Here is a 57671-nt window from a genome sequence, read left to right as displayed (position 1 = left end):
ACAATGACTGCAACTTCATCTTGTGGACTTGCTCTTATGTGGGAGATGCTATATGTAGTATCTTCAGCAAGACTTCCTGTTACATTAGCTTGTGTAAATAGAGCTTTGACAGGACCTATCAACATCAATGCTGACCATAGTGACTCTATGGGTGCTAGAGATGCTGGTTGGATTCAACTTTACAGTGAAACAAACCAAGAGGCTTATGACAATATGTTACAAGCTAACAGAATTGGAGAACATCCAGATGTTCAATTGCCAGTAATGGTATGTCAAGATGGATTTATAACAAGCCACGCTGTTGAAAATATAGAATTAATTGAAGATGATAAAGCCAAAGCATTTGTTGGTGAATATAAACCAGAAGATTACTTATTGAATGCTAAGAGACCTATAGCAGTTGGTCCTTATGATATAGTTTCTTACTATATGGAGCATAAAATTCAACAAGCTAATGCTATGAAAAATGCTAAAAAAGTGATCTTAGAAGTAGCAGCAGAGTTTGAAAAAATGACTGGAAGAAAATATGGTTTCTTTGAAGAATATAGACTTGAAGATGCAGAAGTAGCAATAGTTGTAATCAACTCAACTGCTGGTACTGCTAAAACTGCTATAGACGAGATGAGAAAAGAGGGTAAAAAAGTTGGTTTATTAAAAATTAGAGTATTTAGACCTTTCCCTATGGAAGAGATTGCTCAAGCTTTAAAACATATTAAAATGGTAGCAGTAATGGATAAATCTGAAGGTTTCTCTGCAGCAGGTGGTCCAGTATTTGCTGAAGTTAGATCAGCTCTTTATGACTGCAACCCAAGACCTAAAATGGTTAACTATGTATATGGACTTGGAGGAAGAGATGTTACAGTAGCTCATATTAAAGAGATATTTGAAACTCTATTAAAAGAAAAAGATGAAGAAGTTAGAGATACATATAGACATTTTGGTGTAAGAGGGTAGGAGGCAATAGTATGGCATATAATTTTAAAAAAGAGATGGAAAAACCAGAAAGATTAACTGGTGGTCATAGAATGTGTGCTGGTTGTGGAGCACCAGTAGCAGTAAGAGGAGTATTGAGAGCATTAAAACCTGAGGATCAAGCTGTAATTTGTAGTGCTACAAGTTGTTTAGAGGTATCTACTTTCCTATATCCTTTCACAGCTTGGAAAGATTCTTTTATTCACTCTGCCTTTGAAAATGCAGCTGCTACAATAAGTGGAGCACAAACTGCTTATAGAGTATTAAAGAAAAAAGGTAAAATTGATGATACTTATAAATTTATAGCCTTTGGTGGAGATGGTGGAACATATGATATAGGATTCCAATCATTATCTGGAGCAATGGAAAGAGGACATGATATGGTCTATGTTTGTTATGATAATGAAGCATATATGAATACTGGTATCCAAAGATCATCTGCTACTCCAATAGGAGCAGATACTACTACTACTCCTGTAGGAAAGGAAAGTGCTGGAAAACCACAAGGAAGAAAAGATTTAACTGATGTAATTGCAGCTCATAATGTTCCCTATGTTGCACAAACAACTTTTATAGGAAACTTTAAAGATTTACATGAAAAAGCAGAAAAAGCTATCTATACAGAAGGGGCAGCTTTCTTAAATGTTTTAGCTCCTTGTCCTAGAGGTTGGAGATATGAGAGTGAAGATTTGATGGAAATCTGTAAATTAGCAGTAGAAACTTGCTATTGGCCTCTATTTGAAGTGATCAATGGAGAATGGAAATTAAATTATAGACCTAAGAAAAAACTTCCTATTGAAGAGTTTTTAAAGAAACAAGGTAGATTTAAACATCTATTTAAACCTGAAAATAGACATATCATAGATAGAATACAGGCAAATGTAGATTTGAAATGGGAAAGACTATTAAAAAGATGTGGAGAAGAATTGGATAAATAGTTTACTATTAAATAATAAAAAATTGAAAAGATTAAATATTTTAATATTTCTAAACAATAAGTTCCAACTACTCTCTTAACACTATAACTAATTATCTATAAATCAAAATATAAGACTTAAGTTTAAAAAATAAACTTAAGTCTTTTTCATATAAAATATGATACTATTTAAATAAATTGACCTACTATGATAATAATATGATACTAAAAATTTTTATTATCTTACAATAGCAATATCAAAAGTATTGCTAATATCTATTTCTTTTGTATATTCTGCTAAAACTGATTTATACAAATATACTTTATGTTCAATTTGAAGAGCAACTTGATTTTCTTTACTTTTTAAATATTTCGCTAATTTTTTGTCTAATAATATACCTTGAATTTTACCTAAATCATGACTTATCTTATAACCACACTTTTTTTCTATATATCCTAACATTGAGCCTTTCAACACTTCTTCATTAAAGTTTGGAAATAATTCTTCTGGAATATATGTCAATTCATACATTCTAGGAATAGAATCTATTAATCTTATCCTTTCATATTTATAAAAAATACTATCTTTAGTTCTATTAAATATTTCACATATTTCCTTTGTTCCCAATATTTTCTCAAAAGATATAATTTTTGAAGTAACATTTTTTTCTTTTTCTGATAAACTTTGAAGTAATTTATTTCTATAAAATTCTGGTGGATTTATATACATATTCCCACCTTGTCTAGAATGTACATATCCTTCTGTTTTTAATTTATTAATAGCTTGCCTTAAAGTCATTCTACTTACTGAATATTTTTGACTTAATACACTTTCACTTTCAAGATTTTTCCAAGCTACATATTCTCCATTTAAAATTTTATTTTTTATATCTTCATATATTTCTATATATTTCACCTTTTTCCGCTCCCAATAAAAAAACTCTGATACTATATTATATATCATCAGAGTTTTAGATTCAATTAATTTTTCTTTCTTGTTTTCAATGTTTTTAATGTTATTACAATTACTGCTGTTGTTATACTTCCAATTAACATTGCTATTAAAGCTAACACTGGCTTATTCATTGCACCTAAAAGAACTACAATTGGCCCACCATGAGCTACACTATCTGTAAGTCCAAATAAAAATCCAAGTATACAAGCTACAGCTGATCCTATCATATTTGCTGGAATTACTGCTAATGGATCTGCTGCTGCAAATGGAATTGCTCCTTCTGAAATTCCTACCATTCCCATTGCTAAGGCTGCTTTTCCGTTTTCTATTTCATCTGATGTAAAAATCCCTCTCTTCTTAGCTATGATAGTTGCTAATCCCATTCCTAAAGGTGCTACTGGAATTGCTGCTGCTTGTGCTCCCATAAACTGTAATTGCCCATCTGCAATTAATCCAACTGAAAATAAAAATGCAACTTTACCAAAAGGCCCCCCCATATCAAATCCCTGCATCAATCCAATTACTAACCCTATTATAACTAAACTTCCTGCTGATAAGCTTATTAACATATTATTTAAAACTGTCATTAAAGATGATATTGGGGCTCCAATTATAAAAATAAATAGTACTCCTATAAATAAAGAAGCTGTTATTGGAATTATCATTATTGGAACTAATGGTTCAACTATTTTTGGAAAATTAATTTTCTTTAACTGTAAAACAAAATAACCTACTAAAATTCCTGAAATTATAGCTCCTATAAATCCTGTTCCTGCAGTAGCACCATAAAATGATCCATTATTTGCTATCCAACCACCTATTAAACCTGGTGCTAATGCTGGTTTATCACCTATTGAATAAGCTATATATCCAGACAGTATAGGAATCATTAAAGTAAATCCAACTACCCCTATATTTAAAATATCATTCCAATGGCTTCCAGGTGGAATTTGTAATCCAGCAGCTGTTGGTTTACCACCTAATGCTAAGGACAAAGCTATTAAAATCCCTCCAACTATTACTAATGGAACCATATGAGAAACTCCATTCATTAGACTTCTATAAAGTAAATTCCCTGAAGTTTTATCATTTCCTATATTTTTTTTTGTTCCTTGATATATTTCTCCCTTTTCTGCAATGCTATCTTTTATTAATTTGTCTGCATTTTTAATTCCATCTTTTACATTTGTTATTATCAATCTTTTTCCATTAAATCTATCCAAATCAACTTGCTTATCACTTGCTATTATTATACCTCTAGCTTTTCTTATTTCTTCTTCAGTGGGGGCATTCTTTACTCCTATTGATCCATTAGTTTCTACTTTTATACTAACACCATTTTCCTTAGCAGCTTTTTCTAAACATTCAGCAGCTAAATATGTATGTGCAACCCCTACTGCACATCCTGTTACTCCAATATAAAAATCTTTATTTTTTTCTATATCAGAATTATTCGTATTTTTATTTTCAAAATTATTTACTATATCATATAATTCATCCTTTGTTTCAACAGCAAGTATTTTTTCTCTAACCTTATATTCCATCAAGCTACTTGTTATTTTAGATAATATTTCGATATGTATATCTGTTGTAGTTTCTGGTACAGCAATCAAAAAAAATATCTTACTTTTTTCACCATCTAAAGAATCATAGTCTATTCCTTCTTTAGATATTCCTATAGCCACAGTTGGATTTTTTACAACTCTACTTCTTCCATGTGGAATAGCTATTCCATCTTCTAAACCTGTTGAAGATATTTTCTCTCTTTCTAATACAGATTTTTTAAATTCTTCTTTATTTTCTATTTTTTCGTTTTCATATAAAACTTCTACTAATTCATTTATAACTTCTTCTTTTGTTGAACCTTTTAATTTTATTACCATTGTATCTTTTGATACCAAATCTTTTATTTTCATTTTTCCTCCCTTAATACGTTATATATAATCTAAAAAAATACATTTAAATTTAATTGTGTACAAATTAATATTAACACATTTTTAAATAATTGTCTATACAATTTTACAAAAATAAATATTTGTATAGACAATTTTAGAAGTTGGTGATAAAATTAAAATATAAAATAAATTTAGGAGGTTTCAAAATTAAATGATTGAAAGAATTTTAAAAAAAAATGAAACAAATGTAGCTGTCGCTCCAAAAGAACCACTATTTCTATCTCCTGATGAACAATTAAAATTAATGTTAGAATATACTCATACACATAGTTTATATAGTGATTCACAAAAATTAAAAAGAGAAATTGAATGTCTTAAAGTTCTTTTCCCTAAAGTATTTAGACCTATGTATGATAATGATTTAATTTTAGGAAGATTTGATGCTTTATTAGTTGGTTTTGGTTCTGTTACATCAGTTGGTGGCCCAGGTCATTATTGTAGAATTGAAAAACTAGATTCATTCGCAAAAACTATTTCTTATGATTGTAGCAAAGAAATCAAATATTTAAAAAATTATTGGAAAGATAATGATACTAGAGAAATTTTTTATAAAGAAAATTTAATAGAAAATATTTTAGGAAGATTTGTTGATGTACTTTATCCTGCTATTGTTACTGCTAGATTTAGTGGTATGTATCTTAATTATAATTTACTACTTGACAACGGAATATCTGGATTGAAAGATTTAATTAAAAATAAAAAAATTGTAAATCCTAATTCTATTGAAGAATATGATTCTATGATTGAAGCTCTTAATCTTCTTGAAATAGTTATTGATCACCACATAACTGAAGTTAAAAATAAATTAACTGAAAATCTTACAACTTCCAGAAAACTTGAATTAAAAAAATTATTGACCGCATTAACTACTATTAGATATAAAAAGCCTAACTCATTTATTTCTGCTATGCAATTGGCTTGGTTATATTCTTCTCTTGCTGGTGTTGTTAATTTTGGTAGAATGGATGACTATTTAGGTGATTATTTAGTTTCTGATTTAGAAAAAGGAATTATTGATGAAGAAGAAGCTATTAAATATATCATTTCATTATGGAAGCTTATTGAAGTTAAAAGAACAAATGTAAATGGAAGAGTTATAATTGGAGGAAAAGGAAGAAGAAATCCTAAAAATGCTGATATTTTTTGTAAACTTTCTATTGAAGCTACTAAAAGAGCTCAACTTGTTGAACCTCAATTTACTTTAAGAATATACGAAGGAATGAATAAGGATATATATAATCAAGCTTTAGATTCAATAGGAACAGGATGTACTTATCCTATTTTATATAATGATGATGTTAATATTCCAGCAGTAATGAATGCTATGAATGTAGATGAAAAAACTGCTGAACAATATGTTCCTTTTGGTTGTGGGGAATTTGTTCTTTCCGGTCAAGGAGTGGGTACCCCTAACTCTTGTATAAACTTACTTAAAGCATTAACTATTTTAATACATGATGGTATTGATCAATGGGATTACAAATATAAATATGGAAATTTAAAATTAAAATCTATGAAAGATATCACTAGTTTTGAAGATTTTTTTAGGGAATATAAAAAATTGCTATCTTACTATATTCACTTAACAGGAATAGCACATGCAAATTCTTATAAAATTATGAATAAAAAAGTCGGATTTATATTCACCAGTATTTTGACTGATGATTGTATTAGTAGAGGTAAAATGGCTCTTGATGGTGGAGTTAAACATCTAGGTGGAACTAATGAAATGTATGGTAATATGAGTTCTGCTGATTCATTAGCTGCTATTAAAAAACTTGTTTTTGATGAAAAAAAATACACTCTTTCTCAAATTCAAAATATTTTAGCTAAAGATTTTGATGATAATAATCTAACTAAATTTGAAATGATGGCTTGTCCTAAGTTTGGGAATGATAATGATTATGTTGATTCTTTAGCTATTGAATTACATGAATATGTATGCAATGAAGTCAAAAATTACGCTTTTAAAATAGGATTAGATAGTTGGCTTGTAGTTGTTATAAATAATCAGGTTAATACAGAATGGGGTAGAGCTACTTCTTCATCACCTGATGGTAGAATATCTGGATTATATATGAGTAATGCCAATAATCCTCAAAGTGGTGCTGATATGAATGGACCTACATCAATGTTAAATTCTTTAACTAAAATTAAAGCTAATATTCATGCTGGTAGTGTTCAAAATATTAAGTTTTCTAAAAATATGTTTAATAATGAAAGAGAAAAAGTAAAAGCTCTTATTTCTACTTTTTTCAAAAAAGGTGGTCCTCAATTGATGATTACAATAGTTGGTCCTGAAGAATTACAAGCTGCCTATAAAAATCCTGAAAAATATAAAAATTTAACGGTTAGAGTTGGAGGATTTAGTGCAAGATTTGTAAATCTCGAAGATGATGTTAAAAGAGAAATAATGGCTAGAACTTGTAATGAATAGAGGTATTTTAATGAATAAAAAAGGATTAATTTTTGATATACAAAAATTTTCAATTCATGATGGTCCAGGTATTAGAACAACCATATTTTTTAAGGGTTGTTCTCTTAGATGTGCTTGGTGTCATAATCCAGAATCTATTTGTCCACAACAGCAATTAAGCTATAATCCTAAAAAATGTCAACTTTGTGGTACTTGTGTAAAATATGTTAATTCTAAAGGAATTAACATTAAAAATAATCAACTAAATATTGATTTTTCCATCCATAACAATTCTTTTCAATTAGTTAATATCTGCCCTTTTAAAGCTTATGAAATTCTTGGAAAAGAGTATACAAGTAATGAAATTATTGATATTATTTTAAAGGATAAAGAATATTATGATAATTCTAATGGAGGAGTTACTTTCAGTGGTGGAGAAGCTCTTAATCAAATAGATTTTATATGTGAACTTGGTCATAAATTAAAAGCACTCAATATTAATATTTGTCTGGATATTAGTGGATATGATACAAATAATTTCATAGATAAAACTTTTGACTTTGTAGATATTTATTTATTGGATTTTAAAATTTTCAATTCTAAATTACAAAAAAAATATATAAATAAAAATTTTAAAATAGATGATTTATTAAATAAATTTGAAAAAAACAAAAAAAAAGTTATTTTACGTTGCCCTATTATCCCAAATATAAATAATACAACAGAACACTTTCAAAAAATAGAAGAATATATAATTAAATATTCTTGTATAAAAGATATTAATCTTCTACCTTATCATAATTTAAGAAAGAATAAAAAGTTTTTAAGTTTTATTAAAATTCAAGATTTTAATTTATTTACAGAAGAAGAAAAAACTAATTTAAAAAAATTAGAAAAGCATTTAGTAACTTTAATAAAATAAAAGGTAACTTAAGAGCAAGTTAGCCAAGCTATACTTGCTCTTTTTCTATATCTCAAGCTAACCTTTATAATACCAATGTCTTCCTTTTTTTACAAAATAACTCCTTTCATGATGAACCACCTCTTCTCCGTTGCTATCAATATATCTAGCCTTAAATTCAACTATTCCCTCTTTATCAAATTGAGTTCCTGCAATAACTTCTACAATTTCAAGACCTAACCATTTAGAATTTTTTGCCCACTCCTCTGCTTCTTTCCAGCATATCCCTTTTGCCGTTTTAGGATCATGTGTTTTTTTGATAAATTCTATATCACATTTAGTGTATGCTTCATACCTTGCTTTCATTAATTCAAGTGCTGTTTTAGGGTTACTCATTTTATCCTCCTATTTTTTCTCAATTATATCTTTTTTTATTTTATAAAAAATAAATAAGTAGGTCAAGAACAACCTACTTATTTCTAATTCATTCCTATTGATTTTACATTTGAATTCCAGGATAAGCCCAAATTCCTGAAGCTCTCATCATATCTCTATAAATAACAAGTTTTTCTTTTTGTGGAATTTGATAAGCCTCATCCATATTATTATAATCGAAATAAACTAAATTAGTAATATTATCTAACTCTAGTCCTTCTGTAACTGACATCTCTTTAAAAACAGAAATGGCTCTTCTCATATGAGTTGCACTACTTATAATAGTAATATTTTTAGCTTTCAATTCTTTTAAAATTTTGACTGAATACAAAGCATTTCCAACTGTATCTTTTGCTAAATCTTCTATATAAATTCTATCTGCATTTATTCCTTTTTCAACAAGCCATTTTTTCATTACATACCCTTCTGTAACTCCTCCTTGTTGAACTCCCCCTGTTACTATTATAGGCATTTCAGGATTTAATTTAGCTAATTTTAAAGTTTGTTCTAGCCTTTTTATTAGTGGTTTCTCCATTACACCACCTTTACCTAAAGCATACCCCAATGTTACAATAACATTATTTGGATTTTCTATTTTATAAGCTTCTGTCATAAATTTTGTTTCCATTGTTTTATCTGTTCTTTCAAATCTTTTTATAAATTCATTTACTTCTTCTGGAGATTTTTCTTTAATATTTTTAATAATAGTATCATACTTATCTATATTACCCAAAGCTCTATTATATCCTGCTAACAACATATTTGCTTCAAAAGACTCTGGATACATTCTAATAATTTCACTATAAGTATTTAAAGCATCTTCTGTTTTATTTTGAATAATTTGAGAACTAGCTATTCCAAATCTCAAATCCAATCTTTCTGGATCTAATAAACTTGCTTCTTTAAAAGAATTTTCTACAACATCAAATTTTCCTTTAAGAGTAATACCTTTAAAAAACTCTTTTTCAGCTTTTTTTAGATCTCCTCCATTCCAATAGAAAACCATTCCATTTTGAGTTAATTTATTAATTTGCTCCTGTTTCTGATATTTTTCTGTAGAACTACAACCAGTTAAAGCAAGTAAAATAAGAATGCCTGATAAAATCTTAAATTTTTTCATAAGTTCCCCTCCTAAAAAAGTTTTAAACTTTATAATCAAATTATATACCAACTCCTTTTCATTGTCAATTTTCAATACAAAAATATTTATTTTAATTTATTTAAAACTAAAACAAGTTAAAATTTTATTAAGAATAAAAAAAAGATAATTTATAAAAAATATGCTATAATAAAAAAATAATATAATTGAAAGGAGCGAGAAATAGTGGAAAGATATCAGAAAATATACTGGCCTTTGGAAAATATTGATATTGGAATTGAAAGTAAAAATTTAAAAAAATTAGAAAAACTAGGTATAAGATCTATATCTGATCTACTCTATTATTTTCCTAAAGCCTATGATGATAGAACTAATATAAAAAAAATTGGTGAACTTCGTGGAGAGGAATATGTTGTTTTAAAAGCTACTCTCTTAACTATTTCTGCACCACCTACACGTTCTGGATTAAAGATGGTAAAAACTACTGCCACAGATGGAACTGGTGTTATTGAAGTTATCTGGTTTCAAATGCCTTATTTAAGGAAGTCTTTAAAAATAGGAGAAGAGTATATATTTATTGGACAGGTTAAACGTGGTTACATATTTCAGATGGTCAATCCCGAATTTAAACTAAGTAGTAATCAAAGAAAACTTGATGAAGGAGAGATTCTTCCTATATACAGTACCAGTAAGGAGCTTCCTCAAAACTCTCTTAGAAAAATTATTGAAAAAACTCTCAATACAGCTCTCTCTATTATAAACGAAAATATTCCTGATGAGATAATTAAAAAATATAAGCTATTGGATAGAAAACAAGCATTAAAAGCTATACATTTTCCTAAAAACAGTAAAAATTTAGAGGAAGCTAAAAGACGTTTTGCTGTTGAAGAGCTACTGGTTTTAGAAATGGGAATACTTCAAAAAAGATTTGAGGTAGATGATTTAAATAAGGAAAAATACCAGCTAGAGGATAAGAAAAATCTAGTAAAAAAATATTTAGCATCTCTTCCCTTTGAATTAACCAATGCCCAAAAAAGAGTTATTACCGAAATATACCGAGATTTAGCAAATGGTCGAATTGTAAATAGATTGATTCAAGGAGATGTTGGAAGTGGTAAAACTGCTGTTTCAATGGTTTTACTTCTATACATGTTAGAAAACTCATATCAAGGAGTACTTATGGCTCCTACTGAGATCTTAGCAGTACAACACTACCTCTCAGTAAAAGATAAATTTGAAAAATTGGGAGTTCGAGTAGAATTATTAACTGGAAGTTTTACTGGAAAGAAAAAATTAAAAATATTAGAAGATATCAAAAATGGCGATATAGGTATTGTTATTGGAACTCATGCTCTTATTGAGGAGAGTGTTGTTTTTAATAAATTAGGATTAATTATAATTGATGAACAACATAGATTCGGAGTTTTACAGAGAAAAGCTTTGAGAGATAAAGGAGTTTTAGCCAATCTTGTTGTTATGAGTGCCACACCTATTCCACGTTCACTAGCTTTAAGTATCTATGGTGACTTAGATGTATCTGTTATAGATGAACTCCCACCAGGAAGAAAACCCATTAGAACTAAGTGGATCTCCTCTAATGAAGAGATAACCACAATGTATAATTTTATTGATAAAAAATTGCAACAAGGTAGACAAGCCTATTTTATAGCTCCTCTTATTGAGGAGAGTGAAAAATTATCTGCTAAATCTACACAAGAACTTACTGAGGAAGTAGAAAAATTTTTACCCAGTTATAAGATAGGAGTACTTCATGGAAAGATGAAAAACTCTGAAAAAGATGAGGTTATGGAAAAATTTAAAAATAAAGAGTTGGATATCCTTGTTTCAACAACAGTTATTGAAGTAGGTGTAGATGTTCCCAATTCATCTATCATAGTTATAAATAATGCTGAAAGATTTGGACTTTCCGCCCTTCATCAATTACGTGGAAGAGTTGGAAGAGGACAACATCAATCTTACTGTTTTTTAGTTTCTAAAACAGATAATGCCACATCTAAGGCTAGGCTTCAAGTTATGGAAGAGACTCAAGATGGATTTAAAATTGCTGAAGAAGATCTGAGACTTAGAAAATCAGGAGAGATTTTTGGAACAAAACAGAGTGGACTTAGTGACTTAAAATTTATTGATATAGTGCATGATGTTAAAACTATAAAATTAGTTAAAGATATATGTACTGATTACCTGAAAGAAAACAATGGAAAAATTCATAATGATTATTTAGCTATTGATATTTCAGAAAAATTTAAAGAGGTAAAATAATAGACAAAGTATAAGGAAATATGTTAAAATATAGAGTAAAATAAATTTTAGATGGAGGATAAGATGAGATTCAGTAAGAGTTATATTAAAACACTTAAAGAAACTCCAAAAGAAGCTGAAATAGCAAGTCATAAACTTCTTTTGAGAGCTGCAATGATTAAGAAATTAACTAGTGGAGTGTACACATACCTACCTCTAGGATTAAAAGCTCTTAAAAAAGTAGAGGCTATTGTAAGAAGAGAGTTAGACAGAGCAGGATCACAAGAGGTATTTATGCCAGTTCTACAACCAGCAGAACTTTGGAAAGAAAGTGGAAGATGGGACGTTATGGGACCTCTTATGATGAAATTACAAGATAGAGCTAAGAGAGATTTCGTATTAGGACCAACACATGAAGAGGTAGTAACAGACCTTATTAAAAATGATTTAACATCATACAAACAATTACCTTTAAATTTATATCAAATTCAAGCTAAGTTTAGAGATGAAATCAGACCTAGATTTGGACTTATGAGAGGAAGAGAGTTCGTAATGGAAGATGGATACTCTTTCCACGCTACTAGAGAATCTCTAGATCAAGAGTTTGACAACATAGAGGCTGCATACAAAAGAATATTTGCTGGATGTGGACTAAAGTTTAGACCTGTTGAGGCTGACTCTGGTGCCATTGGTGGAAATGGATCTAAAGAGTTCCACGTATTAGCTGATTCTGGTGAAGATGAGATCATCTACTGTGAGAGTTGTGACTATGCAGCTAACGTAGAAACTGCTGTAAGTAAAGTTTTCCATGCTGAAAAAGAGGAGTTAAAATCTCCTGAATTAGTTGATACTCCAAATGTATCAAAAATAGAGGACGTTGTAGAGTTTTTAAAAGTTCCTGTAGAAAGAACTGTAAAAGCTATGATGTATAAAGATCTTGGAACTGATGATGTATACATGGTACTAATCAGAGGAGATTATGAAGTTAATGAAACTAAACTTAAAAATGCTATAGACGCTATTGAAGTTGAGTTATTAACTGATGAAGAGTTAGAAAAATTAGGACTTATCAAAGGATTTATTGGTCCTTTTGGAGCAGATTTAGGAAATATAAAAATAGTGGCAGACGATACTGTTTTAGAGATAACTAACCACACAGCTGGTGGAAATAAATTGGATACTCACTACCTAAATGTAAACTATGGTAGAGACTATAAAGCTGATATTGTTAAAGATGTAAAAACTGTTAAACCAGGACATGTTTGTGAAAAATGTGGTGGAACTCTTACTTCTGCTAGAGGAATTGAAGTAGGTCACATATTCAAACTAGGAACTAAATACTCTGAGAAGTTACAAGCTAACTTCATAGATGAAAAAGGAGAAACTCATCCTATAATAATGGGGTGCTATGGTATAGGAGTATCTAGAACTCTTGCTTCTGCTGTTGAACAAAACAATGATGAATTTGGAATAGTTTGGCCAACTGCTATAGCTCCATATATTGTAGATGTTATCCCTGCTAATATGAAAGATCAGACACAAGTAGCTCTTGCTGAAGAACTATATAATGCTCTACTTGATGATGGTATAGATACTATGATTGACGATAGAGATGAAAGACCTGGATTCAAATTTAAAGATGCTGACTTAATTGGATTCCCATTTAAAGTTATCTGTGGTAAAAAAGCTGGAGAAGGTCTTGTTGAGTTAAAGATAAGAAAAACTGGAGAAACTTTTGAAATTTCAAAAGATGAAGTTATCTCTAAAGTTAGAGAATTAATGAAAAAATACTAATGTTTTTAAGGAAAAACTTTTCAGTTTTTCCTTTTTTTTATAAAAAAACTCATATAACAATTTTATTTTATATCAAATTAATCTAGTTTTATATTTTTTTTATGATATAATATAATAAAGATCATTAATGGAGGTTCATATGAAAGTTATAAATAAATTAGAAAAATTTTATGATAAAAATCTTCTATTAATATTTGAAGATGAGAATAATTATTGTGATTGTATTCCTGAAGATGGAAAAAAATTAATAGAAAAACTAAAGGAGAAAAACTCTTTTACTGGAAAGAGATCTGAAGTTTTATCAGTTAACTATTTTGTTAACGACACTCTTATATCAATGGATATTCTAGGATTTGGAAAAAAAGAGGAGTTCTCTGAAAATATATTGAGAGAGACTCTTTTTAAATATCTTAACGAACAAAAAGGTAGTATATTAATATCTAGTAACTCTAAAGAACTTGGAAATACCGATATTATTTGTGAAATAGTTGGAAATGTAAATTACTATTTTGATGAATTTAAAAGTGAAAAAGGAAAAAAAATAGATGTTGATTTTTTCTCTTTTGATAATATAGATATTACAGAGGCTCTTATTTTAAATGAGGCTACTGATGTTACTAGAGAATTGGTTAATTTACCAGCTAATATTATCAACCCTGACACTCTAGCTGAGAGAACTTTACTACTTGGTAAGGAGTTTGGATTTGAAGTAGAAATACTTGATGAGAATAAAATTCAAGATTTAGGTATGAACCTTTTATATAACGTTGGAAAAGCTTCTGTTAATAAACCTAAGCTTATAGTTATGAGATATTTTGGAGATTCTTCTTCTGACGAAAAAATAGGTTTAGTTGGAAAAGGATTAACTTATGATACTGGTGGACTTTGTTTAAAACCTGCTGATTCTATGCTAACTATGAAAGATGATATGACTGGTGGAGCTACAGTTATTGGTACAATGTGTGCTGTGGCTAAAAATAAAATAAAAAGAAATGTTATCGCTGTTGTTCCTGCTTGTGAAAACTCTATCAATGGAAACTCATACAGACCTGGAGATATTATCAAATCTATGAACGGAAAAAGTGTAGAGATAATAAATACTGATGCAGAAGGTAGATTAGCCCTTGCTGATGCTATAACTTATATTGTTAGAAATGAAAAGGTCAGTGAAATAATTGATGTAGCTACTCTTACTGGAGCTATGATGGTAGCTTTAGGTACATTTATTACTGGAGTATTCTCTAACTCTGATGATATTTATTCTAAATTAGAGAATAGTTGTAATAAATATGGAGAGAGAATCTGGAGAATGCCTCTTGATAACCAATTTAAAGAACTTTTAAAATCAGAGGTTGCTGATATTAAACATATGGGAACAAGATGGGGTGGAGCTATTAGTGCTGCTAAATTCTTAGAAATTTTTGCTGAGGATACTCCTTGGACACATATGGATATTGCTGGTACTGCCTTTGATAACTCCTCTAAATGGTTTAAAAAAGGAGCTTCTGGAGTACATGTAAAAGGTCTTTATAACTATTGTAAAGAGAGATAAGAAGTAAAATTTCTAACAGATCCTATAAGTTATCTACTAGTATTCTAAAATCATGAACTAAAATAAACTTATAAAACTAGAAAAAATAAGGATAATATAAAATATATTGAACTTTATAATTTTTTTATTGGCATCTATAATTTTATAGTTTTTTCCCTTATAATTTTAATATAATCAATACTTTACGGAGGGGAAAAATGTTAATACAATCAATGTTAGAGCTTATTGGAAATACTCCAATTATAAAATTAAATAGTATCGAAACTTTTGGAAATAATATATATTTAAAATTAGAAGGAAGTAATCCTAGCAAAAGTACTAAAGATAGAATAGCTTTGGCTATGATTGAAGATGCTGAAAAATCTGGAAAAATAAGTAAAAAAACAACTATAATTGAAGCTACTAGTGGAAATACAGGAATTTCATTAGCTATGATCTGTGCTTTGAAAAAATATAAATTAAAAATAATAATGCCTGACAATATGAGTATTGAAAGAATTCAACTTATGAGAGCCTATGGAGCAGAGGTAATTTTGACTCCTGGACACTTAGGAATGAAAGGTTGTAGTGATAAACTTGAATTAATAAAAGAGGAAACAAAAGATTATTTTATTCCTAATCAATTTTCTAATCCTAGAAATCCAGGTATACACTATGAAACTACTGCCAATGAAATTCTAAAAGATTTGAATAATAAAATTGACTATTTTATCTGTGGAACAGGAACAGGCGGAAGTTTTTCTGGAATTGCTAAAAGATTGAAAGAGGTTATTCCAAGTATACAAAACATAGCTCTTGAACCTGATACTTCTCCTCTTATCTCAAAAGGATATACTGGATCTCATAAGATTCAAGGTATGGGTATGAGCTTGGGAAAAATACCAGATGTTTTTAATAATAGCTTAGCTGATAAAGTATTATTGGCTAATTATGATAAAAGTATTGATTATATGAAAAAATTAGCTAAAAAAGAGGGAATTCTAGCTGGAATTTCCACTGGAGCTACTCTATCTTCAGCTATAGAAATTTGTAAAAATAATAAAAATAAAAATTTAAATATTGTTGTATTTTCTAACGATTCTGGAGAAAAATATCTATCTAGTAATATTTTTTAGAAAATTTATAGCTATTCAGGTCTGATGTGAAAATTTAAGACTTTCTTCAAAAATTTGAAGAGGGTCTTTTTTATATTCAAAAAGTAAAAACTTATCAAACCAGGAAATGAATCTTTGTGGAAATTAAAATTGAAAATTTATTACATAAAATCGCTGATCTTAAATTTCAATTAGCTAAAACTTACCTAGAATTGAAGAATTAGAAAAAGAAAATAAATTACTTAAAGAGGAAAATACCATACTAAAGAGTGTATTTGATTTATATGAAATTATGTTATCAGTTACTTATATAGAAAGGGAGCCTTCAACAAAAAGGTTAAAAACTCCCTTCATTTACCTATAAATATTCATAATTCAAAATTACTGTATAATAAAAATATAAAATTTGACTAGAAAAAAGAGATCCCTCAATATAATTACTTAAAATATTCCTTAAAAATTTTTTTTAAATAATATGCAACTCCATTTTCATCACAACTTTTAGTTATTTTTTTAGTTGAAAGTTGTTCTTTTAAAATAGGATTCCCATTTTCCATAATTATACCATTTCCTACTATTTCAAGCATTTCTTTATCATTTAATCCATCACCAAAAGCTATTACCTCATTTAAATTTATCATTTCTAATTCTGAGATTCTTTTTATTCCTTGACCTTTATTTACATTTTTAGCGGTCACTTCCAAACAAAATTTATCAGAAGTAGAAAAATTTAATCCTTGTTTTAATTCTAAATCTAAAGATAGTAATTTTTCTACTTTTTTTATTTTTTCTGGAACTGTACTTAAAAAGAAAAATTTTAAAACCTCTTCCTCTTTATAATTTTCTAAATTTGTAATTTTTAAAGGAAAATGACTATTAGTATTATGAGTATTAAATATTTCTATTTCTTTATCACTATACCAACCATTTTCAGTAAATAAATTTTTAGAAACTTTAGTATCAATATTCAATTCAAGTAATTTTTGTAATAGATTTCTGGGAATTATACTTTTAAAAACTTCTTTTGATTTATATAAAATTTTTGCTCCGTTATTTGTTATCAAATAAAAATCATTTTCTAATTCCTTAGCAAAAAATTGTGCATCAATATGATGTCTTCCTGTTGCTATTACAAATTTTTTCCCTCCTTTTATTAATTTTTTTAAAGTTTCTTTATTTTCTAAACTAATTTTATTTTCTGAATTTAGCAATGTTCCATCTAAATCTGATACAATCATTTTATATTCCATATTTTTCACCTTTATCAAATTTATTATGATTTTTCTAAACTTACATTATAACTAAATTTCTCTGAATTATAGTATCCAATATTATATTCTATCAATCTATTTTTATCGTCATACACCAATCTTTTCCTACATAAAATAGGTGTATCTTTAGATAAGTTTAGCTTTTTTCTAATTTCTTTGCTTGGCATTTTTGCAGTAATTTCCTCCTCAGACTTTACTATTTTTACCTCATAACTTTTCTCTAAATATTCATATAATTTTCTAAATTTCCCTTCTAAAAATTCTTTATCATTATCTAATCTTAAAATTGGATTAAAATAACTTACAAAAGAAACTATTGGAACTATATCTACTCCAACTCTTTGTAGAGATACTATTTTTTCATCACCATTTAAAGAAAAAATTCTTTTTAATTCATCAGTTGAATCTAGAATATCTATTTTTTTACTTCCATATGAAAAAGTATATCCCTTTGAAGACATCTCATCAGTTAAACTTCTCCAATCATTTAATTTAGTTTTTACAACTGATTTTTCTTCTAAAATTTTTCTTGTTCCTTTTCCTTTTTCTCTTTCAACTATATGTCTTATTACTAAATTTTCCATTGCCTTTCTAATTGTATGCCTACTTACATTATATCTTTTCATCAATTCTAATTCTGTTGGTAAATAAAATCCATCACTATAAGGTTTTTCTTGTAATAATACCATTATTTTTTCCTCAACTATTTTATATAATGGTTGTACTTTTTCTTTCATCCATTTATCTCCTAAATTATAATTTTATATATTATATCACTTTTTTATTTCTTATTCTAGAAATCTTAATAAAAAAGCTGTTACATAAATTGTAACAGCTTTTTTATTAAAATACTCCTATTACAACCCCAATACTTACCAATACTAATAGAGTTAGCATTACTTTTAAGGAAGAAAATTTTTTCTTTGTCATTAAATAATATACTAATCCAACTATTACAAGAGGAATTAAATTAGGAAAAATTCCATCTAATATGTTTTGAATATTAATGTTTACACTTCCATCCATATAACTTAATTTTGTAGTAGCCTTTACATAATTTGCAGCAATTCCACCTGTTATAAATACTCCTAATATTGAAAAAGATTCTTTTAATCTTTCTGCTCTTTCATCCACTAAAAATTTTACTGCATCTGTTCCTAATGTATAACCTTTCATAAAGAGAAAATATGATCCTGGTATTACAATTCCTAAATAAAGTAATATATAAAAGATCGGTCCCATTATACTACCGTTTGCCGAAAGTCCCATTCCAATACTAAGTAAAATAGGAACTAACATTCCTGGAATCATTGAATCTCCTATTCCAGCTACTGGTCCCATCATTCCAACTTTAAGTCCATTTATTAATTCATCTTCAATTTTTTGTCCATTCGCTCTTTTTTCTTCAAGACCACATGCTATTCCATTAATTATAGCTCCTAATTGAGGTTCTGTATTATAAAATACTGAATGTCTTTTTAATGCTGCTATTTTTTCTTCTTTATTGTCTTTATATAACTCCTCTATTATAGGAACCATTGAATAACAAAATCCAAAAGATTCCAATCTTTCAAAACTCATAGATGAAAGATTATGCATCATCCAAGTTTTCCAAGATCTAACTAACGCTTTTTTACTTAATTTTTTCTCAGTCATTAAAATTCATCCTCCTCATCTTTTACAATTGTTGTTATTGTTGTCACTTTTACAGGTTTATAATTAAAATGAAGATATGCAAAAAATACTCCTATTATTGCTAATCCTATCATACTTAGTTTTAATAAAGTTACACAAATAAATCCTACTATAAAAAATAATAATATTGAATTTTCTTTAACTATTTGTTTTAGTAAAACTCCAATTCCAACAGCTGGTAAAATTCCACCTAAAACATTCATTATATTAATCACGGCTTGAGGTACTGCATCCAACATTTCTACTACATATTCTGCACCAAAATATACTGCTATAAAAGATGGAACAAATCTTAAAATAAAATTTCCAAACTGCGGGTAATATACACTATATTTTCTCAATCCAGATATATCTCCACTAGAAATAGCTTTATCTGTTTTATCTGCCCAATATGAGTTTATAACTTGCATCATATTAAAAACCACTGTTCCTAAAATCCCTATAGTAGCTGCCAATGTCACCGCAATTTTAGGGTCTTTTCCCGACAATATTCCTAAAGCTATTGCTGGATATGCAACAAAGTTTAAATCTGCTGGCATTGTTCCACCTGGAGTAACCATTGCAATATACACGGCTTGAACAGCTATCCCTATCATAATTCCTGTTTGTACATCCCCTAATATTGCTCCTACTATCATTCCAGAAACTAATGGTCTTGAAAGAACATACCATCCTCCTGTAAGACCAAAAGCCCATGGTACACTTAATGCTCCTAAATAACAAAATAATCCTATTAAAGTTGCTTGTAATAACATTTTCTTACCTCCCCTTTTCTTATAATATTAATTTATTTTATATCCTTCCAGTAATATGGTTTTGCTGATGGAACTAATCTAAATTCAATTGTATATTTATCATCTAAATAATTAAAAGCATCTTTATCCTTTTCTGAAATAGCTACATTTGGACCTATTGTTCTAGCCCCTTCTTTAATATGCATAGGTCCTATTATTATTTTATTCGAATTAGAGTTTTCTAAACTAATTCCCTGTTCTACCAATCTCTTAAAAGTATCTGGATGTTTTGCTATTACAAAATATTTTTTATCACTAGCTATTACCTTAGGTAATTTTTCTAACGCAGTCTTAACATCAAATATCCATACTTTTGTCCCTGAAGCAGCTCCTTTAAATACATTTACTAAAACTGGGTCATTTGCTATCCCATCATCTATACCTATTATACCATTACACTCATATACACCTGCCCAACCTGTTACTATTTGTCCATGAATTACTCTTTCATCTACTCTTACAAATGATATTGCCATTTCTTTTCCTCCTAAAATTCTTCTTCCTCTTCTGTTTTTTCTATTTTTTTAGCTTTTTTTACCCCTATTGCTTCATTAATTAACAATAAATTTGCTAACTCTTTTATCTCCATATCTTCTAAATTATCAATAGCTTCAACTAATATTGGTAAATTAACTCCTGTTACTATTTCAATCTTCCCTTCATAATCTTTTGAATAAAAATATTCACTTGCTGTATTATATGGGGATCCTCCTTCTAAATCTACTAAAATAAGATAGGAATCACATTTTTTTAATTTCATCATATTTTCTTTAAAATTTTCTTTAAATACATCTACTCCCATCCCCTTCTTCAAACTTAAAAATACAGTATTCTCTGGAAAATTACCAACTACCATTTCATATGTATCTTTTAAACCAAAACACAAATCTCCGTGTGTTGCTATTATTAATCCTTTCATTTTACACTCCTCTTTTATCTTACATAAGCTTTTATTGTTCCTATTTGTTTTCCCAAAGATTTTCCATATGGAGAGATTGTATATTCCCCTATAGTAGCAGGAATTATAAATGTTTCTGCATAATGAACTACAAAAGGTTTAAATTTTTCTGATGGTGATTCTATTATTGCCTCTTCTCCTTCTATTAAATTTAAAACATTTAAATTTCCTTCCGTGTTATGATAAACTTTTTTATCAAACCAATGTCTTCTAGTTTCAATAAATTCTCTTTCATGTAGTCCTGTTCTTTCTTCAATTATTCCATTTTCTTTTTTTATTAATTTCACATTATTTACTAAATTATTTTTTACCCAATTTGTATCTCTATCGAATTGAATATTTTGTTTTCCATGTTCTAAATGAATTGGTCTAGGTAATCCATCCAACCCTAATCTATCCCAATCCCATAACTTAAAAGTAAATATATATGGTGTTGAACTTATTTCTAATACCATTGTATCTTTTCCGGAACAATGAACAGTTCCAGCTGGAATTAAAAAATGATCATGTTTTTTGGCAGGAAATTTATTTACAAACCTTTCATCATCAAATGATTCATTACCTCTCTGAGCTTCTTCTAAATTTTTTATCATTTCTACTGGATTTATTTTTTCTTTAACTCCTAGATAAACTACTGCATTATCTTTAGCATCTAATATATAGTAGCTCTCATCCTGAGTATAGTGCATTCCAAATTTTTCTTGAATATATTCAGTTAATGGATGTACTTGAAGACTTAAATTTTCTCCATCAAATGTATCTAGAAAATCAAATCTTATTGGAAACTCTGTTCCAAATCTTGCATGAACTTTTTCTCCTAATAATTTTTTAGGTTTATTAAAAACTAAGTTTATTGCTGGCGTTTGTATAACTATATCTCCATATTTAAAATTAATAGAATTTTCTTCTGGAACACAATCAAAACACCATGCAAAATTTTTCTCCTCTTTATCTAAATCACATATTTTTTTCATCCATTGTCCACCCCAAACTCCTGGATCAAAAAATGGAACTAACCTAAATGGTCTAGATACAGCTTCATCAAATCCTAATAATAAATTTTTACCTGTTATCATTTTAGGATTGTTTTTCATATTAGTATCTATATAATAATTTATTTTTTGAAACAATCTTTTTTTATGATTATCTAATATTCTCCATTCAACAAAAAAAGCTCTTTTATACTTTTTCAAAACATCTTCATTGTAGTTTTGAGCTCCCCAGTTATCTAATGTTTTATCTCTAAATCTTTGTTGTATTTCCCATCTTGTTAAATCAAAATACACTAACTTGTCATGTGGAATTAGTGAAGCTCCTATTCCAAAAATTATTATTTTTCCATTTTCTATATTCTCAATTTTATTCTTTAATTTTTCTAGCTTGTCAATATCTAATAGTTCTGTTATATTTAAATGATTTGATAAAATACCAAATACTCTATCATCTGTTAAATTTCTTCCTAAAAATTTTAATATTTGTTCTTCAGATTTTTTTACCTCTGAGAAATTAAAAATATAATCCGCTTTCATTTTTTTAATTAAATTTTCTAAAATTTCTTTTTCGTTGACACCATGATAATAATCTAGAACTATAACCTCTCTTTTTTTATCTTCTTTAAACTTCAATTCTTCTATAATGTTATTATATCCACTCCAAGCTCCAATATGTGTATTTACTTCAACAACTGGATATTTGTCATAATTTGATTTTCTTATTTTTTCAAACATAATTCCTCCTATATCTTAATCATTTATTTTTATTTCAATATTATTTCCATTTTTGAAAATTCTTACTGGAAAGGGAAATCTTTCTATTTCTTCATAATTATGTCCTGCTTTTTCTTTCCAACAAGCTCCAACTTTAAATATAGTACTCCCTATATTAATTAATCTGTGTGCATATTGACCATTTATATAATGTATAGAACCTTCATACACTTTTTCTGCAAAAATTTCATTATCTTTTATGAGCAATAAAAGTCCTTCTCCCTCATAACCAAAATATATTTCTGGTTCATTTTTATCTATATGATAATGCCCTCTTATCAAATTACATTCTCCATTCACCAGTATAGGATACATTAAAGTTAAACCAAAAAAAAGTGTATTATCTTCTTCCTTATTTATAGAAAAAACTTCATACATCAAAGTCTTTTTAGATAAAGTTACATCTTTACTTTTATATGCAAACTCTATATCTTCATAATACTTTTTATAATGTTGTACATTCTCTCCTTTTAATATTCCATCATAAAAATTGTAACAATATTTTGGTTCCAAGATTTCCATTTAACTCCTCCTATCTTTTATGGTATAAAATTTCCCCAAATTTCACTATATTCATTTGGATTAGTCACAAATCTAAATTTATCTCTATTTTCTAAGTATTGTTCATAAATAGGCTTATCTTTATCTAAATTAAATTCTTTATATTCTCTGGGTCCTTTTATGATAAGCTCTTTTAACTTATAAGTTTTATTAGGAATAAATTTTAAATCTTTTTCTGTAAAAATAGGAAAATATGCTAAACCACCATGTTTTCTAACATCGTTATAATCAAATCCAAAATCTCTTATACACCATGCTCCAAAAATCATATTTTTTTCTGAATTAGCATTTATTGTATAATGCGCCCATCCAGGAGGTACAATTACTTTTTCTCCTTCCTTTGCTTTTATTGCATAAATTTTTCCTGGATCATTTTTAACACTCTCTTGCATATATATAATAGCTTCTCCTTCCCATATTTCATATACTTCTGGAGTTGATGAATTACAAGAATTAGATATAGAGTGAATATGTCCTTGAGACCTTACAGGTTCATCTCCTAATTTTCCTTTTGAATAAATACAAACACCATATAATAAATTTTTTTTAATTAAATCTTCTTTATCTATTTTTCTTCCTATATCCATTGCAATAACATAAACAATTGCTGGCCCACTACAATTAGAGTCTTTTAAACTTTTTCTAATATCATCTAATTTTCTTTCTTCAATTCCAGATACAAAAACTTCATCAGAATAAATAAAATTTTTTTTTAATAAATCATAAGATATTTTAAAGCCTGGATAATATTTCATGACAGTGATCACTCCCCTCTTATATGTCCGTACTTATTTATACGTATTTTATAGCATAATTTTAATTTATTTGTCAATACTTTTTTCTTTTTTTGTATTTTAAGTTCTAAAATTTATCTTTATAAATAAAAAAAGAACATACATTATCAATTATATGTATGCTCTTTTTAATTTTTATTTTCTGTTTTTCACAACATATTGATAAAGATCATTTTCAATCTCATCTTTCAATAAAAGTAAATACTCTACAACACTATTTCCTTTATAGTTTATTGTATCCTTTCCTTCTAAAACTGTTTCTATCTCTCCAATATAATAAAAATTTTCTCCTGTTTTTCTTTTTAAAAAAGCCTCTAAAGTGTAATAATTTTCAGCTATCTTCCCTTCAGCTGTCAACTTTCCATCTCTTTTCAAGCATCTTTTATTTTTAGAAAACCATACAAATTTTTTTCTATCATAAAATACATTATCATATTGTGTCATATCTAGATCATTATCTACAGTTATAAAAAGAATTACCTTTCTAGCCTCTTCAAAAACTGTATATCCACTCACTTGATATCCATTGTTAAAGTCTAAGTTCAGATACCAAAACGCCTCCTGTTTACTATACTCCTTATACTTTAATATACTCTTTTCTCCAACTTGTTTATAGTTCTTACCACTATAAGCTAAATTATATTTAATCAGGTCATCTATCAAATCTTTGAAATACCTATTTTTACTATAACTTTCAAAAAAATCTTTTGCAAGAACAATCTTATCACCATATCTTTCTAATATAGGATAAAACTCCTTAGCTGTTGACAAACTGACAAAAATCTCTTTAAGTAGATGTTTTACTCCATTCTCTACACTCTCTTTTTGATTTTTTAGACTATATTCATTCTCTAAAATCTTTTCTATAATCTCTATATTTACATCTTTATTTATCAATGCCTCTTTTAAAATAAGCATCTCATGTACCCTTTTAGCTGGTGTAAAAAAACTTGAAAGAAAAGTAAGATAATTATTCTCTTTTTGATTTAATGGTTCTAATTCTAATTTAGGTTTTAATATTCTTAAAACTTCATCATAAGTTTTTTTATATTTTAAAATTACACTTGGATCTATCATATTTCTCTCAAAAAAATCAGATAACATAGGTATTCTTCCCAATTGTTTTTCTAAAAAGATAAAATCCTTCTCTATATTTTTTTTAGTTGAAAAATTATTTTTATTGATATTATCAAATATTCTCTCTTTAACTATCTCTTCAAAAATTATTGAACTCTCTCCAGGAATTATATTTGTTCCATTCACTAAAAATCTTTTCATATAGTCCTTATCAAAGCTATTATTTTGAGATATAGCTATGGGAATCAAAAAGTTTTTTTCGTAGTTCCCTATAAAGTCTAAAATAACTAAGTATTCCTTGTCCTTATATTTTCTTAATCCTCTTCCCAATTGTTGGATATACACTATAGAAGATTGTGTTGGTCTCAATAAAATCACTTGATTTATACACGGAATATCTACCCCTTCATTAAATATATCCACTGTTATTATATACTCTATCTCACCATCTTCTAGTTTTTTTATTGTTTTCTCTCTTTTCTCATCACTGTCATCACCCTTTAAAGCTTCACACCTAACTCCTCTCTCTTTAAACTTTTCACTTAAGATTATAGCCTCCTCAACTCTAGATACAAATATAAGCCCGTGGAGTTTATCCCCACTATAACCGTAAAATCTACTTTTTTCTAGAATATGCTCCACTCTTTCTGAGACTACAAGTTTATTTATATGAGTTTTTTCACTTATTATCTCTCCGTTTATCTCTATATCTGATACTCCAAAATAGTGAAATGGACATAACAAACTCTCTTTCAAAGCATCATACAATCTTATTTCATAAGCTATATTATTATCAAATAATTTATAGATATCAAAATTATCTCCTCTTTCTGGAGTGGCTGTCATTCCAAGTAAAAATTTAGGTATGAAGTAATTTATTAGATTTTGGTAAGTTTTGGCTCCACTGTGATGTACCTCATCTATAACTATATAATCAAAGTAATCTCTTGGAAATTTTCTAAAATTCTCCTCTTTTCCCAATGTTTGAATCATAGCAAAAACAATATCTGCCTCTCTATTTTCATCATTGTTATAGATTATGATCTCCCTTTCTTTTAAAATCTTTTCAAAAGTCTCCTTTGCCTTTTCAAGAATAGTCTTTCTATGGGCTATAAATAGTACTCTTTTGGGATTACAGTTTTGAACATCAAAAGCACTTAAATATGTTTTTCCTGTTCCAGTGGCACTTATCAAAAGTCCTCTTTTCTCATACTTTCTCAAAACTCTCAGATTTTCCAATGCCTGAATCTGCATCATATTAGGTTTAATCTTTTCCTCTTTTAACTCTTTTTCTTTTCTTCTCTCTCTATACTCTCTGTTAAATTCATACACATTCTCATACTCTATTATCTTTTCTATAGTTAAATTTTCAAGTCCATTAAAAACTTCATAGAAATTTTCCAAAGTATCCTTTATAATCCTTCCACTTTCTAAAGAGTTTATCATCAAATTCCATTCAAAATTAGTAGTAAGTGCTGTTTGAGTAAGATTACTACTACCTATCATCATACTCCAAATATTTCCTTTTTTAAAAAAATAACCTTTAGCATGAAATTTCTCTGTAGATAGAATTTTCAATTCTATATTTTTAAACTCTAGCAGTTTTTTTAAAGCCTTAGGCTGTGTAAAATTCAAATAATCTCCAGTTAAAATTTTTCCTTTTATTCCTCTTTTATCTAGCTCTCTCAACTGTTCCAATATCATTGTGACACCACTCATTGTTATAAATGCCACTGATATTATAAACTCCTCACACTCTTCTAACTCTCTTCTCAATAAACTTATTATCTTTTCTTCTCTATTGGATATTAATTTATGTTGATACCTATCTGATGACTCTATCTCTCTATCTATGAGGCTTGTTTTAATACTGTTTATCAAAATATTTTCCATTATTCACCCTTTATTACAAAAGGTGGTCTATAATTTAACCACCTTTTATTATTATAAATCTTCTCCTGTTGATTTATTATACATATTATCATAATACAAAGCTATATAATATTCATTACCATATTTATGAATCATAAACCATACATTATTATTTTCCATTATTTCTAATATCATTTCTAGAATTCTTTCAGTATCTTTTTCTTCTATTCCTTGAATATTTTTAGTATTCTCTATTATTCTAAAAACTTGTTCCTGACTTATCTTCTGAATAAAAAAAGCTGGATATGTTTTATTATTAACTATCATTTCATAACTAATATTTTCTCTTTCTGATATTGGCTCAGAACCTAATGATATATATTTTTTATTTTTTGAAAATTGATTTAATAAAATATTATACTGTCCTTTTATTTGACTTTCTGAAAATGGAATTTTATTTACTACAACAATACGATATACTTTATTCTTGTTAGTATCAATTAAAACTTCAACTTCTCTTCCATTAAATTCTCCAATCAAACTTCCATTGATTTTCTTAAATCCTTTTTTCATAAGTTTTGTAATCATTTCTTCTTTTGTTCCATCAACTGGTATTCCCAAAAACTTTGTTATTTCGTTATTTTCCTTTACAGTTCTCTCTATATCTTCATTTATTTTTTCTATTAATTCTTGTGACAATTCATTTTTTGTTGATTTAACTTGAGAAATTGAAGTACATCCTTGTACTATTAAAATCATACTTAAAATAAAAGTATAAATTATTCTTTTCATAATATTCCCCTCTTTTATCTATATTTTATAAATTTAGTCAGCTAAAACTGTTTTTAATTCTTTTTCCAATTTTTTTAGAGCGTTTGCTCTGTGACTGATCTTATTCTTTATCTCTGGCATCTCAGCTAAAGACATCTTGTATTCAGCTACATAGAAGTATGGATCATACCCAAAACCATCTTTTCCCTTAGGCTCATATAGTAATTCTCCCTCTATCTCCCCTCTAAAAGAGTAAGATCTACCGTCTGGTTTTCCTAGAGTAACAACACTTACGAAATGACATCTTCTATTTTTTTCATCTTTCATTACTTCCATTAATTTTTGGTTATTTGATTCATCAGTGGCATTCTCTCCAGAATATCTTGCTGAATATACTCCAGGAGCTCCATTTAAAGCTTCTACACATAGCCCTGAATCATCAGCTATTGTAATCATTCCTGTGTATTTAGCAATCTCAACAGCCTTTTTAGCTGAATTCTCTTCAAATGTCTCTCCATCTTCAATTACTTCTGGTATCTCTATTCCATCTTTTATAGATAGAATCTCTACATCTTCTACATTGGAAAATATAGCCTTTATCTCATCAATCTTATGTTTATTTCCGGTTGCTAAAAATATCTTCATAACTATCCCTCTATTATTTTATTTTGTAATTCCATTATCTCTTTTAAACCTTTTTCAGCTAAATCCAACATCTCATTTAGCTCTTTTCTTGTGTAAGTTGCCTCTTCTCCTGTTCCTTGTACCTCTACAAACTCACCATTTCCATTCATTACAACATTCATATCTACCTCTGCTGCTGAATCTTCAGTGTATTTCAAATCAAGTACTGGAGTTTTATTTACAATTCCCACACTTATAGCTGCTACATTTGAAGTTATTGGATTTTCATTTAGAACTCCCTCTGCCACTAATTTTTTCATAGCAAGAGCTAAAGCTATATACCCTCCTGTTATTGAAGTAGTTCTTGTTCCACCATCTGCTTGTATTACATCACAATCTATTGTTATCGTTCTTTCACCTAATTTTTCTAAATCTACTGCTGTTCTTAAAGCTCTTCCTATCAATCTTTGAATTTCCATAGTTCTTCCACTAAGTTTTCCCTTAGCAGATTCTCTCTGATTTCTCTCTCCAGTGGCTCTTGGTATCATAGAGTATTCAGCAGTCAACCATCCTTTTCCCTGATTTTTTAAGAATGGAGGGACTTTATCACTTACAGTGGCTGTACATATAACCTTTGTATTTCCACACTCCATTAGTACTGACCCCTCAGCATAAAGGTTAAAGTCTTTTGTTGCCTTTAAAGGTCTTAACTCATCTACATTTCTTCCATCTTCTCTCAATTTTAATGTTCTCATATCCTCTTCAATTATCATCTCTTTTATCATACCTATCTCCTACACTCTCATACTTTCTCTCTCTTTTACTTCTTTTCCAAATTGTATCTCATAAAAATGCTTATATAAACCATTTTGATTTAATAACTCCTGATGTTTTCCAATCTCTTTAATCTCTCCATTTTCCATAACTACAATCTTATCTGCATTTATTATTGTAGATAATCTATGAGCTATTACAAATGTTGTTCTATTTATCATAAGTTTATCTAAAGCATCTTGAACAAGTCTTTCTGACTCTGTATCTAAAGCTGATGTTGCCTCATCTAGAATTAATATCTCTGGGTTTTGAATTAAGGCTCTTGCTATTGCAATTCTCTGTTTTTGTCCACCAGATAGCATAACTCCTCTTTCCCCAACTTCAGTCTCAAATCCATTTTCCAGCTCAGTTATAAAGCTATATGCATTAGCCATTTTAGCTGCTTGAATTATCTCCTCTTCACTTACATTCTCTTTTCCAAAAGAGATATTTTCAGCTATAGTTCCTGAAAATAGGAAACTCTCCTGTGGAACAATCCCTATTAGATCTCTATATTTATTTAAAGAGATATTTTTTATATCTTTTCCATTGATTAAAATTTTTCCCTCAGTAGCCTCAAAAAATCTAGGAATAAGGTTAACTATTGTTGTTTTTCCACTTCCACTCTTTCCAACAAAGGCAACGACCTCTCCAGCTTTAACATCTAAATTTATATTTTTTAAAGCATTACTTTTAGCATCATCATAAGCGAAAGAGACATTGTCAAAATGGATATTCTCTATTCTTCCCTCTAATTTTTCCTCTTCTCCATAGTACTCCTTTTCAACTGGTACATCTAAGATCTCTATCACCCTATCAGCAGAAGGGATAGCTTCTTGTAAATCATTATTCTTGCTAACCAATCTCTTCAATGGTTGGCTCATCAATCCAAGTGCAGTAACAAAAGATATTAAATCTCCAGGAGATATAGTTTGAGTTACAACTATTTGATACCCACCATATGCAGCTACTAAAACTACCATTAAAGTTGTTATTACCTCATTGATAGGAGATACCTTTGCCTTAATCTTTGTACTTTTATACGATTTTTCAAACTCATCCATACTGATATCTTTATACTTATCAATAATCATATCACTATTATTAAAAGCTTTTATTACAAATATACCTGATAAACTCTCTTGTACAAAAGCTGTTACTGCTCCTGATGTATCCTGTCTAACTCTACCAGATTTTCTAATTTTTTTAGTATACTTTCTCACCGTATTTATAACAAGTGGCATAACTGTTAATGATATTGTTGCTAATATCCAATCCACTTGAAACATTCTAAATACAAGAGCTACCACTGTTAAAAACTCTCTTAACATTTCAAAAAGAATAAAACCTATTCTTCCAAGAGTAGCTGAATCTCCAGAAAGTCTAGCCATTATATCTCCCAATTTATTTTTTCTAAAATATGATATCGGCAATTTTTGTAGATGTATAAAGACATCTATTTTTATATCTCTCTTTATTGTTTCAGTTACATAGTTTGATGAGATATTTGCATAGTAAGATGATACCACCTTTATAACTGTAGACAAAAATATAGCTGATATCACCATTATCATCATTTTTGCGTCTTTTTTTACTAATACATCATCTATCAAATATTTACTTAACCAAGCTGGTACAGCTCCCATTGCTGATGTCAAAACTGACATCAAGATAACTGCCACCATTGCCCATTTATATTTAAAACTATATTTTAAAAAGCTATTTAACGATTTATTTTGAAATATATTTGCTTTCATCTCTCTCCTTTCATTAGAAAATCCCCATAACTTTCAACTACATTTTTTCCTGAAAGTCTTTTTCTTACCTCTTGAATATTTCTATCAATCTCATCTCTATTTTTTTCTAATTTCAATATATATTTTTCTATCTCATCTACATTGCATCTCTCTTGTAAAAGTTCTGGGAAAACCTCTCTATCCAATGTAAGATTTGGCAAAGAAACAAAACCTATCTTCAATATATATTTCGCTATAAAAGCATTTATTCTTCCAGTTTTATATACCACTATTGTAGGTAGCCCCATCAAGGCTAATTCTAAAGTTACTGTTCCTGAGGCTGCAATAGCTAATCTAGATACTCTTACACATTGTGAAAGATCCTTCTCAAACTCTATCTCTAAATTTGGATACTCACTTAAATCTCTATCTATCCATTGAAGATGCTCCTCTTTAGAAAGTTTAAGCAAAAACTTTTTCTCATTTTCTCTTTTTACTAGATCTAACATTATTGGAATAAGTGATTTTATCTCCTGCTTTCTACTCCCTGGCAATAATAGAATATACTCCTCATCTCTAGGTTCTACTACATACTTATCCACAAATGGATTTCCGTAGTACACAACATCAACATTGTGTTTTTTATAAAACTCAACTTCCCAAGGAAAAATTACCATAATATGGTCTGCTTTTTTTAATTTTGTTATTCTCTTTTCTCCCCAGATCCATAATTTGGGTGGTATATAGTAAAATACCTCTATATCCTCAATCTCCTTTTTTAAAAGTTCCAAAAATTTTAGGTTAAATCCTCCATAGTCTACTAGTATAACCTTTTTTATATTCTCTCTCTTTATAAATTCTACATACTCATTAGCTTTTCTCTTTAAAAAGCTATATTTCTTCAAAACTTCAGTAAATCCCATTATTGCAAGTTCATCTATATTCTGAATTATATTTACTCCCACTCTTTCACTATGCTTTCCTGCAACACCATAAAATTCAACATTGTCATATCTCTTTTTAATGGCTTCCACCACATAGGAAAGGTGTAGATCCCCTGAAACTTCACCTGTTGAAACAAAAAATTTCATAATTATCTCCTATTAAACTTTTACTCCCAATATAAATAAAGAGTTCTCTTCTGCCAATTTTATTGCTTCATCTCTATTCAAAAAAAGCATTCTTCCTGCTTCTCCTACAATTCCTTTAGCTCCTATCTCAATAGCTCTTTTAATTGTCTCTATTCCAACTGCAGGTATATCTACTCTCATATCCTGTTGTGGTCTTGACATCTTAACAATTATTGTACCAGCTCCAGCTAACTCTCCAGCTCTCTTTATTGTTTTATCGGTTCCCTCTATTCCTTCAAGAGCGACTACTGATGAATCTTTACACACCACTGTCTGCCCTGCATCTACCTCACTCAAAGCTTTTGCAGCTTCTATTCCTATCTTAATACTCTTCATATCTTCAACAGTTGGCTTTATATTGGTATAACACTCATCTTTAAACATAAAACCTTTTAAAAGATAGTTCTGAGGGAGAACTTTTATTCCATTCAATCTAAAAAATGCTATAATTGCAAAAAGGAGAGTTTCATCTTTTCTATCTGGTAATCTCCTCAGAAGCTCCTCTCCAAATCTATCTAATTTTATATCTTTAAATATTATATCTTTCTCTACTTTCCCGAGCATAACTATTTCATTGATATTATTAAGTAGGAAGTACTTAATAATACTTCCTACCTCACCTATATTGAAAGCTATAAAATTTTTATGTGATTTTATACCCTCATCTATACTATCAAATAGTCCTAAAGGAAAAACATCTAACTCCTGTTTTTCAGCTTCTTCTAGAAAATAGAGAGGTAATTTTCCATTACCAACTATTATCCCTATTTTTTTCATTATCTAGCTATACCTCTATTACTATTTTTTATAAACTCTACAAAATATGCTATGTTCTTATCTTGCTCTATCTCTGCTTCAATCTGTGCTAAAGCCTCTTTTAAAGGTAATCCACTTCTGAATATCAATCTGTAAGCTTTCTTTATCCTGCTTATCTCTTCATCTGTAAAACCTCTTCTTCTCAATCCCACACTGTTAAGACCTCTTGCTACAGCCTTATTTCCCTCTGCTAAAACAAAAGGACATATATCTTGATTTATAGCACTAGCTCCTCCTGTCATTGAAAAAGAACCAATTCTACAAAATTGATGAACTGGAGTTAATCCTCCTATTATTGCAAAGCTATCAACTACAACATGTCCAGCTAATGTGACATTGTTTGCTAATATACATCCATCTCCAACTATTACATCATGAGCTACGTGAACATATGCCATCAATAGATTGTTGCTCCCTATTCTAGTTTCCCATCTATCATCTGTTCCTCTATGAATAGTTACAAACTCTCTAATTGAGTTGTTATTTCCTATAATAGTTTTTGTTGGTTCATTTTTATATTTTAAATCTTGAGAGGCTTTCCCTATAGAAACAAAAGAGTAAATCGTATTGTTCTCTCCTATCTCTGTAATTCCCTCTACTACTACATGTGATTGAAGTACTGTATTTTTTCCTATCTTTACATCTTTTCCTACTATGCAATATGGACCTATTTTTACTCCATCCTCTATAACAGCACCCTCTTCTATTATAGCAGTATTATGAATATCTATCATAACTATCCCCCATTTTCTATTTGTCTGTTATACAGAAAGTAAAGTTTGCTTCACAAGCAACATTTCCATCTACTAAAGCTTTTCCATGAGCTTTTACGAAATTTCTTTTTATTTTCTCTACTTCTACCTCGTATATTATCTGATCTCCAGGTCTTATTGGTGATTTAAATTTTGCACTTTCTACTCCTACAAAGTAAGGAACTTTTCCCTCTATTCCGTCCATAACAAGAACTCCTAGACATTGTGCCATTCCCTCTACTATTAATACTCCTGGCATTATAGGATGTCCTGGAAAATGCCCATTAAAGAACTCTTCATTTATAGTTACATTTTTAAGTCCTTTTATTTTTTGCTCCTCTTTGTTTACCTCAATTATTCTATCTACTAATAAAAATGGATATCTGTGCGGTATTCTTTTCATTATTTCTAAAGTATCTAACATCAATTTCCTCCTAAATTATATCTTGACTTATATTTTACATGTTTTTTAATAATTTTGCAAATTCTATATCTAAAGCGTGTCCAGCTTTTATAGCTATAATGTGAGCTTTTATTGGTCTATTTAAAATTTTTAAATCTCCAATAATATCAAGCATCTTGTGTCTAACAAACTCATCTTCAAATCTAAGTCCACCTGGATTCAATACTCCATCTTTTTTTATAACAATGGCATTTTCCAAAGTTCCACCTAAAGCTAAATTATTTTTCTTCAAATACTCAATCTCATAATCAAATCCAAAAGTTCTAGCTGAGGCTATCTCTTTTTTATATGTTTCTAAATCTACTTCAAATTCAGCTAATTGTGATTTTAAAAATGTATGTTCAAACTTAATTGTATAAGTTAATTTATAACCATCATATGGTAGAGCTACTATATTTTTATCTCCAACACTTAGATATATTGGCTCTTTAACAATTAAAGGTTCCACATCTTCTTCTAACTCTTTTAGTCCAGCCTCCTCAAAAAGCTCTATAAATACTCTTGCACTTCCATCACAAATAGGTAATTCATTTCCATCTAGTTCTACAACTAAATCTGTGATATCTAAAGCATATAGAGCAGATAGAAAATGCTCTATTGTATGTACCTTTGCTCCATACTCATTTTGTAAATTAGTTCCACGAGTTAGATCAAAAGTATTCTCTATATCTAAAACTATCTCATTTTTTCCCTCTTCTAAATCAACTCTTTTAAAAACTATTCCCTCTTTGCTAGGAAGTAGTCTCATCTTTATATTTTCACCTTTATGAAGTCCTATCCCTACATATTCAATCTCTTTGGCAACTGTCTTTCTTTTCATTTTACCTCCCATTAGCATTTTGTAAGGAATTTTTCAGCTACTGCCATAGCTATTTCACGTTTTCCGTCCACAAAATTTATCTCAACTTTTTTATCGTTTACAGATTTTACTACTCCTAAACCAAACTTTTTATGCATAACTTTCTCTCCAACTGAGTATGGAAAGTTTTTCGCAGTTTTGTTCAGATCCTCTATTGTTATCATTTTTTTGAAGGCTCTCTCTGTTATGAAACTTCCCTTATCATTTTTTGGTTTATATAATAGCTCTGAACTATTTTTTTCCACTAACTCTTTAGGAATTTCATCTATAAATCTTGAGGCTCTTCTTCCAAAATCTTCATTTCCATACATCATTCTACTTGTTGCATATGTCATATAGAGTTTCTCCTCTGCTCTAGTTATAGCAACGTAGCAAAGTCTTCTCTCCTCTTCCAACTCATTACTATCAAAGTCTGCTCTACTTCCTGGGAATATTCCCTCCTCTGCTCCTACTACAAAAACTATTGGAAATTCCAATCCTTTAGAGTTATGAATAGTCATTAACTTCACATAATCTTTCTCATCTTCTAAATTATCTGTAGCACTAATAAGTGAGATATTTTCAAGATACTCTCTCAAGCTCATATTCTCAATTACCTTTTCCAATTCCACTATTGAGCTTTTTAACTCCTCTATATTCTCTTTTCTTACCTCATAATCCTCATAATTTGCAATCAAATAATCATTGTAATTTATAGATCTTATAATTGTATCAAATAACTCCGATACCAACTCACTCTCACTTAGCTCTATAAATTCACTCATCATCTTATAAAACTCTAATATTGTTATTTTTAGATTAGCACTCAATCCTGATATCTCATTCGCTCTTCCCAAAGCCTCAAATAGAGATAGATTTTGCTCTTTTGCAAATTCACTTATCTTCTCTACTGTCTTATCTCCTATCTTTCTCTTTGGAACATTTAAAATTCTAGCTAGATTTAGATTGTCATCAGTATTATTTATCACTGCTAAATATGCTACAATATCCTTTATTTCTGCTCTTTGATAGAACTGCATCCCACCAAAAATCTTATATGGTATATTCTCTCTCAATAATTTTTCCTCAAACATTCTCGATTGAGCATTTGTTCTATACAGTACTGTAAAATCTCTATATTTTGCTCCCTTTGCTTTTCCCTTTATTATCTCACCAACTACAAAGTTTGCCTCTGCTCTAGCATCACTACAACCTTCAACTGTAATTTTCTCTCCAACACTCTTCTTAGTCCATAATTTTTTATCTCTTGAACTTGTGTTGTTTTTTATTACTGAGTTAGCTGCATCTAATATCACAGATGTAGAACGATAGTTCTCTTCCAATTTTACAACCTTAGCATCAGGATAATCCTTCTCAAAATCCAATATATTTTGGATATTTGCTCCTCTAAATCCATAAATACTCTGGTTTTCATCTCCTACGACACAGATGTTCCCATACTTTTTAGCTATCTTGTTAACTAATTTATACTGGATATTATTTGTATCTTGATATTCGTCTACCATTATATATCTAAATTTATCCTGAACCTTATTTAAAATATCTGATATCTCTAAAAGTCTATCTGTATTTACAAGTATATCTGAAAAGTCCATAGCATTATTGCTCTTTAGAACAGAGTTATATCTTCTATAAACCTCTGAAATTATCTTTCCATTCTCATTATATTTTTCACTATTTTCATACTCTTCTGGAGAGATTCCGTCCTCTTTTAATTTTGAGATAATTGATACCACTAACCCCTCTTTAAGGTTTTTATCTTTTATTATCAACTCTTTCATTATATTTTTTACCACTCTTTTTTGATCATCAGTATCATAAATGGTAAAATTAGCATTGTAACCTAATCTATCTCCATATACTCTCAACAATCTCAATCCAAATGAGTGGAATGTTGAAATCATTACTCTGTTAGCCTCTTCACCAATGAGAGACTCCACTCTCTCCTTCATCTCTTTAGCTGCTTTATTTGTAAATGTCACAGCTAAAATTTTATATGGTGAAATACCTTTCTCTTCTATCATATGAGCTATTCTATATGTAATAGTTCTTGTCTTTCCTGAACCAGCTCCTGCTAATATAAGTAGTGCTCCCTCTATTTTAGAGGCTGCCTCTCTCTGTTTATCATTTAACTTATCCAATATACTCATTAATTTTTCAACTCCTTCTCAATTAATAATTATATCATACTGATTATTATTATGTCTACTAATGTAAATAATCTATGTGTACTATAACATCCTTTACATTTTCAAACTCTAAAATAATCTCCTCTCTTATATCATCAACTAAATTATGTGCCTCATATACAGTCATCTCTTTAGGTACTCTTATATGCATTGTCAAAAATATCTTATCCCCTGACTTTCTCATATAGATATCATGGACATTTTTGATATTTTCATTCTCATACAGATAATGTTCCACCTCTTTTACAAACTCCTTATCCTGTTTATCTAAAATAAGATTTGAAGTTTCAAGTATTATTGAAACTCCCTCTTTAAAAATAAGAAAAGCTACTAATAAACTGATTATTATATCAAATATTGGTGATATTGAAATTGATAGTAATATTCCCACTATTACTCCTGCTGAAGAGTAAACATCACTTTTACTATCCTTTGCATCAGCTATCAAAGCACTATTATCAGTTTCTTTTCCAACTTTTAACTTGTATCTATACATAAAGAATTTAACTACCATAGAGATAAAGGCCCAAATTATTGTTGTATATGCTGGTGTTGTTGTGTACTCTCCCTTAATTAACATCAGGACACTACCCTTACCTAGCTCAAAAGCTGTTAAAAGTAAAAATACTCCCAACATATTTCCTATTATACTTTCTATCTTCTCATGACCATAAGGATGATCCTCATCTGCAGGTTTGTTACTAAAATATATCCCTAATAAGATTGCAAAAGAACTCCCTACATCTGCCAAAGAGTTTATTCCATCGGAGATCAACGCTCTTGAGTTCCCATAAATTCCACCTGCTATCTTTATAACTGCTAAAAATATATTTTGAAAAATTGAGGATATAACTACTTTCTTACCCTCTTTCATTCTTATTGTCTCTCTTTGAATGTTATCAATTTCCAATATATTTCCATTCTCTCTAAATCCATTTTTTATAAAGAAACTTTTATTTGTAAGATCCTCACAAATTATCTTATCTTTTTTCTCCTCTATCCCATGGTTTATTAAGAACTTTATCAGTTTTACACCATAAGATTTATATCTCATTCCAGCTCTTACAAATATTCTCTTTATTACATAGTTATTTTGAATACTCTCTGCTACAAGATATCCAACTAAAACATTTTGTGATCTTATTACAAAATATATACCATCTTTTTTTTCTAAAAAACTCTTGTCTATATCTCTTATGTCTTTAAAGTTTTCTTCTAACTCTTCTAAGTTATATATCTTATACATAAAATCCCTCCTGTTATAAAAAAAGCCATGAAAACCAAAGAAGTAGTATTTCATACCCGTAATAAATACCTTAGTGCTGCTTCCTTCCAGACCTGACACGGTTCGATACTATTACGCCATAAAATTCCTCTCTGATTTCCATGACAATTAATTATATCAATAATTTCAAATTACGTCAATAATTTTTTCTTAAAACTTTTCTAAGATTCCTCCCAAATTAAATCTATCTAAAATCTCTTGAACCTTATCTAAATATTTAGTTTTACTATTTAATTCTCCCTCAAGCTCCTCTACTACCTTATCATTATTACTATTCAATAGCTCTTCATAATTTTTTAACTCTCTTCTTCCCTCTCTCAACAGATCATCAGTGATTTTTTTCTTAACAATACCATCTTTATCATTTAGAATATCCATAATCTCTTCTGAAAGATCGCTCTTAATAACAAGGTTTTGATCTACTGAATTATATTCATAGTGTACATTTCCACTTCTTAAATCCTTTAAAATAGGAGTTGACATTGTTTTTAAAAATGGTGTCTTTATATTTAACTTTGTAAGTATCTCCTCACTATTTAGATTCATATCTTGAATCTGTACATCTCCTCTCACATCTATATTCTCTTTGCTTAAAAGTATCTCTTTCACTAGAGAGGCTTCACCATTTTCTACATACTTATTTAAAACGTCCATATCTTTTACATCTTCAAAACTGAAGTTAGAGATATTTATATTTACTTTTCCTTGGATTTTATTTAAATCTACATACCCGTAAGCTTCTCCATGGCTTATCTTTGAATCAGCAAATAGATACAACTCTATCTTATCTTTATTTCTTGATAATCTGCTTGAAATATTCTTAATCTCTCCTTTTAGTTCAATTCCATAGATATGAGAATTTATATTTATATCCTCAACAAAAATCTCCCATTTATTCTTTTCAAGAGCATCCTCATCTCTTCTCAATTCCACTTCTTCCATTAGATTTCTATATTTCTCTACCAATCGCTGTATCTCACTTCCATAGATCTCATTTAGATAGTAGTTTATTATCGAATCTAAATCTGTTATTACAAACTCTCCTCTACCTATTAGCTCCTTTACAGATCTCTCCAAATCCTTATCTATGTCACTTTTCTTTATAATATTTGTAAAATCGCTCTTTATCTCCTCTTTATCCTTTAATATCTCCTTGCTTAAAACTTTGAAAGAACTAGCCATATTTTTTATCTCTTTCTCCATTCTTATCAATTTTAAAGGATTTTTCTCATTAGCTAATTTTTTATAATTAGCTTTCAACACAACATACTCTGGATTTTTTTCAATTAACTTTAACTTTTCATTCCAATAATCTTTCTTAGCTGTTATCTGAGCTTCAACCTCATCATAATGACTCTGCAATATATTTTGAAGTGTCAACTTATTTACCATAGCTCTCGCTTGTATCAACTCCTCTAAATCCTTTAAAGAGTCATCTTTCTTCTTCTCTAATTCACCACTCTTATCCTCTATTACTTCAACTTTCTTTGGAACCACATATCCAATGCTTCCATCAGTCTCTCTCGGTGTCATAAACTCAACCTTATCAAATTCAGCTTGACTTACCAATACTTTTTTTTCTTTGAAATAAATATCATAATCAGCACTAAATTTACCTATTGATATAAAGTTTTTCATACCATCTTTTCTACTTGTAAGATCTATATCCTCAATGGTTACTTTTTTATCTAATAGAGATAGATCTACTCTTCCTATATCAACCTTTCCTTTATTTATCTCTGTTAATTTACTCTCTAATACCTTTTTTATTATATAGTTTTTAGAAAAATAAACTCCTCCCAAAATTACAATGATTACCCCTAGTACTAATCCAACCTTTTTCTTCATAGTTCACCTCTTGTTTAAATAAATTTTTTTACTACAACTCTTATTTTTCCTTTTTTATTCTCTCCCATTATCCTTTCAAATATAAATTTTCCTCTTCTCCTTATTGTTACTATATCTCCCTCTTTTATAGATTTATTCTTCTCTTTTTCCACTATATAATTAACACTTACCTCACCACTTTCAATTAACTCTAAGCTCTTTCCTCTAGAGTTATTTATCATAACTGAAACAATATTATCCAATCTTATAGAACTGACACTATCCACTATCTCCTCATATTTCAATTGAGGTATATTTTCAGCTGTTATCTCCTCTATTTCAACAGGATTTCTTCCTATCTCAGTAAGATTTTCCACCAGATATGTGAATACATCTTCCATCACCACTCCATAGCAACAGTTATCCTCTACAACTAGATCTCCCATCAATTCTCTCTTTATTCCTAAGGACATTATTGTTCCTAAATAGTGCTTATGCTCTAGCTCCTTAAATTTTGATTTATTTGTTATTTTAAAATACTTCACAGGAAAGTATAACTGCTCTACTGGATAATCTTTAGGTAAAATAGCTATCATATTTTTTTCACAATCATTATTTAGTCCACACAGAACAAATCCTATTCCTCCTATATTCATTTCAGAAATCTTTTTGCAAAGTTGTGGAGGGTAAAAATATTTACTATAAACTGGAAACTCTATCTCTTCACATAGCTCTATATCGTCACAAAGCGAAGCTAATAGATAATCATCCATCTCCTGAAACATATTTTGAAATTTTTTTCTATCCACTCTACTCTCCTCCATTACTATTATACTTTGATTTTATACAATTTTTATCAATTTTTCAATTTATTTTTTATTTCTCCCTTTATTCAATCAAATTTAATCATATTTAGTGAGATCTTTACCCATATTTAAAAAATACATTAAGTGTATATAAAAATATTAATTTGTCTATTTTTTTTGTTTAATGTTGAAAAAATCGCATTTTTGTGTTAGAATTTAATGATCATAGTTTTTTAAGGAGATGAATTTAAGAATGGTTAAAAGAAAATATATTGCTCCTAATGCAATCACAGCTGCAAATATGTTTTTAGGATATTTAAGTATCACTGCTTCAATCAAAGGGAATTTTATTCAAGCTATATGGTTTATCGTATTGGCTATGGTATGTGATGGTTTAGATGGTAAAACAGCTAGAAAATTAGATGCTTTTAGTGAATTTGGTAAGGAGTTTGACTCATTTTGTGATGCTATATCTTTTGGATTAGCTCCAAGCTTATTAGTTTACTCTATACTTGTTCAATATACTGCTGCTAGTGCTTTTATTGTTCCAGTATCATTTATATATGCTCTTTGTGGAGTAATGAGACTTGTAAAATTTAATATAATAACAGTGGCTTCTAATGAAAAGGGTGACTTTAGTGGAATGCCTATTCCTAATGCTGCTGCTATGGTATGTTCATACTATTTAATCTCATACTATCTAAAACAAAATTATAATATTGATTTCTTTAATCTAGATATTTTTATGGCAATTACTGTTATTGCTGCAGTATTGATGGTTAGTACAATTAAATTTAAGACTCCTGATAAATCATTTGCCTTCATTCCTAAAAAATTTGTTGGTATTTTTATCATAGTTGTAATAGCTACACTAAAATATAGTTTATTTATAGTGTCATTCTTTTACGTTTTAATTAATCTTATGGGCTTCATCACTAAAATTGTAGATGGTTCACATGATGATAATGACAAAGAACTTGTAGATGTTATTGAAGAAGAGATTGAAGAGGAAAAATAATTAATTAAATTTAGTTAAAAAAGATGACTTTATTTTAAAGCCATCTTTTTTTATTAAAATAAGGGGGTGTGTTTACATTGGATTTTTCATTAAATTTAAAACAGGAAGCAAAACTTATACTTACTCAAGAGATGAAAACTTCTATGAATATTTTACAGATGTCTTCATCTAAACTTAGAGAGTACATTGAAAAAGAAGCAGTTGTAAATCCAGCTATAGAGATTAATTATTCTTCTAAATCTTCTTTTAAATCTAACAGTGATGAGTATATCTCCCCTCTTGAATTTATGTCCAAAGAGGAGACTCTATTTGATATTTTAGAGGAGCAGATAAGATACTTAAAAATCTCAGCTAAACTTAGAGAGATCTGTATATTTATTATTAATAATTTGGATTCAAAAGGATATTTAGCAATGGGAAAACTTGAGATTAAAAAACTTCTAAAGCTATCTACTAAGTCCCTCAATGAAGCTTTTAATATAATCTATTCTCTAGAGCCTGTAGGAGTTGGAGCTGAAAATTTAAAAGATTGTTTAAAAATACAGTTAAGATATAAACAAATTGATGATGAGGTTCTCTTTCTTTTAATTGATAACCATTTAGAAGATATTGCCAACCAAAATTTTGAGTTAATTTCAAGTAAATTAAATATAACAAAGGATGAGATCTTAGATTATTTAAAATTAATTAGAACCCTATCTCCTATTCCTTCTAGAGGTTATATTGTCAATGACAGTACTAACTATATTGTTCCAGAAGCTAAAATAGAGATAAATGATGGAACTTTAATATTTAAAATAAATGAGGAGGCTATTCCTAAAATTAATCTAAACTCTTCATATATCAATAGTAACGAAGCTAATAAGAACTCTATCTATACAGCGATTAATATTATTAAGTGTTTGGAGAAAAGGTATCAAACACTCTCTAAAATCTTAGAAATTCTATTGGTTAAACAGCGTGATTTTTTCTTTTTTGGTAGTAATTTTTTAAAATCTCTAATTTTAAAAGATATTGCTAAAGAGTTAGGACTTCACGAATCAACTATTTCTAGAGCTATAAAAGATAAGTATTTGGAGACTCCACAGGGGATTATCTCTTTCAAATCACTTTTCATCAGTGACTCTACCTCTATTACAATTAAGATTCTATTGGAGGAGTTTATAAATAATGAAGATAAAAACTCTCCCTATTCTGACGAAAAACTAGCATCTCTACTTAGAGAGAGAAATTTTAAAATTGCTCGAAGAACTGTTGCAAAATATAGAGAGGAACTTGGTTTTCCTTCAACTAGAGAGAGAAGAAAAACTAAAATTTAGTATTTTTTAGAAAACTTAAGGAGAGATTTCTATGCAACTTTATCAAAAAACACAAATTATCCATTTTTTTAAAGTAACTACCATAGCATTTATACTTTCTTTTTTTATCTCTATTTTTGTTCATGGTATAGTAGAATATAGATTTAATTCAGCTGAGATAATTTTTACTGGAATAAAAATATTTTTTGATATTCTACCCTTAGTCTTTATAAAACAGAGAAACTTTCTGTTTAAAGATGGACCTATAAAAGCTACTATTCTAATACTTTACTATCTACTACTTATTCCTATAGTAGATTTTTCTTTAAATTTAAATGAGAATAATATTAAAATCCAGTATATACTCAACTTTCTATCATTCTTTAATGTTTCTCTTTTAATAATTTCTCACGTGATTCTTCTCAAATACGTGATAGTGGATTTCTTTAAAAGAAGAAGAAAGATAATGATAAAAGATATTGGAATTGTAATAACTACCTATATTACAATAGCCATAAGTTTTGGACTCATATATACACTTTTAAGTCTTTTATCTAATGAACCTATATTTCATGGTATAGATCCTAGTATGCCTAGTTTTCATTTTTATATGAAGCACATATACTTTAGTTTTATAACAATCTCTACTACTGGATATGGAGATATCTACCCCATTGTTCCTATTGGTCAATTTTTAGTAATAGTTGAAATTATCTTAGGTATAATCTTAACAAATGTTATTTTGGGGCTATTAATTGGTTCAGGTATTCTTTCTGCTGATCATAAAAAATAAATAACCATTTTTTATAAAGAAAAAGAGAAAATCCTACTTAAGTAGAGTTTTCTCTTTTTCATTTTTTACCTACACTAATTTAGTAGTTGAAAGGAAAGAATAGTGTAGTTAAGGTTAGGTCTATCTATCAATAATTTGAAATTGTCCCATCATTCCTGTTTCCTCATGCTCTAAAATATGGCAATGATAAACAGTTATACCATCTGTTTTATATTCAACTAAAATCTTAACATTGTCTCCAGCTTTTAAATTTACAGTATCTTTCCATCCTTGTTCATTAAGTGGAGGAAGTTGTCCATTTCTTTCTAGTATTCTAAATTGAGCTCCATGTACATGGAAAGGGTGTGGCATATCCATCATTCCATCACTATTTACAATATTCCAAATCTGTTTCTCACCTTTTTTTACTTGGAAATTCATCTTTTCCATATCAAAAACTTCTCCATTTATTGTATTAGATTTAGAAGTAGTTTTTAAAGTAAAATTCAAAGTTTTTAACTTTGTTAAATCATCTTTAATTTCAGGTAAAATACTTAAATTTTTTGGAAGTTTACTCAAACTTTCTCTATTAGTTTTTCTAAACTCAAGGGCTTTAACACCATTTATATACAGATAATCTTTTGTCTCTAGGATTTCACTATCTACAATAATCTCAGCACGTTCACCAGGAGCTAAAACAAGTTTTTTCATCTCCACAGGAGAAGTTAAAAATCCTCCATCACTAGCAATTTGAAAAAAGCTTCTATTTGATAAATCAATGTTGTAATTTGTTGCGTTACTTCCATTGATAACTCTCAATCTTGTTAAACCTTTTGGAATATTCATATATGGTGAAACGATTCCATTTACCATTAAATATCCTCCCGATTTCCCATGAATTTTCTCCATATGATTTGTTTTATATTCCAACTTCCCCTCTGAAGATAGCTTCTTATCTTGAATGACTATCGGAAAATCATTGAATCCATACTCTCTTGGAATAGCTAATTCATTGCTCTTCTCATCACTTAAATATATCAATCCTGCCAAGCCTTTGTACACTTGTTGAGCTGTCTTATGCATTGGGTGTGGATGAAACCACAGAGTAGCCTCTGGTTGATTCAATGTAAATTCAACTGTCTTTTTACTATTAGGTAAAATATCTGAATTGTGAACTCCATCTGATTCTTGAGAAACAATAGCTCCATGCCAATGAACTGTTGTTTCCTCTGATAAACTATTCGATATATTAATTCTAGTCTTCTCTCCCTTTTCTAAAGCTAGAACAGGACCTAATATTGGACCATTATATCCATAGGTTTCAGTTTTTTTCCCTTTTAAAAATTCCCATTCACCTTTTTTTATATCTAAATCAAAAACTCTTGTATTGTCTATAAGCTTTCCTTTTAAAAGTGGTGGTACTAATAGTTCTCTTTCAAATTTTATCTCTCTATTCTTTTCAAACTTAGTCATATGAGAATGGTGACTAGAACTCTCCATCTTATGATTACTGTTGTGATCCTCCATGGCGTAACCAGCTATAGATGTTAAAAATAGTGATACAGCTATTATTTTTTTCATTTTATTATCTCCTTGCTTTTCATTTACAAAGAAAGAGTATCATTATTTTATGTCTTGAATATGACAAATTATTTTTTTGCTATTTTTTTAATATTAAAAAAAGGAGAAAATTAACCTTAACAAACTAGTTAATTCCTCCCCTTTTTTACAATTAATTTATTTTTATAATTTATTAGTCATTATCTCTGTTACTAATGTAGGATTTGCCTTTCCCTTAGAAAGCTTCATAACCTGTCCAATAAGTCCTTTTAACACTCTTGGTTTTCTTCCCTCATCAGAGTTTCTATAGTCCTCTACCATCTTAGGATTATTTGCAATTACCTCATCTACCATAGCTTCTATAGCTCCTGTATCAGCTACTTGAACCATTCCTTTTTCTTTTACTATCTCTTCAGGTGTTCTCTCATCTGCTAATTTAATCTCAAATAACTCTTTTGCAATCTTAGTTGAGATTGTTCCCTTCTCTATCAAAGCTATTATTTGACCTAGATGTTCAGCAGAGATTGTAAACTCCTCAATAGTTGCATTCTTATCTTTTAAGACTCTCATAACATCTGTCATTATCCAGTTTGCACTAAGTTTTCCATTATTTGAAGATTTTGCTACACCTTCAAAATAATCAGCTAACTCTATATCTTCACATAGAATATTAGCATCGTACTCTGGTAATCCATACTCAGTTATAAATCTCTCGATTTTTTCAACTTTTGATTCTGGCATAGTCTCTCTAATAGCTTCTATCTCTTCATCAGTTATTACAAGCTTTAAAAGATCTGGCTCTGGAAAATATCTATAATCCATTGCTTCCTCTTTACTTCTCATCACTTTTGTAGTTTGAGATTCCTCATCCCACAATCTTGTCTCCTGATGAATTTTTCCACCATTTTCAATAGTTTCGATCTGTCTTCCTATCTCATAATCTATAGCTCTTGCTACTGCTTTAAATGAGTTTAAGTTTTTTACTTCAACTCTAGTTCCATAGACTTTAGATCCTTTTTCCATTACAGATATATTAGCATCACATCTTAAAGATCCTAATTCCATTGAAACATCACTTACACCTGTATATTTAATAATACTCTTTAAAGTGTTCAAATACTCATAAGCCTCTTCAGAACTTCTCATATCTGGTTCTGAAATTATCTCTATCAATGGTATAGACGCTCTATTAAAATTGATCAAAGACTCATGCTCAGCGTGTATTGATTTAGCTGCGTCCTCCTCTATCTGTAATTTTGTAATTCCTACTTTTACCTCTCTACCAGAGTTTAATTTGAACTCTAATGAACCTTTTTCAGCATATGATTTATCAAATTGTGTTATTTGATAGTTTTTAGGTGTATCTGGATAAAAATAGTTTTTTCTATCAAAACTACTCTCATTATTTATTTTACAATTTAAAGCTAATCCAGCTTTTACTGCATATTCTACTACTTTTTTATTAAGTTTAGGTAGTGCTCCAGGGTGTCCTAAACAGATAGGACAAGTATTTGTATTTGATTCAGCATTATCATAGTCAGCACTACAACCACACCAAACCTTTGTTCCAGTTTTTAATTGTAGGTGGACTTCAAGCCCGATTACTGATTCCCATTCTCTCATATCTTTTCTCCTTTTCTCCTAATCTAATTCAGGAAGCTCCCATTCTCCTCTTACTTTTTCAAAAGCTGATCCAGCTTTGATCAACTCTCCCTCTCCAAAAGGTTTTCCCAACAATTGAATTCCTACAGGTAATCCCTCTACTTTTCCTGCTGGAATTGAAATTCCTGGTATTCCAGCTAAGTTTGCTGAAATTGTAAATATATCCTCTAGGTATAACTCTATTGGTGTCTTTTTATCATCTAATCTAAATGCTGTTGTTGGTGATACAGGAGTAAATATTATATCTACATTTTCAAAAGCTTTTTCAAAATCATCTTTTATCTTTGCTCTTACTTTTTGAGCTTTTTTGAAGTATGCATCATAGAAACCAGCACTTAAAACATAAGTTCCTATCATAATTCTTCTTTTTACCTCATCTCCAAAACCTTCACTTCTTGAGTTAATATATAGATCATTTATATTTTCTATATTTTCACTTCTATATCCATATCTTACACCATCAAATCTAGCTAAGTTTGAACTTGCTTCAGCTGGAGCTATTACATAGTAAGTTGGAACAGCATATTTTGTATGTGGTAGAGAAACTTCAACTATTTCTGCCCCTAACTCTTTAAACTTTTCTAAAGAGCTATCCATTATCTTTCTAACTTCTGGATTTATTCCATCTATAAAGTACTCCTTAGGTACTCCTATTTTCATTCCCTTTATATCTTGATTTAAAAACTGAGTATAATCAGGAACTTCACAATTTACAACAGTTGCATCATAATCATCAGGACCAGCTATAACATTCATAGCTAAAGCTATATCCTCAACTTTTTTAGCTATTGGTCCTATTTGATCAAGAGATGAAGCAAAAGCCATAAGTCCATATCTTGATACTCTTCCATAAGTAGGCTTCATTCCAACTACTCCACAGAATGAAGCTGGTTGTCTTATACTTCCACCAGTATCAGATCCTAAAGAGATATATGCCTCTTGAGCAGCTATACTAGTAGCAGCTCCTCCACTACTTCCTCCTGGTACTCTCTCATTATCCCAAGGGTTTCTTGTGATGTGGTGAATAGATGTCTTTGTTGTACTTCCCATAGCAAACTCATCCATATTAGTTATTCCTATTATGATTGCATCTGCCTCTTTTAATTTCTTTACAACTGTTCCATCATATATACCTGTATAGTTTGATAAAATTTTTGAACAAGCAGTTGTCTTATCTCCTTCAGATACCATATTATCTTTTATAGCCACTGGTACCCCTGCTAACTCTCCCACTTTTTCTCCATTTTTTATCTTCTCATCAATTGTTCTAGCCTCTTGTAAAGCTTTTTCCTTTCTTAAAGAAACAAAACTTCCAATATTACTATCTATTTTTTCTATTCTTTCAAATATTTTTTGAACTAAATCTTCTGATTTTACTTCACCTTTTAAAATCTTCTCTCTTATTTCAAAGGCAGATAATTTATACAAATTCTCCATTAAAAAAATCCTCCTTAGTTTTAATAGATACCACACTCTCTATGATTATCTACTAATCTTCTTCTATTCTAATTAACCAACTACTTTTGGTACTATTATTGCACCATCACCAGAATCTGGAGCATTTGAAAGTGCTTTTTCAACTGTTAAAGATTCTTTCACTACATCTTCTCTCAAGTTATTTACTTGTGAATTTACCTGTGTCATAGCTGTAACTTCTTCAGTTTCCACTTCATTCAACATATCAATATATCCAAGTATGTCATTTAATTCTATTTGAAATTTTTCAATTTCATCAGGTTGAAATTTTAATCTAGCAAGTTTAGCTACATTTAAAACCTCTTCTCTTGTTAATGCCATATTTTTGCCTCCTATTATACTTGTTTTTACCCTATATTATAACATAATTTAATTATAAAGAATATAGGTATTTTACTTCCTCTGCTGTCAACTCTCTATACTCTCCTACTCTTAATTTACCCAAAGCTAGCTTCCCTATTCTTTCTCTTCTCAAAATAACTACAGGGTGATTAACTGCATCTAACATTCTTCTCACCTGTCTATTTCTTCCCTCTCTTATAGAGATCAATAGCTCACTCTTTCCTCTCTCTTTAGATAGTACTTTTACATATGCAGGCAGAGTTTTACCATCTTCCAACTCAACTCCATTCTCAAGCTTTTTTATAGAGCTTTCCTTTATCTCCCCCAACACCTTAACATAATACTCCTTATATATCTCTGAACGAGGGTGTATCACTCTATTAAATAACTCTCCATCATTAGTAAGTAGAATCAGTCCTGTTGTATTGTAGTCCAATCTTCCAATAGGAAATATTCTCTCCTTACATTTGATTAGATCTACAACAGTTTTTCTTCCTCTATCATCTTTAGCTGAACTCAATATCTCCAAGGGTTTATTTAGCATATAGTACACTTTCTTCTCCCCAGTTTTTTCAATTTTCTTTCCCTTTACCTCAATCTCATCTTCCTCTGTTACCTTTATTCCAGCTGAGATTATCTCTCCATTGACCTTTATTTTTCCCTCTTCTATCAATCTATCAATCTCTCTTCTTGAACCTACTCCCAAAGAAGCTAGATACTTATTTATTCTGATCTCCTCTATCTTCATCACTTCCTCTCACATCTAAATAATTAGGTAATTCCTCGATTTTTTTTATTCCTATATAACCTAAAAATTTATTAGTTACCTCATATAAATTTGGTCTTCCTATTGTCTCTCTCTTTCCACACACTCTTATAAATTTTTTCTCCTCCAAATTTTGGATTATTCTATCTACAGATACACCTCTAATAGCTTCTATCTCTCCCTTTGTTATAGGTTGCCTATAAGCTATTATTGAAAGTGTCTCCAGTGCTGCTCCTGAAAGTTTTTTAGGTTTGCTCTCCTGTTGGAAAAAATCATTTATTACCTCTCCATAGATTGGATTAGTTGCTAAACTTACAACCTCACCATCTATCTCTATGTTTATTCCACTCTCTCTTCTCTCCTCTTTTAATTCCTCTAATATCTTTAATACTTCATCTAAAGGAATGGAAAAAAACTTAGATAACTCTTTTATCTTAACTTCATCTCCACCTAAGAGAAGAATTGCTTCAATCTTATTTTTAATCTCCATATTTCTCCCTGTACTCTTCTGCTATAAAGTATAAATATAAAGTTTCTCCATCTATACCTGGGATATTATCTCCAGTTAAATATATATAGTTAGATACATAGTAGTTATTTCTTTTAATATAGTTTTTTATATTAAAAAATAACTTGTCTGCTAAAAAGCTCTCTCCATTTTTGTATAACTTTGAGATAAAAGCAAGATTATAATTTAAATCTATTCTATCTACATCTTTTCCGTGAATTAAAACTCCATAACGACTATTGTAATTCTCTTTATAATCCTTTCTTAATAGCTTTAACTGTTCCTCTTGAGGTAAAAAATCAATATATTTTATATTTTTATAGTTAACTCTTTTACTATTTTTTCTACTTTTTAAACCATTCTCACTCACAAAATTTCTATTCAAATAGTTTAAAAGAAACTCTTTCTTATTTCTTATGAACTCTCTCTCACTTTGAAACTCTTCTCTTTCTTGAATAGCTTCTATTAACTGATAGTACCAATAATAGCTATTTATATTATTTCTAATATTTATAACCTCATCATCTACTTCCTCTAAATAATCTAACAAAGAGAGTACCTCTGGCATTATCTTCCCCTTTAATAGATTTCCATCGAGGGTATTTTCACTATCATTTAAATATCTAAAAAGAAAAGTATAATATATTATAGCTTCATTTTCACTCTTTCTTATATTTATATCTTCAAAAAGTTTATTTGCATTAAACCCTTTATCATATAGGGTGTTCAAGTAGTATAATTTTATCTTTGTATTTAAATTTTTTTCACTTTTTGTATAATCTATTCTATTTGGTATGATACTTCTAGAGCTCATTATCTGTAAGTTTTCAAGCTCCTTTCGAAAAATAACTTTCTTTTCAGTAAATTTATTATCATAACCATTTTTCTCCCAGTAATCAATCTCATTTGCAAATATATCCTGATTTAATATTTGAGGATCTTTTTGAAACTCTTGATAAAATTTAATTACTAAAACTAAATCTCTCTCTTTTTCAATATCCTTTACAATGTAATATAAGCTATCATCTTGATATTTTTTTACCTTATTTTTTACCTCTTCTAAATTTAAATCTTCCAACTGTGAATCCCTTGTAATATATAACTTTCCTTGATAATTTTCAGCCTTAATATAAAAATCATCATATGAGTATGAACTATTTTTTTCATTAAAATCAACATATCTATTCTCATATTGAGGTATTATTTTTAATGCGAAATCTATATTTTTAGCCTCTCTTTTAAACTCTCCCAATTCAACTTTAAAATATAGCTTATCTCTCTCACTCATTGAGGGAATGATATAAACACTTATATCTTTCTCTTTAATTCTATAGTTTAATTTTAAAATATTGTTTTGAGTAACCATTTCTGCACCAATAAAATATTTATTTAAAGGAATTATCTCCTCGTTATTTAAAATTAAACTCCCCTCTAATTTTGAGATATCTGTTTTATTAAAAACATCACCTCTTATATATTTTATGCTATTATACTCTTTATCATAAAAAAGAACTATCTCACTATTAGTAATGAGATAGTTTGCATATGAAAAAATATATGTTATTAAAAATAGAGTTATCAATTTTTTCATATTTTTCCTCTTTCTTTCTTAATAATCACTTTCAGGAGATATCAACACTTTCTTATATGTCTCAAAATTCTTTAATAAAATTTGTATTCCATTTATTACTGCATTTAGTGGATCATCTGATATTTTTACCTCTAGGTTTAAGTTCTCAGATATCTTTTTATCTATTCCTCTTAAAAGAGCTCCTCCTCCAGTTATATATATTCCTTTTCTCTTAATATCTGAAGATAATTCAGGTGGTGTTTTTTCCAATATCACTTTCACCTCTTCAATTATCTGTTGTACTAAGTCTCCTAAAGCTTCTACTATCTCAGAAGAGTATATTTTTATATCTCTAGGTAATCCATTTAAAGCGTTTCTTCCACTTATCTCTATAACCTCATCCTCTTCTAAATCAATAACTGCTCCTATTGTTTTTTTGATCTCCTCAGCTGTTCTCTCTCCTATTAATAGATTGTGCTTCTGTCTTACATAATCTATTATTGTACTATCCAATCTGTCTCCAGCCACTCTAAAAGATGAAGTTTTTACTATTCCACCTAAAGATATTACAGCTATCTCTGATGTTCCACCACCGATATCTATTATTAAATTTCCCTCTGGTTCAAATATATTTAATCCTATTCCTATTGCAGCTGCCATAGGCTCCTCTATCAAATAAGCTTCTCTTGCTCCAGCTTCTCTTGTTACATCTATAACAGCTCTCTTTTCAACTTGTGTTACTCCAGCGGGAACACAGATTATAACTCTTGGACTAGATAATCCTTTTTTCTGATTTACCTTTTTTAAAAAGCTTCTCAACATTTTTTCAGTTATCTCATAATCTGCAATAACTCCATTTTTTAATGGTCTTATTGTCTGAATACTCCCAGGAGTTCTTCCTATCATCAATTTGGCTCTATCTCCAACTTCAAAAACATCTTTAGTTTTGTTATTCAAAGCTACTACAGAAGGCTCATTCAGTATTATTCCTCTATTTCTAATACAAACCAAAGTATTTGAAGTTCCTAAATCGATCCCCAAATCCTCTGAAAATATCCCTAAAAATTTATTAAATATTTTTCTCATTACACACCTCTAACTTCATATATTATATTCTTTCAATCTCTTTTAATTTTACTCCTAGATTTAATAATCTTTCCATAAATCTCTCTATTGGGAATCCCATCACTGTAAAAAAATCACCCTCTATTTTCTCTACAAATATAGCTCCCTTCTCTTGAATTCCATAGGCTCCTGCTTTATCCATTGGCTCTTTAGTTCCTATATACCACTCAATCATCTCATCACTCAACTCTTTAAAGTATACTTTAGTTACTGAGCAATCTTTTGTTTCTAGATTCTTTTTTCTATTTATAAATGAATATGCTGTTATCACATTGTGAGTTCTACCTGACAATCTTTTTAATATTTCGTAGGCTTCTCTCTCATCTTTAGGCTTTCCTATTATCTCTCCATCTAATTCAACTATTGTATCTGCTCCTACTACATATTCATCTGGATATCTATCTGCTACTGCTTTTACTTTTTTATAAGCAATATCCTTTATCTTATCACAAATATCAATCTCATCACTACACTCATCTATATCTACACTTATAATTTTTAAATTAAATCCTACACTCTCTAGAATCTCTTTTCTTCTAGGTGATTTAGATGCTAGTATCATCTTCTACCTTCTCCTTTTCCTCTTCTAAGATCTTCTGTTCCCTCTCTCTTCTCTCCATTGCTTCCATCAATTCTATCTGCTCTTGAATTAATTGTTTCTCTATTCTTCGTCTTTTTTCCTCTCTTCTATGGACAATTATAGAGGTAATAGTAACTCTCAACTTCTTAGCAATCAAGAAAAATAACGAGATAAAAATCAATACATATAAGCTCACATAGAAATAGTTAAAATAGATATTACTTATACAGTAGTTAAATGAATAAGTCAATACTGTTCCTAGCTTATACTGATATAAAAACATTCTGATTGAATTTTCTAAAACTACCTCATCAGCCACTATTTTTTTGAAAGGTAATCCTAAGTTATAAAGCCCACCAAGAAAAACTGTTGAAACTCCCAATATTACAAAGAAATTTAATCTGATTCCATAGACCATTCTATTTCTTTTACATTTTATAAAAAGGGAGTATAGATGTAACATTAAAATAAAAATCATAAAAACAATGAAATTTCCAAAATACTGCTCCAAAATATCATAATATCCAAGCATCTTTATTTTACTGTCATAGAAATATCCAATTATTAGATACAACAGAACATACATATAAATAAATTTTAATTGAATTAAAAGAGAAAATCTTTTCATTTCTACCTCTTTTCCTTATTTAAACTACTTTATATTGTATCATAGAGAATAATTGATTTCAATATAAAAAGAGATGATATTACAACTAAAAAAGGAAAAACCACCATAATAAGCATTAGTTACTAAAAGTAAGTTTTTCCTTTTATATATTTATAATTTTATTTTAAATTTTTAGTTATCTACTATTTCCAAGAGTCAATTCTAGCTATAAGTTTTGCTTTTTCCTCTTCTAGCTCTCTCATAAAACTTTCTAGTATCTCTTTTGTTGTCATTGGAGTATTTACCATTGCTGCTACTTGACCAGCCATAACGCTTCCATTATCTGTGTCTCCATCTACAACAGCCAATCTTAATTTTCCTACTCCCATCTTTTCGATCTCCTCTTTTGGAGCTCCTACCTTTTCCATCTCTAGTATCTGTTTAGCAAATTTATTTTCAATAACTCTTACAGGGTGACCAGTATAATTTCCTGTTGAAACTGTTGATCTATCCTTAGCTTTTAAAATTGCCTTTTTATAATTTTCGTGTATTGTACACTCTTCAGCTACTAAGAATTTTGTTCCAACTTGCACTCCTTCAGCTCCTAGAGAAAGAGCTGCTAAAAACTGCTTTCCACTAGCTATTCCACCTGCACCTATAACTGGAATAGAAACAGCCTCAGCTACTTGTGGTAATAGTGACATTGTAGTTATTGTTCCAATATGTCCTCCACCTTCCATACCTTCAGCTATAACAGCATCTGCTCCTATTTTTTCCATTCTTTTAGCAAGTGCCACTGATGCTACAACTGGAATAACTTTTATTCCTGCATTTTTTAATTTCTCCATATAAGGTCCTGGATTCCCTGCACCTGTTGTTACTACTGGTACTTTCTCCTCTATACAAACATCTATTTGTTTCTCTATATCTTCCATCATCAACATTAAGTTTACTCCAAAAGGGTTAGATGTGATCTCTTTTACCTTTCTTATCTCTTGTCTTAATATCTCAACTGGCATTCCTCCACCAGCAATTATTCCCAATCCTCCATCTCTAGATACGTGTCCTGCTAAGTTCCCATTAGCTATCCAAGCCATTGCTCCTTGAAATATTGGGTATTTTATTCCCAGTAGTTTACAGATTTTGTTATTTTCCATAAATCCTCCTAAATTATTATCTTATTCTTTAAATACTTTTTTAAATCTGTCAAATATCTCTTTAACAGATAGTATCTCATTGATTTTCCAAGCATCTTTTCCCGCAAAGAAAATTCCACCTTCAAAGTCACCTGAATGACCTCTCACTAATCTCTCATTCACACAAAACTTGTAGGTACATTTCTTCAAACATTTTATACACTTAGTTGGTCTATCAGCTCTATCTTCTCTAATCTTTTCTACAAAGGGGCTTATTATAGCATTAGCTGGTAAACCAGCTGAACTCATCATCCTTACTATATCTCCCTCTTTGGCATTGATATACATCTCTTTAAATTTTCTATCTATCTCACACTCTTCAGAAGCAACAAATCTACTTCCCATCTGTACCCCTGAAACTCCTAAATTCATCATTCTTTGAGCATCTTCTGGAGTTATTACTCCACCTGCTCCAAATACTGGAATATCTATATTTTTTGCTATATCTTCCACTATATCCCAAGAGTCCAAATCAGTTCCTAAATGCCCTCCAGCATTTCCACCCTCTACTACAATGGCATCTGCTCCTAATTTTTGAGATATTTTAGCCAGTTTTAATGTAGAAACTATGGGTACAATTTTTACTCCTGTACCTTTTGCCACTTCAAATATATCTCTTGAAAATCCAGCTCCAAATATGATAACATCTACTTTTTCTTCAATGGAAGCCTTAACTAATTCCATAAAATTAGTAGCTGCATACATTATGTTAACACCCAATGCTCCACCTTTATTAACTATCATATCTCTAGCTTTTTTTATTTCAGATTTTAATTCCTCTATACTTAAAGTTGTTCCTGCTATTACTCCTAATCCACCTTCATTAGCCACTGATGCTGCCAGTTTAGCCATTGAGACCCTAATAGCCATACCACCCTGTATTATCGGTGTTTTTATACTTAAATCTCCAATTTTTACCATATTAAAATTACCTCCTTAAATTAAGCTAGGTTAATTATAACACGTGTAATAAATTAAGTAAAGTATAAAATTACATCTGTTTTTTATATGTTTTTTACTCTCTTCTCTTTTCTTTCTTTTAAAAATGCCTCTAAATTTTCAACAGAAAAGTTTAAAATCTTCTCCATAGGATATCCAATTTTATCTATTAACTCCTGTACTTTTGAAAACTCACCTATATCATAGGAGATATGTGAATCTGTTCCCAATGACACATAGGTATCATATTTTTTACATAGCTCCAATATCTTTCTACAATTTACTTCAGAACCTTTTCTTGAAGCTCTTAGAGATGAGTTATTTAGTTCAATTGCCACTCCTGCTTTAGTAGCTTCTTGAACTACAATTTCATACTCCAATGGAAATTGTGGATTTCCTAAATGTACCATAATATCTATTTTTTGACTTCTTATCATATTTACTACAGCTTTTGTATTCTTTATTATATTTGTAGGATCTCCATATGCTTCAACAGTATGTAAACCACACAGAATAATATCCATCACATCATAAATTCTCTGATTTATATCAAAATTACCATTTTCATCTATAATATTAGTTTCAACACCTTTTAATACTCTTAACTCTCCTACATATTCAGGAATAACACGCATATTCACTAAACTCCACCAATGAGGTGAATCTTGTAATGCCGGTCCATGATTTGTTATTGCTATCACTTTCATATTTTTTTCTCTTGCACTTCTTATATTCTCTTCCAATGTACTATAAGCATGTGGATTAGCAGAAGTATGTATATGTAAATCTATAGGATATCTCATTTTCCCCCTCCTTTTTACTTTCTTTATTATATCATATCTCTTTTAATAGTTCAAAATAATTACACCTATTTTAACTATTTTTTTGATATTCTCCAAAAAATAAAAAAAGCTTGGCAAGTTCCTATCCTCCCAGGAGGCTTCCCTCCAAGTACTTTCAGCGTTTACGGGCTTAACTTCCAGGTTCGGAATGTATCTGGGTGTACCCCCGTAGCTCTTCTCACCAAGCTATATTAATATCTTAC

At 29.3% G+C, this 57671-nt stretch carries 49 protein-coding genes, 1 rRNA gene, 1 other RNA gene and 1 pseudogene (1 of these 52 running past the window's edge); 11 read left to right on the top strand and 41 right to left on the bottom strand.

Going from position 1 to position 57671, the window contains the following annotated elements; translation table 11 throughout:
- Both porA and QZ286_RS05610 read left to right on the top strand, forming a co-directional pair.
- A protein-coding gene (gene porA, locus QZ286_RS05615; RefSeq protein WP_291255991.1) for a pyruvate ferredoxin oxidoreductase crosses the window boundary here: on the top strand, positions 1-954 show its 3' portion. The gene continues 225 nt to the left of window position 1, outside the view; only the last 954 of its 1179 coding nucleotides appear in the window; its start codon lies off the left edge, out of view; the stop codon is at positions 952-954.
- 11 nt (positions 955-965) lie between these two features.
- Complete coding sequence (locus tag QZ286_RS05610; protein ID WP_291255990.1) at positions 966-1910, top strand: thiamine pyrophosphate-dependent enzyme; 945 nt, start codon at positions 966-968, stop codon at positions 1908-1910.
- A gap of 216 nt (positions 1911-2126) precedes the next feature.
- Here QZ286_RS05610 and QZ286_RS05605 read toward each other — a convergent pair whose 3' ends face one another.
- Together QZ286_RS05605 and QZ286_RS05600 are read right to left on the bottom strand one after the other, a co-directional pair.
- Positions 2127-2804 (bottom strand): GntR family transcriptional regulator, encoded by a 678-nt coding sequence (locus QZ286_RS05605; RefSeq protein WP_291255989.1) that lies wholly within the window; start codon positions 2802-2804, stop codon positions 2127-2129.
- A gap of 65 nt (positions 2805-2869) precedes the next feature.
- Positions 2870-4759 carry a fructose-specific PTS transporter subunit EIIC gene (locus QZ286_RS05600; RefSeq protein WP_291255988.1) on the bottom strand — a complete coding sequence of 630 codons (1890 nt, stop codon included), beginning with the start codon at positions 4757-4759 and terminating at the stop codon, positions 2870-2872.
- A gap of 190 nt (positions 4760-4949) precedes the next feature.
- On the opposite strand from QZ286_RS05600, the gene QZ286_RS05595 reads away from it, so the two are divergent.
- Together QZ286_RS05595 and QZ286_RS05590 are read left to right on the top strand one after the other, a co-directional pair.
- Positions 4950-7235: a pyruvate formate lyase family protein gene (locus tag QZ286_RS05595; RefSeq protein WP_291255987.1), complete on the top strand. Its 2286-nt coding sequence runs from the start codon at positions 4950-4952 to the stop codon at positions 7233-7235.
- Positions 7236-7245: 10 nt separating this feature from the next.
- Positions 7246-8136: a glycyl-radical enzyme activating protein gene (locus tag QZ286_RS05590; RefSeq protein ID WP_291255986.1), complete on the top strand. Its 891-nt coding sequence runs from the start codon at positions 7246-7248 to the stop codon at positions 8134-8136.
- A 57-nt stretch (positions 8137-8193) separates the two neighbouring features.
- Here the strand turns inward: QZ286_RS05590 and QZ286_RS05585 are convergent, their stop codons facing one another.
- Both QZ286_RS05585 and QZ286_RS05580 read right to left on the bottom strand, forming a co-directional pair.
- Positions 8194-8511, bottom strand: coding sequence for a YchJ family metal-binding protein (locus QZ286_RS05585; RefSeq protein ID WP_291255985.1), 318 nt, complete (start codon positions 8509-8511; stop codon positions 8194-8196).
- Positions 8512-8614: 103 nt separating this feature from the next.
- Positions 8615-9670: an ElyC/SanA/YdcF family protein gene (locus QZ286_RS05580; protein ID WP_291255984.1), complete on the bottom strand. Its 1056-nt coding sequence runs from the start codon at positions 9668-9670 to the stop codon at positions 8615-8617.
- Positions 9671-9871: 201 nt separating this feature from the next.
- Between QZ286_RS05580 and recG the strand changes: the two genes are divergently transcribed.
- From recG to cysK, 4 genes are all read left to right on the top strand, one after another.
- Positions 9872-11929 (top strand): ATP-dependent DNA helicase RecG, encoded by a 2058-nt coding sequence (gene recG / locus QZ286_RS05575; protein ID WP_291256017.1) that lies wholly within the window; start codon positions 9872-9874, stop codon positions 11927-11929.
- Positions 11930-11992: 63 nt separating this feature from the next.
- Entirely contained in the window at positions 11993-13702 is a 1710-nt protein-coding gene (locus QZ286_RS05570) for a proline--tRNA ligase (RefSeq protein WP_291255983.1), read from the top strand.
- Between the two features lie 139 nt (positions 13703-13841).
- Positions 13842-15254, top strand: a complete 1413-nt coding sequence (locus tag QZ286_RS05565) for a leucyl aminopeptidase (protein WP_291255982.1) — start codon at positions 13842-13844, stop codon at positions 15252-15254.
- 197 nt (positions 15255-15451) lie between these two features.
- On the top strand, positions 15452-16369 hold the full coding sequence (cysK, locus tag QZ286_RS05560) for a cysteine synthase A (protein WP_291255981.1): 918 nt from the start codon (positions 15452-15454) through the stop codon (positions 16367-16369).
- Between the two features lie 416 nt (positions 16370-16785).
- Here cysK and QZ286_RS05555 read toward each other — a convergent pair whose 3' ends face one another.
- The 23 genes and pseudogenes from QZ286_RS05555 to QZ286_RS05440 form a co-directional block, all read right to left on the bottom strand.
- Positions 16786-17598, bottom strand: coding sequence for a Cof-type HAD-IIB family hydrolase (locus QZ286_RS05555; RefSeq protein ID WP_291255980.1), 813 nt, complete (start codon positions 17596-17598; stop codon positions 16786-16788).
- A gap of 23 nt (positions 17599-17621) precedes the next feature.
- A complete protein-coding gene (locus tag QZ286_RS05550; protein ID WP_291255979.1) occupies positions 17622-18356 on the bottom strand; it encodes a GntR family transcriptional regulator in 735 nt (244 codons plus the stop codon).
- A gap of 106 nt (positions 18357-18462) precedes the next feature.
- The gene (locus QZ286_RS05545; RefSeq protein WP_291255978.1) at positions 18463-19275 is read right to left on the bottom strand and encodes a PTS system mannose/fructose/sorbose family transporter subunit IID; all 813 of its coding nucleotides are present in this window, start codon (positions 19273-19275) and stop codon (positions 18463-18465) included.
- On the bottom strand, positions 19275-20069 hold the full coding sequence (locus QZ286_RS05540; RefSeq protein ID WP_291255977.1) for a PTS sugar transporter subunit IIC: 795 nt from the start codon (positions 20067-20069) through the stop codon (positions 19275-19277). The genes QZ286_RS05545 and QZ286_RS05540 overlap by 1 nt, the downstream gene beginning before the upstream one ends.
- A 32-nt stretch (positions 20070-20101) precedes the next feature.
- Positions 20102-20584 (bottom strand): PTS sugar transporter subunit IIB, encoded by a 483-nt coding sequence (locus QZ286_RS05535; protein WP_291255976.1) that lies wholly within the window; start codon positions 20582-20584, stop codon positions 20102-20104.
- A gap of 11 nt (positions 20585-20595) precedes the next feature.
- Positions 20596-21027 carry a PTS sugar transporter subunit IIA gene (locus QZ286_RS05530; RefSeq protein ID WP_291255975.1) on the bottom strand — a complete coding sequence of 144 codons (432 nt, stop codon included), beginning with the start codon at positions 21025-21027 and terminating at the stop codon, positions 20596-20598.
- 14 nt (positions 21028-21041) lie between these two features.
- Positions 21042-22793, bottom strand: coding sequence for a class I mannose-6-phosphate isomerase (locus QZ286_RS05525; protein ID WP_291255974.1), 1752 nt, complete (start codon positions 22791-22793; stop codon positions 21042-21044).
- A gap of 15 nt (positions 22794-22808) precedes the next feature.
- Positions 22809-23354, bottom strand: a complete 546-nt coding sequence (locus QZ286_RS05520) for a glucose-6-phosphate isomerase family protein (RefSeq protein ID WP_291255973.1) — start codon at positions 23352-23354, stop codon at positions 22809-22811.
- A 17-nt stretch (positions 23355-23371) separates the two neighbouring features.
- Positions 23372-24148 (bottom strand): glucose-6-phosphate isomerase family protein, encoded by a 777-nt coding sequence (locus QZ286_RS05515; protein WP_291255972.1) that lies wholly within the window; start codon positions 24146-24148, stop codon positions 23372-23374.
- Between the two features lie 174 nt (positions 24149-24322).
- Positions 24323-27157 carry a DEAD/DEAH box helicase gene (locus QZ286_RS05510; RefSeq protein WP_291255971.1) on the bottom strand — a complete coding sequence of 945 codons (2835 nt, stop codon included), beginning with the start codon at positions 27155-27157 and terminating at the stop codon, positions 24323-24325.
- 51 nt (positions 27158-27208) lie between these two features.
- Positions 27209-27928: a hypothetical protein gene (locus tag QZ286_RS05505; RefSeq protein ID WP_291255970.1), complete on the bottom strand. Its 720-nt coding sequence runs from the start codon at positions 27926-27928 to the stop codon at positions 27209-27211.
- A 33-nt stretch (positions 27929-27961) separates the two neighbouring features.
- Positions 27962-29286: pseudogene (gene rph, locus QZ286_RS10295) on the bottom strand (ribonuclease PH).
- Positions 29287-29325: 39 nt separating this feature from the next.
- Entirely contained in the window at positions 29326-31101 is a 1776-nt protein-coding gene (locus QZ286_RS05490) for an ABC transporter ATP-binding protein (RefSeq protein WP_291255967.1), read from the bottom strand.
- Positions 31098-32171 carry a lipid-A-disaccharide synthase gene (gene lpxB, locus QZ286_RS05485; RefSeq protein WP_291255966.1) on the bottom strand — a complete coding sequence of 358 codons (1074 nt, stop codon included), beginning with the start codon at positions 32169-32171 and terminating at the stop codon, positions 31098-31100. The genes QZ286_RS05490 and lpxB overlap by 4 nt, the downstream gene beginning before the upstream one ends.
- Before the next feature lie 12 nt (positions 32172-32183).
- The gene (locus tag QZ286_RS05480; protein WP_291255965.1) at positions 32184-32987 is read right to left on the bottom strand and encodes an LpxI family protein; all 804 of its coding nucleotides are present in this window, start codon (positions 32985-32987) and stop codon (positions 32184-32186) included.
- On the bottom strand, positions 32987-33760 hold the full coding sequence (lpxA, locus tag QZ286_RS05475) for an acyl-ACP--UDP-N-acetylglucosamine O-acyltransferase (protein ID WP_291255964.1): 774 nt from the start codon (positions 33758-33760) through the stop codon (positions 32987-32989). Before lpxA ends, QZ286_RS05480 begins: the two co-directional genes overlap by 1 nt.
- 16 nt (positions 33761-33776) lie before the next feature.
- Positions 33777-34202, bottom strand: coding sequence for a 3-hydroxyacyl-ACP dehydratase FabZ (fabZ, locus tag QZ286_RS05470; protein ID WP_291255963.1), 426 nt, complete (start codon positions 34200-34202; stop codon positions 33777-33779).
- Between the two features lie 34 nt (positions 34203-34236).
- Positions 34237-35061: a UDP-3-O-acyl-N-acetylglucosamine deacetylase gene (gene lpxC / locus QZ286_RS05465; protein ID WP_291255962.1), complete on the bottom strand. Its 825-nt coding sequence runs from the start codon at positions 35059-35061 to the stop codon at positions 34237-34239.
- Positions 35062-35072: 11 nt separating this feature from the next.
- Positions 35073-37250, bottom strand: a complete 2178-nt coding sequence (locus QZ286_RS05460) for an ATP-dependent helicase (RefSeq protein WP_291255961.1) — start codon at positions 37248-37250, stop codon at positions 35073-35075.
- Positions 37251-37308: 58 nt separating this feature from the next.
- On the bottom strand, positions 37309-38535 hold the full coding sequence (locus tag QZ286_RS05455; RefSeq protein WP_291255960.1) for a GNAT family N-acetyltransferase: 1227 nt from the start codon (positions 38533-38535) through the stop codon (positions 37309-37311).
- A 33-nt stretch (positions 38536-38568) separates the two neighbouring features.
- An RNA gene (gene ffs / locus QZ286_RS05450) (signal recognition particle sRNA small type) lies at positions 38569-38668 on the bottom strand.
- Between the two features lie 56 nt (positions 38669-38724).
- A complete protein-coding gene (locus QZ286_RS05445) occupies positions 38725-40422 on the bottom strand; it encodes a hypothetical protein (protein ID WP_291255959.1) in 1698 nt (565 codons plus the stop codon).
- Positions 40423-40436: 14 nt separating this feature from the next.
- Positions 40437-41210 (bottom strand): YlmH/Sll1252 family protein, encoded by a 774-nt coding sequence (locus QZ286_RS05440; protein ID WP_291255958.1) that lies wholly within the window; start codon positions 41208-41210, stop codon positions 40437-40439.
- 250 nt (positions 41211-41460) lie between these two features.
- Here QZ286_RS05440 and pssA point away from each other — a divergent pair, with 250 nt between their 5' ends.
- The 3 genes from pssA to QZ286_RS05425 all read left to right on the top strand — a co-directional run bounded on the left by pssA (position 41461) and on the right by QZ286_RS05425 (position 44316).
- A complete protein-coding gene (gene pssA / locus QZ286_RS05435) occupies positions 41461-42225 on the top strand; it encodes a CDP-diacylglycerol--serine O-phosphatidyltransferase (protein ID WP_291255957.1) in 765 nt (254 codons plus the stop codon).
- A gap of 77 nt (positions 42226-42302) precedes the next feature.
- Positions 42303-43544, top strand: coding sequence for an RNA polymerase factor sigma-54 (gene rpoN, locus QZ286_RS05430; RefSeq protein ID WP_291255956.1), 1242 nt, complete (start codon positions 42303-42305; stop codon positions 43542-43544).
- A 31-nt stretch (positions 43545-43575) separates the two neighbouring features.
- The gene (locus QZ286_RS05425) at positions 43576-44316 is read left to right on the top strand and encodes a potassium channel family protein (RefSeq protein ID WP_291255955.1); all 741 of its coding nucleotides are present in this window, start codon (positions 43576-43578) and stop codon (positions 44314-44316) included.
- A 120-nt stretch (positions 44317-44436) separates the two neighbouring features.
- Here QZ286_RS05425 and QZ286_RS05420 read toward each other — a convergent pair whose 3' ends face one another.
- From QZ286_RS05420 to rrf, 14 genes are all read right to left on the bottom strand, one after another.
- Complete coding sequence (locus QZ286_RS05420; protein WP_291255954.1) at positions 44437-45876, bottom strand: multicopper oxidase family protein; 1440 nt, start codon at positions 45874-45876, stop codon at positions 44437-44439.
- Positions 45877-46038: 162 nt separating this feature from the next.
- On the bottom strand, positions 46039-47478 hold the full coding sequence (gene gatB / locus QZ286_RS05415; protein ID WP_291255953.1) for an Asp-tRNA(Asn)/Glu-tRNA(Gln) amidotransferase subunit GatB: 1440 nt from the start codon (positions 47476-47478) through the stop codon (positions 46039-46041).
- 18 nt (positions 47479-47496) lie between these two features.
- On the bottom strand, positions 47497-48954 hold the full coding sequence (gatA, locus tag QZ286_RS05410; RefSeq protein WP_291255952.1) for an Asp-tRNA(Asn)/Glu-tRNA(Gln) amidotransferase subunit GatA: 1458 nt from the start codon (positions 48952-48954) through the stop codon (positions 47497-47499).
- A 72-nt stretch (positions 48955-49026) separates the two neighbouring features.
- Complete coding sequence (gene gatC / locus QZ286_RS05405) at positions 49027-49314, bottom strand: Asp-tRNA(Asn)/Glu-tRNA(Gln) amidotransferase subunit GatC (protein ID WP_291255951.1); 288 nt, start codon at positions 49312-49314, stop codon at positions 49027-49029.
- 52 nt (positions 49315-49366) lie between these two features.
- On the bottom strand, positions 49367-50068 hold the full coding sequence (locus QZ286_RS05400) for a pseudouridine synthase (protein ID WP_291256016.1): 702 nt from the start codon (positions 50066-50068) through the stop codon (positions 49367-49369).
- On the bottom strand, positions 50055-50591 hold the full coding sequence (gene scpB, locus QZ286_RS05395; RefSeq protein ID WP_291255950.1) for an SMC-Scp complex subunit ScpB: 537 nt from the start codon (positions 50589-50591) through the stop codon (positions 50055-50057). Before scpB ends, QZ286_RS05400 begins: the two co-directional genes overlap by 14 nt.
- Positions 50581-52200, bottom strand: a complete 1620-nt coding sequence (locus tag QZ286_RS05390) for a hypothetical protein (RefSeq protein WP_291255949.1) — start codon at positions 52198-52200, stop codon at positions 50581-50583. The genes scpB and QZ286_RS05390 overlap by 11 nt, the downstream gene beginning before the upstream one ends.
- Before the next feature lie 18 nt (positions 52201-52218).
- Positions 52219-53265: a rod shape-determining protein gene (locus tag QZ286_RS05385; protein WP_291255948.1), complete on the bottom strand. Its 1047-nt coding sequence runs from the start codon at positions 53263-53265 to the stop codon at positions 52219-52221.
- Between the two features lie 22 nt (positions 53266-53287).
- Positions 53288-53866, bottom strand: a complete 579-nt coding sequence (locus QZ286_RS05380; RefSeq protein WP_291255947.1) for a nucleoside triphosphate pyrophosphatase — start codon at positions 53864-53866, stop codon at positions 53288-53290.
- The gene (locus QZ286_RS05375; protein ID WP_291255946.1) at positions 53850-54512 is read right to left on the bottom strand and encodes a hypothetical protein; all 663 of its coding nucleotides are present in this window, start codon (positions 54510-54512) and stop codon (positions 53850-53852) included. Before QZ286_RS05375 ends, QZ286_RS05380 begins: the two co-directional genes overlap by 17 nt.
- A gap of 182 nt (positions 54513-54694) precedes the next feature.
- Positions 54695-55648 (bottom strand): enoyl-[acyl-carrier-protein] reductase FabK, encoded by a 954-nt coding sequence (gene fabK / locus QZ286_RS05370; RefSeq protein ID WP_291255945.1) that lies wholly within the window; start codon positions 55646-55648, stop codon positions 54695-54697.
- Positions 55649-55669: 21 nt separating this feature from the next.
- Positions 55670-56608 carry a nitronate monooxygenase family protein gene (locus QZ286_RS05365; protein ID WP_291255944.1) on the bottom strand — a complete coding sequence of 313 codons (939 nt, stop codon included), beginning with the start codon at positions 56606-56608 and terminating at the stop codon, positions 55670-55672.
- An 83-nt stretch (positions 56609-56691) separates the two neighbouring features.
- Complete coding sequence (locus tag QZ286_RS05360) at positions 56692-57429, bottom strand: phosphatase (RefSeq protein WP_291255943.1); 738 nt, start codon at positions 57427-57429, stop codon at positions 56692-56694.
- A 108-nt stretch (positions 57430-57537) separates the two neighbouring features.
- Positions 57538-57654: ribosomal RNA gene (rrf, locus tag QZ286_RS05355) — 5S ribosomal RNA — on the bottom strand.
- Positions 57655-57671: the final 17 nt, after the last annotated feature.

This window comes from Fusobacterium sp., from assembly GCF_019012925.1.
Lineage (GTDB): Bacteria > Fusobacteriota > Fusobacteriia > Fusobacteriales > Fusobacteriaceae > Fusobacterium_A.
This window is presented reverse-complemented; position numbering and strand designations above follow the sequence as displayed.

What these genes read in the sequence shown, in the direction of transcription:
- QZ286_RS05490 (WP_291255967.1), bottom strand. Translation starts at nt 31,101, where the DNA reads ATGAAAGCAAATATATTTCAAAATAAATCGTTAAATAGCTTTTTAAAA.
- QZ286_RS05540 (WP_291255977.1), bottom strand. Translation starts at nt 20,069, where the DNA reads ATGTTATTACAAGCAACTTTAATAGGATTATTTTGTTATTTAGGAGCA.
- QZ286_RS05390 (WP_291255949.1), bottom strand. Translation starts at nt 52,200, where the DNA reads ATGAAAAAATTGATAACTCTATTTTTAATAACATATATTTTTTCATAT.
- QZ286_RS05365 (WP_291255944.1), bottom strand. Translation starts at nt 56,608, where the DNA reads ATGGTAAAAATTGGAGATTTAAGTATAAAAACACCGATAATACAGGGT.
- QZ286_RS05375 (WP_291255946.1), bottom strand. Translation starts at nt 54,512, where the DNA reads ATGAAAAGATTTTCTCTTTTAATTCAATTAAAATTTATTTATATGTAT.
- QZ286_RS05445 (WP_291255959.1), bottom strand. Translation starts at nt 40,422, where the DNA reads ATGAAGAAAAAGGTTGGATTAGTACTAGGGGTAATCATTGTAATTTTG.
- QZ286_RS05515 (WP_291255972.1), bottom strand. Translation starts at nt 24,148, where the DNA reads ATGAAATATTATCCAGGCTTTAAAATATCTTATGATTTATTAAAAAAA.
- QZ286_RS05585 (WP_291255985.1), bottom strand. Translation starts at nt 8,511, where the DNA reads ATGAGTAACCCTAAAACAGCACTTGAATTAATGAAAGCAAGGTATGAA.
- QZ286_RS05600 (WP_291255988.1), bottom strand. Translation starts at nt 4,759, where the DNA reads ATGAAAATAAAAGATTTGGTATCAAAAGATACAATGGTAATAAAATTA.
- QZ286_RS05380 (WP_291255947.1), bottom strand. Translation starts at nt 53,866, where the DNA reads ATGATACTAGCATCTAAATCACCTAGAAGAAAAGAGATTCTAGAGAGT.
- cysK (WP_291255981.1), top strand. Translation starts at nt 15,452, where the DNA reads ATGTTAATACAATCAATGTTAGAGCTTATTGGAAATACTCCAATTATA.
- gatB (WP_291255953.1), bottom strand. Translation starts at nt 47,478, where the DNA reads ATGAGAGAATGGGAATCAGTAATCGGGCTTGAAGTCCACCTACAATTA.
- lpxA (WP_291255964.1), bottom strand. Translation starts at nt 33,760, where the DNA reads ATGATAGATATTCATAATACTGCTATAATAGAAGAGGGTGCTGTTATA.
- QZ286_RS05570 (WP_291255983.1), top strand. Translation starts at nt 11,993, where the DNA reads ATGAGATTCAGTAAGAGTTATATTAAAACACTTAAAGAAACTCCAAAA.
- lpxC (WP_291255962.1), bottom strand. Translation starts at nt 35,061, where the DNA reads ATGAAAAGAAAGACAGTTGCCAAAGAGATTGAATATGTAGGGATAGGA.
- gatA (WP_291255952.1), bottom strand. Translation starts at nt 48,954, where the DNA reads ATGGAGAATTTGTATAAATTATCTGCCTTTGAAATAAGAGAGAAGATT.
- fabK (WP_291255945.1), bottom strand. Translation starts at nt 55,648, where the DNA reads ATGGAAAATAACAAAATCTGTAAACTACTGGGAATAAAATACCCAATA.
- QZ286_RS05505 (WP_291255970.1), bottom strand. Translation starts at nt 27,928, where the DNA reads ATGAAAAGAATAATTTATACTTTTATTTTAAGTATGATTTTAATAGTA.
- QZ286_RS05525 (WP_291255974.1), bottom strand. Translation starts at nt 22,793, where the DNA reads ATGTTTGAAAAAATAAGAAAATCAAATTATGACAAATATCCAGTTGTT.
- QZ286_RS05545 (WP_291255978.1), bottom strand. Translation starts at nt 19,275, where the DNA reads ATGACTGAGAAAAAATTAAGTAAAAAAGCGTTAGTTAGATCTTGGAAA.
- QZ286_RS05360 (WP_291255943.1), bottom strand. Translation starts at nt 57,429, where the DNA reads ATGAGATATCCTATAGATTTACATATACATACTTCTGCTAATCCACAT.
- QZ286_RS05550 (WP_291255979.1), bottom strand. Translation starts at nt 18,356, where the DNA reads ATGAAAGAAAAAGTACAACCATTATATAAAATAGTTGAGGAAAAAATA.
- QZ286_RS05565 (WP_291255982.1), top strand. Translation starts at nt 13,842, where the DNA reads ATGAAAGTTATAAATAAATTAGAAAAATTTTATGATAAAAATCTTCTA.
- QZ286_RS05555 (WP_291255980.1), bottom strand. Translation starts at nt 17,598, where the DNA reads ATGGAATATAAAATGATTGTATCAGATTTAGATGGAACATTGCTAAAT.
- QZ286_RS05455 (WP_291255960.1), bottom strand. Translation starts at nt 38,535, where the DNA reads ATGTATAAGATATATAACTTAGAAGAGTTAGAAGAAAACTTTAAAGAC.
- QZ286_RS05580 (WP_291255984.1), bottom strand. Translation starts at nt 9,670, where the DNA reads ATGAAAAAATTTAAGATTTTATCAGGCATTCTTATTTTACTTGCTTTA.
- lpxB (WP_291255966.1), bottom strand. Translation starts at nt 32,171, where the DNA reads ATGAAATTTTTTGTTTCAACAGGTGAAGTTTCAGGGGATCTACACCTT.
- QZ286_RS05385 (WP_291255948.1), bottom strand. Translation starts at nt 53,265, where the DNA reads ATGAGAAAAATATTTAATAAATTTTTAGGGATATTTTCAGAGGATTTG.
- QZ286_RS05480 (WP_291255965.1), bottom strand. Translation starts at nt 32,987, where the DNA reads ATGAAAAAAATAGGGATAATAGTTGGTAATGGAAAATTACCTCTCTAT.
- QZ286_RS05425 (WP_291255955.1), top strand. Translation starts at nt 43,576, where the DNA reads ATGCAACTTTATCAAAAAACACAAATTATCCATTTTTTTAAAGTAACT.
- fabZ (WP_291255963.1), bottom strand. Translation starts at nt 34,202, where the DNA reads ATGTTAGATACTTTAGAAATAATGAAAAGAATACCGCACAGATATCCA.
- pssA (WP_291255957.1), top strand. Translation starts at nt 41,461, where the DNA reads ATGGTTAAAAGAAAATATATTGCTCCTAATGCAATCACAGCTGCAAAT.
- QZ286_RS05595 (WP_291255987.1), top strand. Translation starts at nt 4,950, where the DNA reads ATGATTGAAAGAATTTTAAAAAAAAATGAAACAAATGTAGCTGTCGCT.
- QZ286_RS05590 (WP_291255986.1), top strand. Translation starts at nt 7,246, where the DNA reads ATGAATAAAAAAGGATTAATTTTTGATATACAAAAATTTTCAATTCAT.
- QZ286_RS05535 (WP_291255976.1), bottom strand. Translation starts at nt 20,584, where the DNA reads ATGGCAATATCATTTGTAAGAGTAGATGAAAGAGTAATTCATGGACAA.
- QZ286_RS05460 (WP_291255961.1), bottom strand. Translation starts at nt 37,250, where the DNA reads ATGAGTATATTGGATAAGTTAAATGATAAACAGAGAGAGGCAGCCTCT.
- QZ286_RS05530 (WP_291255975.1), bottom strand. Translation starts at nt 21,027, where the DNA reads ATGAAAGGATTAATAATAGCAACACACGGAGATTTGTGTTTTGGTTTA.
- QZ286_RS05520 (WP_291255973.1), bottom strand. Translation starts at nt 23,354, where the DNA reads ATGGAAATCTTGGAACCAAAATATTGTTACAATTTTTATGATGGAATA.
- QZ286_RS05420 (WP_291255954.1), bottom strand. Translation starts at nt 45,876, where the DNA reads ATGAAAAAAATAATAGCTGTATCACTATTTTTAACATCTATAGCTGGT.
- QZ286_RS05610 (WP_291255990.1), top strand. Translation starts at nt 966, where the DNA reads ATGGCATATAATTTTAAAAAAGAGATGGAAAAACCAGAAAGATTAACT.
- QZ286_RS05510 (WP_291255971.1), bottom strand. Translation starts at nt 27,157, where the DNA reads ATGGAAAATATTTTGATAAACAGTATTAAAACAAGCCTCATAGATAGA.
- scpB (WP_291255950.1), bottom strand. Translation starts at nt 50,591, where the DNA reads ATGGAGATTAAAAATAAGATTGAAGCAATTCTTCTCTTAGGTGGAGAT.
- gatC (WP_291255951.1), bottom strand. Translation starts at nt 49,314, where the DNA reads ATGGCATTAACAAGAGAAGAGGTTTTAAATGTAGCTAAACTTGCTAGA.